Annotated in this window: 50 protein-coding genes, 2 tRNA genes and 1 pseudogene (1 of these 53 cut by a window edge); 19 read left to right on the top strand and 34 right to left on the bottom strand. The window is 68.5% G+C overall.

Annotated features, from left to right (window positions below):
- Window positions 1-212 precede the first annotated feature (212 nt).
- On the bottom strand, window positions 213-974 hold the full coding sequence (gene map, locus AC1DY7_RS19090; protein ID WP_477495258.1) for a type I methionyl aminopeptidase: 762 nt from the start codon (window positions 972-974) through the stop codon (window positions 213-215).
- An 83-nt stretch (window positions 975-1,057) separates the two neighbouring features.
- Here map and AC1DY7_RS19085 point away from each other — a divergent pair, with 83 nt between their 5' ends.
- Complete coding sequence (locus tag AC1DY7_RS19085) at window positions 1,058-1,324, top strand: helix-turn-helix domain-containing protein (RefSeq protein WP_477495257.1); 267 nt, start codon at window positions 1,058-1,060, stop codon at window positions 1,322-1,324.
- Here AC1DY7_RS19085 and AC1DY7_RS19080 read toward each other — a convergent pair.
- The 4 genes from AC1DY7_RS19080 to ftsY all read right to left on the bottom strand — a co-directional run bounded on the left by AC1DY7_RS19080 (window position 1,321) and on the right by ftsY (window position 7,154).
- Window positions 1,321-3,813: a [protein-PII] uridylyltransferase gene (locus tag AC1DY7_RS19080; protein WP_477495256.1), complete on the bottom strand. Its 2,493-nt coding sequence runs from the start codon at window positions 3,811-3,813 to the stop codon at window positions 1,321-1,323. The two genes, AC1DY7_RS19085 and AC1DY7_RS19080, sit on opposite strands and share 4 nt — an antisense overlap.
- Before the next feature lie 80 nt (window positions 3,814-3,893).
- On the bottom strand, window positions 3,894-4,232 hold the full coding sequence (locus AC1DY7_RS19075) for a P-II family nitrogen regulator (protein WP_003881099.1): 339 nt from the start codon (window positions 4,230-4,232) through the stop codon (window positions 3,894-3,896).
- A 5-nt stretch (window positions 4,233-4,237) separates the two neighbouring features.
- Window positions 4,238-5,617, bottom strand: a complete 1,380-nt coding sequence (locus tag AC1DY7_RS19070; RefSeq protein WP_477495255.1) for an ammonium transporter — start codon at window positions 5,615-5,617, stop codon at window positions 4,238-4,240.
- Between the two features lie 166 nt (window positions 5,618-5,783).
- Window positions 5,784-7,154: a signal recognition particle-docking protein FtsY gene (gene ftsY / locus AC1DY7_RS19065; RefSeq protein ID WP_477495254.1), complete on the bottom strand. Its 1,371-nt coding sequence runs from the start codon at window positions 7,152-7,154 to the stop codon at window positions 5,784-5,786.
- Window positions 7,155-7,179: 25 nt separating this feature from the next.
- Between ftsY and fni the strand changes: the two genes are divergently transcribed.
- The gene (gene fni / locus AC1DY7_RS19060; RefSeq protein ID WP_477495253.1) at window positions 7,180-8,229 is read left to right on the top strand and encodes a type 2 isopentenyl-diphosphate Delta-isomerase; all 1,050 of its coding nucleotides are present in this window, start codon (window positions 7,180-7,182) and stop codon (window positions 8,227-8,229) included.
- Here fni and smc read toward each other — a convergent pair.
- From smc to AC1DY7_RS19045, 3 genes are read right to left on the bottom strand one after another with little or no spacing between them, the layout of a single operon-like run.
- On the bottom strand, window positions 8,213-11,800 hold the full coding sequence (gene smc, locus AC1DY7_RS19055; protein WP_477495252.1) for a chromosome segregation protein SMC: 3,588 nt from the start codon (window positions 11,798-11,800) through the stop codon (window positions 8,213-8,215). The two genes, fni and smc, sit on opposite strands and share 17 nt — an antisense overlap.
- A gap of 26 nt (window positions 11,801-11,826) precedes the next feature.
- Entirely contained in the window at window positions 11,827-12,111 is a 285-nt protein-coding gene (locus AC1DY7_RS19050; RefSeq protein ID WP_477495251.1) for an acylphosphatase, read from the bottom strand.
- On the bottom strand, window positions 12,095-12,511 hold the full coding sequence (locus AC1DY7_RS19045) for an OsmC family protein (protein ID WP_477495250.1): 417 nt from the start codon (window positions 12,509-12,511) through the stop codon (window positions 12,095-12,097). The genes AC1DY7_RS19050 and AC1DY7_RS19045 overlap by 17 nt, the downstream gene beginning before the upstream one ends.
- 167 nt (window positions 12,512-12,678) lie before the next feature.
- Here AC1DY7_RS19045 and AC1DY7_RS19040 point away from each other — a divergent pair, with 167 nt between their 5' ends.
- Complete coding sequence (locus AC1DY7_RS19040; RefSeq protein ID WP_477495249.1) at window positions 12,679-13,242, top strand: Rv0361 family membrane protein; 564 nt, start codon at window positions 12,679-12,681, stop codon at window positions 13,240-13,242.
- On the opposite strand, the gene mutM is transcribed toward AC1DY7_RS19040, so the two are convergent.
- Genes mutM through AC1DY7_RS19025 form a run of 3 tightly spaced genes read right to left on the bottom strand, consistent with a single transcriptional unit; the run spans window position 13,243 to window position 15,351 of the window.
- Entirely contained in the window at window positions 13,243-14,112 is an 870-nt protein-coding gene (gene mutM, locus AC1DY7_RS19035; RefSeq protein ID WP_477495248.1) for a bifunctional DNA-formamidopyrimidine glycosylase/DNA-(apurinic or apyrimidinic site) lyase, read from the bottom strand.
- The gene (gene rnc / locus AC1DY7_RS19030) at window positions 14,105-14,797 is read right to left on the bottom strand and encodes a ribonuclease III (RefSeq protein WP_477495247.1); all 693 of its coding nucleotides are present in this window, start codon (window positions 14,795-14,797) and stop codon (window positions 14,105-14,107) included. The genes mutM and rnc overlap by 8 nt, the downstream gene beginning before the upstream one ends.
- Window positions 14,794-15,351 (bottom strand): YceD family protein, encoded by a 558-nt coding sequence (locus AC1DY7_RS19025; protein ID WP_477495246.1) that lies wholly within the window; start codon window positions 15,349-15,351, stop codon window positions 14,794-14,796. The genes rnc and AC1DY7_RS19025 overlap by 4 nt, the downstream gene beginning before the upstream one ends.
- 163 nt (window positions 15,352-15,514) lie before the next feature.
- On the opposite strand from AC1DY7_RS19025, the gene AC1DY7_RS19020 reads away from it, so the two are divergent.
- Both AC1DY7_RS19020 and AC1DY7_RS19015 read left to right on the top strand, forming a co-directional pair.
- The gene (locus tag AC1DY7_RS19020) at window positions 15,515-16,684 is read left to right on the top strand and encodes an LLM class flavin-dependent oxidoreductase (protein WP_477495245.1); all 1,170 of its coding nucleotides are present in this window, start codon (window positions 15,515-15,517) and stop codon (window positions 16,682-16,684) included.
- Window positions 16,681-17,883 carry an SfnB family sulfur acquisition oxidoreductase gene (locus AC1DY7_RS19015; protein ID WP_477495244.1) on the top strand — a complete coding sequence of 401 codons (1,203 nt, stop codon included), beginning with the start codon at window positions 16,681-16,683 and terminating at the stop codon, window positions 17,881-17,883. Before AC1DY7_RS19020 ends, AC1DY7_RS19015 begins: the two co-directional genes overlap by 4 nt.
- A 77-nt stretch (window positions 17,884-17,960) precedes the next feature.
- Here the strand turns inward: AC1DY7_RS19015 and sepIVA are convergent, their stop codons facing one another.
- The 7 genes from sepIVA to AC1DY7_RS18980 all read right to left on the bottom strand — a co-directional run bounded on the left by sepIVA (window position 17,961) and on the right by AC1DY7_RS18980 (window position 25,718).
- Entirely contained in the window at window positions 17,961-18,704 is a 744-nt protein-coding gene (gene sepIVA, locus AC1DY7_RS19010; protein WP_477495243.1) for a cell division protein SepIVA, read from the bottom strand.
- An 88-nt stretch (window positions 18,705-18,792) separates the two neighbouring features.
- A complete protein-coding gene (gene coaD / locus AC1DY7_RS19005; protein ID WP_477495242.1) occupies window positions 18,793-19,269 on the bottom strand; it encodes a pantetheine-phosphate adenylyltransferase in 477 nt (158 codons plus the stop codon).
- 11 nt (window positions 19,270-19,280) lie between these two features.
- Window positions 19,281-19,829 (bottom strand): 16S rRNA (guanine(966)-N(2))-methyltransferase RsmD, encoded by a 549-nt coding sequence (gene rsmD, locus AC1DY7_RS19000; RefSeq protein WP_477495281.1) that lies wholly within the window; start codon window positions 19,827-19,829, stop codon window positions 19,281-19,283.
- Window positions 19,826-23,209, bottom strand: coding sequence for a pyruvate carboxylase (locus AC1DY7_RS18995; RefSeq protein WP_477495241.1), 3,384 nt, complete (start codon window positions 23,207-23,209; stop codon window positions 19,826-19,828). The genes rsmD and AC1DY7_RS18995 overlap by 4 nt, the downstream gene beginning before the upstream one ends.
- A gap of 36 nt (window positions 23,210-23,245) precedes the next feature.
- The gene (locus AC1DY7_RS18990; RefSeq protein WP_477495240.1) at window positions 23,246-23,866 is read right to left on the bottom strand and encodes a vitamin K epoxide reductase family protein; all 621 of its coding nucleotides are present in this window, start codon (window positions 23,864-23,866) and stop codon (window positions 23,246-23,248) included.
- Window positions 23,863-24,594 (bottom strand): DsbA family protein, encoded by a 732-nt coding sequence (locus AC1DY7_RS18985; RefSeq protein WP_477495239.1) that lies wholly within the window; start codon window positions 24,592-24,594, stop codon window positions 23,863-23,865. Before AC1DY7_RS18985 ends, AC1DY7_RS18990 begins: the two co-directional genes overlap by 4 nt.
- Before the next feature lie 35 nt (window positions 24,595-24,629).
- Entirely contained in the window at window positions 24,630-25,718 is a 1,089-nt protein-coding gene (locus AC1DY7_RS18980; protein WP_477495238.1) for an alpha/beta hydrolase, read from the bottom strand.
- Here AC1DY7_RS18980 and AC1DY7_RS18975 point away from each other — a divergent pair.
- From AC1DY7_RS18975 to AC1DY7_RS18965, 3 genes are read left to right on the top strand one after another with little or no spacing between them, the layout of a single operon-like run.
- The gene (locus AC1DY7_RS18975; protein ID WP_477495237.1) at window positions 25,717-26,556 is read left to right on the top strand and encodes an aldo/keto reductase; all 840 of its coding nucleotides are present in this window, start codon (window positions 25,717-25,719) and stop codon (window positions 26,554-26,556) included. The genes AC1DY7_RS18980 and AC1DY7_RS18975 overlap by 2 nt on opposite strands.
- 5 nt (window positions 26,557-26,561) lie before the next feature.
- A complete protein-coding gene (locus AC1DY7_RS18970) occupies window positions 26,562-27,404 on the top strand; it encodes an aldo/keto reductase (protein ID WP_477495236.1) in 843 nt (280 codons plus the stop codon).
- Between the two features lie 33 nt (window positions 27,405-27,437).
- Window positions 27,438-27,761 (top strand): intersectin-EH binding protein Ibp1, encoded by a 324-nt coding sequence (locus tag AC1DY7_RS18965; protein WP_477495235.1) that lies wholly within the window; start codon window positions 27,438-27,440, stop codon window positions 27,759-27,761.
- 7 nt (window positions 27,762-27,768) lie between these two features.
- On the opposite strand, the pseudogene AC1DY7_RS18960 reads toward AC1DY7_RS18965, so the two are convergent.
- Window positions 27,769-28,145 (bottom strand): annotated as a pseudogene (locus AC1DY7_RS18960) (carboxymuconolactone decarboxylase family protein); the annotation flags it as partial.
- A gap of 110 nt (window positions 28,146-28,255) precedes the next feature.
- Between AC1DY7_RS18960 and AC1DY7_RS18955 the strand changes: the two are divergent.
- A complete protein-coding gene (locus AC1DY7_RS18955; RefSeq protein WP_477495234.1) occupies window positions 28,256-29,899 on the top strand; it encodes a serine/threonine-protein kinase in 1,644 nt (547 codons plus the stop codon).
- Between the two features lie 57 nt (window positions 29,900-29,956).
- On the opposite strand, the gene AC1DY7_RS18950 is transcribed toward AC1DY7_RS18955, so the two are convergent.
- Genes AC1DY7_RS18950 through AC1DY7_RS18940 form a run of 3 tightly spaced genes read right to left on the bottom strand, consistent with a single transcriptional unit; the run spans window position 29,957 to window position 34,478 of the window.
- A complete protein-coding gene (locus AC1DY7_RS18950; RefSeq protein ID WP_477495233.1) occupies window positions 29,957-30,652 on the bottom strand; it encodes an HNH endonuclease family protein in 696 nt (231 codons plus the stop codon).
- Window positions 30,649-32,862, bottom strand: a complete 2,214-nt coding sequence (recG, locus tag AC1DY7_RS18945) for an ATP-dependent DNA helicase RecG (protein ID WP_477495232.1) — start codon at window positions 32,860-32,862, stop codon at window positions 30,649-30,651. The genes AC1DY7_RS18950 and recG overlap by 4 nt, the downstream gene beginning before the upstream one ends.
- A 2-nt stretch (window positions 32,863-32,864) precedes the next feature.
- Window positions 32,865-34,478: a DAK2 domain-containing protein gene (locus AC1DY7_RS18940; protein ID WP_477495280.1), complete on the bottom strand. Its 1,614-nt coding sequence runs from the start codon at window positions 34,476-34,478 to the stop codon at window positions 32,865-32,867.
- A 211-nt stretch (window positions 34,479-34,689) separates the two neighbouring features.
- Between AC1DY7_RS18940 and rpmB the strand changes: the two genes are divergently transcribed.
- Window positions 34,690-34,884 (top strand): 50S ribosomal protein L28, encoded by a 195-nt coding sequence (rpmB, locus tag AC1DY7_RS18935; RefSeq protein WP_090356937.1) that lies wholly within the window; start codon window positions 34,690-34,692, stop codon window positions 34,882-34,884.
- A 74-nt stretch (window positions 34,885-34,958) separates the two neighbouring features.
- Here rpmB and AC1DY7_RS18930 read toward each other — a convergent pair whose 3' ends face one another.
- Window positions 34,959-35,642 (bottom strand): uracil-DNA glycosylase, encoded by a 684-nt coding sequence (locus AC1DY7_RS18930; RefSeq protein ID WP_477495231.1) that lies wholly within the window; start codon window positions 35,640-35,642, stop codon window positions 34,959-34,961.
- Between the two features lie 27 nt (window positions 35,643-35,669).
- A complete protein-coding gene (locus AC1DY7_RS18925) occupies window positions 35,670-36,620 on the bottom strand; it encodes a thiamine-phosphate kinase (RefSeq protein WP_477495230.1) in 951 nt (316 codons plus the stop codon).
- 93 nt (window positions 36,621-36,713) lie between these two features.
- Here AC1DY7_RS18925 and AC1DY7_RS18920 point away from each other — a divergent pair, with 93 nt between their 5' ends.
- The 3 genes from AC1DY7_RS18920 to AC1DY7_RS18910 all read left to right on the top strand — a co-directional run bounded on the left by AC1DY7_RS18920 (window position 36,714) and on the right by AC1DY7_RS18910 (window position 38,119).
- Window positions 36,714-36,956 carry an Lrp/AsnC family transcriptional regulator gene (locus tag AC1DY7_RS18920; RefSeq protein ID WP_477495279.1) on the top strand — a complete coding sequence of 81 codons (243 nt, stop codon included), beginning with the start codon at window positions 36,714-36,716 and terminating at the stop codon, window positions 36,954-36,956.
- A 9-nt stretch (window positions 36,957-36,965) separates the two neighbouring features.
- Complete coding sequence (locus tag AC1DY7_RS18915; RefSeq protein ID WP_477495229.1) at window positions 36,966-37,511, top strand: DUF3515 domain-containing protein; 546 nt, start codon at window positions 36,966-36,968, stop codon at window positions 37,509-37,511.
- 83 nt (window positions 37,512-37,594) lie between these two features.
- Window positions 37,595-38,119, top strand: coding sequence for a hypothetical protein (locus AC1DY7_RS18910; protein ID WP_477495228.1), 525 nt, complete (start codon window positions 37,595-37,597; stop codon window positions 38,117-38,119).
- Here the strand turns inward: AC1DY7_RS18910 and AC1DY7_RS18905 are convergent.
- The 3 genes from AC1DY7_RS18905 to AC1DY7_RS18895 are packed head-to-tail and all read right to left on the bottom strand — an operon-like array spanning window position 38,116 to window position 41,363.
- A complete protein-coding gene (locus tag AC1DY7_RS18905; protein ID WP_477495227.1) occupies window positions 38,116-39,219 on the bottom strand; it encodes a D-alanine--D-alanine ligase family protein in 1,104 nt (367 codons plus the stop codon). The genes AC1DY7_RS18910 and AC1DY7_RS18905 overlap by 4 nt on opposite strands.
- A gap of 40 nt (window positions 39,220-39,259) precedes the next feature.
- Window positions 39,260-40,375, bottom strand: a complete 1,116-nt coding sequence (locus AC1DY7_RS18900; protein ID WP_477495278.1) for a cystathionine gamma-lyase — start codon at window positions 40,373-40,375, stop codon at window positions 39,260-39,262.
- 7 nt (window positions 40,376-40,382) lie between these two features.
- Window positions 40,383-41,363: an NAD(P)H-dependent glycerol-3-phosphate dehydrogenase gene (locus AC1DY7_RS18895; RefSeq protein WP_477495277.1), complete on the bottom strand. Its 981-nt coding sequence runs from the start codon at window positions 41,361-41,363 to the stop codon at window positions 40,383-40,385.
- Between the two features lie 52 nt (window positions 41,364-41,415).
- Between AC1DY7_RS18895 and cofC the strand changes: the two genes are divergently transcribed.
- From cofC to mutT1, 3 genes are read left to right on the top strand one after another with little or no spacing between them, the layout of a single operon-like run.
- A complete protein-coding gene (gene cofC, locus AC1DY7_RS18890) occupies window positions 41,416-42,072 on the top strand; it encodes a 2-phospho-L-lactate guanylyltransferase (RefSeq protein ID WP_477495226.1) in 657 nt (218 codons plus the stop codon).
- 46 nt (window positions 42,073-42,118) lie between these two features.
- Window positions 42,119-44,281, top strand: coding sequence for an RNA degradosome polyphosphate kinase (locus AC1DY7_RS18885; protein ID WP_477495225.1), 2,163 nt, complete (start codon window positions 42,119-42,121; stop codon window positions 44,279-44,281).
- Between the two features lie 50 nt (window positions 44,282-44,331).
- Window positions 44,332-45,270, top strand: coding sequence for an 8-oxo-(d)GTP phosphatase MutT1 (gene mutT1, locus AC1DY7_RS18880; protein WP_477495224.1), 939 nt, complete (start codon window positions 44,332-44,334; stop codon window positions 45,268-45,270).
- 78 nt (window positions 45,271-45,348) lie between these two features.
- On the opposite strand, the gene AC1DY7_RS18875 is transcribed toward mutT1, so the two are convergent.
- The 3 genes from AC1DY7_RS18875 to leuC form a co-directional block, all read right to left on the bottom strand.
- Window positions 45,349-46,023, bottom strand: a complete 675-nt coding sequence (locus tag AC1DY7_RS18875) for an HU family DNA-binding protein (protein ID WP_477495223.1) — start codon at window positions 46,021-46,023, stop codon at window positions 45,349-45,351.
- Between the two features lie 202 nt (window positions 46,024-46,225).
- Window positions 46,226-46,819, bottom strand: coding sequence for a 3-isopropylmalate dehydratase small subunit (leuD, locus tag AC1DY7_RS18870; RefSeq protein WP_477495222.1), 594 nt, complete (start codon window positions 46,817-46,819; stop codon window positions 46,226-46,228).
- Between the two features lie 13 nt (window positions 46,820-46,832).
- Window positions 46,833-48,290 (bottom strand): 3-isopropylmalate dehydratase large subunit, encoded by a 1,458-nt coding sequence (gene leuC / locus AC1DY7_RS18865; protein ID WP_477495221.1) that lies wholly within the window; start codon window positions 48,288-48,290, stop codon window positions 46,833-46,835.
- Window positions 48,291-48,367: 77 nt separating this feature from the next.
- Here leuC and AC1DY7_RS18860 point away from each other — a divergent pair, with 77 nt between their 5' ends.
- The 3 genes from AC1DY7_RS18860 (at window position 48,368) to AC1DY7_RS18850 (ending at window position 51,729) form a co-directional block, all read left to right on the top strand.
- Entirely contained in the window at window positions 48,368-49,069 is a 702-nt protein-coding gene (locus AC1DY7_RS18860) for an IclR family transcriptional regulator (RefSeq protein WP_477495220.1), read from the top strand.
- A gap of 174 nt (window positions 49,070-49,243) precedes the next feature.
- Entirely contained in the window at window positions 49,244-50,521 is a 1,278-nt protein-coding gene (locus AC1DY7_RS18855) for a DUF1800 domain-containing protein (protein WP_477495219.1), read from the top strand.
- Window positions 50,522-50,532: 11 nt separating this feature from the next.
- On the top strand, window positions 50,533-51,729 hold the full coding sequence (locus AC1DY7_RS18850; RefSeq protein WP_477495218.1) for a DUF1501 domain-containing protein: 1,197 nt from the start codon (window positions 50,533-50,535) through the stop codon (window positions 51,727-51,729).
- A gap of 62 nt (window positions 51,730-51,791) precedes the next feature.
- Here AC1DY7_RS18850 and AC1DY7_RS18845 read toward each other — a convergent pair.
- The 4 genes from AC1DY7_RS18845 to AC1DY7_RS18830 form a co-directional block, all read right to left on the bottom strand.
- Window positions 51,792-51,864: transfer RNA gene (locus tag AC1DY7_RS18845), tRNA-Glu, on the bottom strand.
- A gap of 60 nt (window positions 51,865-51,924) precedes the next feature.
- Window positions 51,925-51,999, bottom strand: a tRNA-Gln gene (locus AC1DY7_RS18840).
- A 127-nt stretch (window positions 52,000-52,126) separates the two neighbouring features.
- The gene (gene gltX / locus AC1DY7_RS18835) at window positions 52,127-53,578 is read right to left on the bottom strand and encodes a glutamate--tRNA ligase (protein WP_477495217.1); all 1,452 of its coding nucleotides are present in this window, start codon (window positions 53,576-53,578) and stop codon (window positions 52,127-52,129) included.
- 2 nt (window positions 53,579-53,580) lie between these two features.
- Window positions 53,581-53,939 carry the final stretch of a fumarylacetoacetate hydrolase family protein gene (locus tag AC1DY7_RS18830; RefSeq protein WP_477495216.1) on the bottom strand. Its footprint extends 424 nt past the window's final position, so 359 of the gene's 783 nt are visible here — the last part of the coding sequence; the start codon falls outside the window, past its right edge; it ends in the stop codon at window positions 53,581-53,583.

Below are 53,939 nucleotides of genomic sequence, written 5' to 3'. Positions count from 1 at the left end.
GCGGTCTGCACATCCAACAACACAGCCACCGAGGCGTCCTCGAACCCGGCGGTAGACAACGTGTCCATCACCGCGACCAGATCGACAACACCCTCCATGCTCCGAACACTAGTACGAACCACCGACAACAACCCGAGTTATCCACAGTCRCCAATTCATCCACAGATACACGCGCACAACACAATTGGGGTTGCCACGACTGCGAGACGGCGCTAAGCCGTCAGCACCAGTGGCGCCCCGTCCGTGATCGCAATGGTGTGCTCGCTGTGGGCGGTGCGGGAACCGTCCGCGGAGCGGATGGTCCAGCCGTCCGGGTCGAAGACGATGCGGTCGGTGCCCGCGGCGAACCACGGCTCGAGCGCCAGCGTCAGCCCGGGACGCAACTTCAGCCCACGGCCACGCCGCCCGATGTTCGGGACGTGGGGGTCTTCATGCATGGTGCGCCCCAGGCCGTGCCCACCGAACTCGGTGTTGACCAGGTAGCCGTAGTCGGCCGCGACGTCGCCGATGGCGGCCGAGATGTCGCCCAGGCGCTTTCCGGGTACCGCCTCGGCGATGCCTGCCGCCAATGCCTCCTCGGTGGCGGTCACCAGTCGACGGTCTTCGGGTCGAGCGGTGCCGATGATGACGCTGAGGGCGGAATCGGCCACCCATCCGTCGATGGACACCGCGATGTCCATGGTGAGAAGGTCGGCGTCGGCCAGCACGTAGTCGTGCGGAAGCCCGTGCAGCACTGCGTCGTTGACCGACAGACAGATGACATTGCGGAACGGCCCGCGCCCGAACGACGGGGCGTAGTCCCAGTAGCAGGACTGGGCGCCCCGCTCGTTGATCAGCTCCCGGGCACGCTGTTCGAGCTCCAGCAGGTTCACCCCGGGTCGGGCCCGGCCGGCGAGATCGTCGAGCAGTTCCGCGATGAACCTCCCGGTGACGTGCATCGCCGCGATCTCCTGCGGCGTCTTCAACTCCAACACAACCACGCCTCCTGAGCGGTATGAAAATACCACCGTAGCCGACGAATCGGTATTTTCATACCGATTCCGGGTACGCTGACCGCATGGTGCGCCTCCCCCTGACCGCTGAACAACTCGCCGCGGGCAAGCGCCTCGGCGAGCAACTCCGCCGGGCCCGCGGTGACCGCACCCTCGCCGAAGTGGCTGAGGCCGCGGCGATTTCCCCGGAGACGCTGCGCAAGATCGAGACCGGCCGACTGGCCACCCCGGCGTTCAGCACCATCGCCGCGCTGGCCCGCGTGCTTCCGCTGTCCCTCGACGAGCTGGCCGAGAACTGCTTCGTCCGCACCGATCTGCGGTACACGGGCTAACTGGCTTCGGACACCGGCTTCGGCGGCGCAGGCAGCACGGCGTACAGCTCGTGTTCCAGCTCGGCGCGCAGTGCATCCGCCCTCGTACCGTCGTCGCCGTCGGCCAGCGCCGGCACCGCGATGCAGAACACGTCCACCACTGCCGAGCCTAGGGTGGTGACCTTGGCCCAGACGATATCCAGGCCGTCGCGTTCGATCACCGAGGTGAGCCGGGCCAGCAGTCCGGTCCTGTCCACGGCCCGCACCTGCACGATGAACTGGTTCGGGGCGGACCCGGCGGACCACAGAATCCGCGGCGGGGCGCTGACCTGGTTCACCGGGACGGCGGAGGCCACCTCGCCGGCCTGGGTGTTGCCCGCCGCGTCCCGATCCCGGCGCTCCAGCGCGTCGACGACATCCAACTCGTCATCCAGCGCCAGGATGAACTGCTGGCGCAGCAGTTCGGCCGCCGGCGGTGAGCCGAAGTGCGGCGACACCACGAACGTGTTGATCGCCATGCCGTCGATGCTGTTGACCGATGCCGAGTGCACCCGCAGCGAGTTGAGGGCCAGCACCCCGGCCGCCTTGGACAGCAGGCCACGGCGATCGGGCGCGATCATCGTCACGTTGTGGATGTGGGCACCCTCGCCGGCTGTCAGGTCGACATGCACACCGCCATCGGATGCCAGCGAAAGGTAGTGCTGGTCAATGGGATCGGGCTGCGGCAACGGCTCGCCGGCCATCACCAGCCGGCAGCGCCGAACCAGGTCGCCGATCAGGGACGCCTTCCAGTCGCCCCACACGCCGGGACCTGTCGCGAGCGAATCCGCTTCGGACAGCGCCTGGAGCAGTTCCAGCAGCACCGGGTCGCCACCGAGGGCGTTCACCACCCGGTCGATCGTCTTGGGGTCCTGCAGATCGCGACGGGTCGCGGTGTCGGGCAGCAGCAGGTGATAGCGGACGATCTTGGACAGCACCTCGATATCCGAGGGCCACAGGCCCAGGCGCGTCCCCACCTGGGTGGCCAGTTCCGCGCCGATGACACTGTGGTCCCCACCGCGGCCCTTGCCGATATCGTGCAGCAGCGCGCCCAGCACCAGCAGGTCGGGCCGAGCCACCCGGGTGGTGAATGCGCTTGCCCGCGAGACCGTTTCGATCAGGTGCCGGTCCACTGTCCAGATGTGCACCACGTCGCGCGGCGGCAGGTCGCGGACCGCACCCCATTCGGGGAACAGCCTGCCCCACAGACCCGTGCGATCCAGCGCCTCCACGGTGGCCACCGCGGCCGGCCCGGCCGACAACATCACCAGCAGATCCTTGAGCGCCGCACGCGGCCACGGCGCGCGCAGTTCCGGTGCGGCACCGGCCAACCGGCTCAACGTGGACGCGGCCATGGGCAGCCCGGTGGTGGCAGAGGCGGCCGCGACGCGCAGGATCAGGCCGGGGTCACGTTCGGGCCGGGCATCGCGGGCCAGGATCACCTCGCCGGCGAATTCGATCACCCCTTCGTCGAGCGGGCGCCGCGCCGGCCTGCGCAGTGCGGCGAAACCTCGTCGAGGCAAGGCATTTCCGGCCGTGCGGATACCGGCATCCACGTAGTAGCTGACGGTGCGTGCGGCATCGGAGAGCATCCGGGCCAGATCGAACCGGTCCCCGATGCGCAGCGACGCGCCGATCTCGTCGGCGTACTGCGCGAGCACCTGTTCACGGCCGCGGCCCGAAATGCGGTGCAGTTCGGTGCGCACGTTCAGCAGCGCAAGATGCGCCTCACCGAGGGTGCCCGTCGGCGAGGCCAGCAGCCGGCTGGGATAGACGTCGGCCAGCTGCGCGATGGCCAAGGCGTTGAGCAGCTGCACATCCCGGAGCCCGCCGCGACCGTTCTTCAGATCCGGTTCGGCCCGGTGCGCGATCTGACCGCTGCGCTGCCACCGCGCCTGGGCGTGTTCGACCAGTTCGTCGAACCGCGGGGCGATACCGGTGCGCCATTGCCGCCGCGCACCGCCGACCAAGAGCGACGACAGCTCCTGATCTCCTGCGATGTGCCTGGCGTCGAGCATCGCCAGGCCGGCGGACACATCCTCGCCGGCGACCTTGAGCGCCTCCGGCACCGTGCGGACGCTGTGGTCGATGCGAATATTCCCGTCCCACAACGGGTACCACAGCAGATCGGCGACCTGGCTGACGATCTCGACCGGCATGTTGTCGTGCAACAGCGTCAGATCCAGGTCGGAGTACGGCAGGAACTCGCCGCGGCCCAGACCGCCGGTGGCCACGATCGCGAAACCACTGGTCGGGGTGATACCGATCTCGGTCGCCTTGGTGGTGAGCCAGAATTCGTTGAGGTCGAGCAGGGCGGCCCGCAAGGCCGCCGAATCCAGCTGGCGCCCACCGGAGGTCAACAGTTGAGCGGACGCCTTGGCCAGATCCGTTGCCGGACGCAGCGATCCCGCTGCCGGCGCCTCCCAACGGGACGCCCCGGCAGCGGGATCGTGTGGTGTCTGCTCTGTCATCTCGGTCCTCCCCCGGCCATACCTGTTATCGGTCAACAACTACATTGGCCGGGAGAGCACCCCCTCAGCTCACGTGCGGATCAGAGGGCGTCGGCCCCACGCTCACCGGTGCGCACCCGCACAACGGTGTCCACCGGGCTGACCCACACCTTGCCGTCACCGATCTTGCCGGTGCGGGCGGCCTGGACGATGACGTCCACGACCTTGTCGACGGCGGAGTCGTCCACGACGACCTCGACCCGCACCTTCGGTACGAAGTCCACGGAGTACTCCGCGCCGCGGTACACCTCGGTGTGGCCCTTCTGACGGCCGTAACCCTGGACCTCGCTGACGGTCATCCCGAGGATGCCCGTCTGCTCCAGACCGGTTTTGACGTCTTCCAGGGTGAACGGTTTGACGATCGCAGTAATCAGCTTCATTTTCCTCATCCCTCCGCGCCGTGACGACCAAGAACAGAACCGGTTCCGACAGCCACGAAGTCGTACCCGCTTTCCGCGTGCTCGGACTCGTCGATGCCGGAGGCCTCCTCTTCTTTATCCAGACGCAGGCCAATGGTGTATTTCACGATCAACGCCAAGATAGCTGTACCAATGGCCGAATAGAGAAGAACCGCACCCGCGCCGACGGCCTGTCGCCACAACTGGTCGAAGCTGCCACCGTAGATGATGCTCTCCACGCCGGCACCGGCGTCGGGTGTCGCAATGACGCCCACCATGAGCGTTCCGATGATGCCGCCGACCAGGTGGACACCCACCACGTCGAGCGAATCGTCGAAGCCCAGCTTGTACTTCAGGCCGACGGCCAGCGCGCAGAGCACACCGGCGACCACGCCGATCACCAAGGCGCCGACCACGTTCACCGAGGAGCAGGACGGGGTGATGGCGACCAGACCGGCCACGATGCCCGACGCCGCACCCAGCGAGGTGGCCTTGCCGTCACGGATCCGCTCGGTGAGCAACCAGGCCAGCATCGCGGCCGCGGTGGCCACCGTGGTGGTGACGAACGTTGCACCGGCCAAACCACCCGAGTTGGTGGCGGATCCGGCGTTGAAGCCGTACCAGCCGAACCACAGCAGGCCTGCGCCCAGCATCACGAACGGCAGGTTGTGCGGCCGCATCGGAGTGCCCGGCCAGCCCAGCCGCTTGCCCAGGATGATCGCCAGCACCAGACCGGCCGTACCGGCGTTGATGTGCACCGCGGTACCGCCGGCGAAGTCGATTGCCTTGAGCTTGTTGGCGATCCAGCCGCCGTACTCACCGGTGTAGCCGTCGAACGCGAACACCCAGTGCGCGACGGGGAAGTAGATGAAGGTGGCCCACAGCCCCGAGAACAGCAGCCAGCCGCCGAACTTCAACCGGTCGGCCACCGCGCCCGAGATCAGGGCGACGGTGATGATGGCGAACATCAACTGGAAGGCGACGAAGACCGTCTGCGGGATCGTGCCGAACAACGCGATGTTCACCGCGTCGGCGGCCTCGACTCCTGTGGCGGGATCGGCCGCCACGGCGGCCGTGGCGTTACCGCCGATCAACCCCTTCAGACCCCAGTACTGCGTCGGGTCACCGAACAGGTTGAACTTGTCGTTGCCGAAGGCCAGCGAGTAGCCGTAGAGCACCCACAACACGGTGACCACACCCATGGAGCTGATGCTCATCATGAGCATGTTCAGCACACCCTTGGCGCGCACCATGCCGCCGTAGAAGAACGCCAGACCAGGCGTCATCAGCAGCACGAGTGCGGCACTGGCGAGCATCCATGCCGTGTCACCCGTGTCCGGCTGACCCATTATCGGAAATCCGTCCACTCCCAGCTTCCTCCTTCGACATGCCACGGTTAGGCACCGTTGACCTGGTAGGGAACTCTGCTGAGTAGTTGTTTCGCCGACGACGCGCTGGCGTTTCGGGCACGTGAACGGATCGGCCGGTTTCGTTTCCCCGGTGTTACGCGCTGCGGATTCGCCGCGCGCAGACCTATCCGAGAAGCGCGTCGACGAATGCGGAGGGCTCGAACGGGGCGAGGTCGTCGGGCCCCTCACCGAGGCCGACGAGCTTCACCGGGACACCGAGTTCCTGCTGTACCCGGAACACGATGCCGCCCTTGGCGGTTCCGTCCAGTTTGGTCAGCACCACACCGGTGATGTCCACGACCTCGGCGAAGACCTTGGCCTGCGGCAGGCTGTTCTGGCCGATGGTGGCGTCCAGCACGAGCAGCACCTCGTCCACCTTGGCGCGCTTCTCGACGACGCGTTTGACCTTGCCCAGTTCGTCCATCAGACCGGTCTTGGTGTGCAGCCGTCCCGCGGTGTCCACCACGACGACGTCGGCGCCCGCCGCGATGCCCTTGTCCACGGCGTCGAACGCCACCGACGCCGGGTCGGCACCCTCGGGACCGCGGACCACGTCGGCACCCACGCGGGAAGCCCAGGCCTGCAGCTGGTCGGCGGCGGCGGCCCGGAAGGTGTCGGCGGCGCCGAGCACGACGCGGCGGCCGTCAGCGACGAGCACACGGGCCAGTTTGCCGACCGTGGTGGTCTTGCCGGTGCCGTTCACCCCGACGACCAGCAGCACCGACGGTTTGTCGGCGTGCGGCAGCGCGCGGATGGAGCGGTCCAGTTCTGGCCGCAGCGCGGCCACCAGTACCTCCTTGAGCACGGCACGGGCGTCGGCCTCGGTGCGCACCCCGGCACTGGCCATCTTCTCGCGCAGCGCAGCCACCACGGATTGGGTGACGACGGGGCCGAGGTCGGCGATCAGCAGGGTGTCCTCGATCTCCTCCCACGATTCCTCGTCCAGATCGCCGCCGCCGAGCAGGCCGAGCACACCGCGGCCCAGCGTGTTCTGCGATTTCGCAAGTCGACCGCGCAGCCGCTCCAGGCGGCCTTCGCCGGGGGCGATCTCCTCGACGACCGGAGCGGGCTCGGGCTCCGGCTCCGGCTCGGGCTCCGGCTCCGGGATGGTCTCGGGTTCGGGCTCGGCCACCTCGACGGGCGGCTCGGGCAACTGGACGTTGGAGATGGTGCGTTTCGGCGCGTCCCAGGGCACCGCGGCGTCGTCGCCCACCCCCGGCAGCCCCGTTCCCGTCGGAGGAGGTGCTACATCCGGCTTCGTCGGTGCTACATCCGACTTCGTCGGTGCTACATCGACGGGCTCCGACTTCGTCGGAGCCTCGGCAAACGTGATCCCGGACGCGGCGGTGTATCCGCCGGAACGATCGATCGGGGTGGCGGTGTCCTGCTTGGATAGGCTGATCTGCCGGCGCCGGTAGCGCACCAGCCCGACAACCAGCGCAGCGACAACCAGAACGGCGATGACCGCAAGTGCGATCCACAGAGCATCTGACACGCCGCCATTGTCTCAGGGCGGCAGCATGACGATCGGCCCCGGCTTCTCGACTCACCCCGCGGACGGCCTCCAAGTGCGTAAACGGCGTCATATCGACGTCTGCCTGTCCGAGCCCGTCGAATATCAGACGGTGCGCACCGGCCTGGAGCGGTACCGCCTGCCCTACAACGCGCTCACCCAGACCAGCCTGGCCGAGATCGACCTGAGCACCGAATTCCTCGGCGTCGGGTTGCGGGCGCCGGTGCTGATCGGGTCGATGACGGGCGGCTCCGAACTGTCCGGCACCATCAACCGCCACCTCGCCGCGGCCGCCCAAGAACTGGGCATCGGCATGATGCTCGGCTCGCAGCGGGTCATGCTCGGCGACGACCTGGCACCGACGTTCCAGGTCCGCGACGTCGCGCCCGACGTGCTCCTGGTCGGCAACATCGGGCTGGCCCAACTGGGTCCCGACGTGGTGCCCGAACTGAGGGCCGCGCTGGGCCGGGTCGGAGCCAATGCCCTTGCCGTGCACACCAATCCGCTGCAGGAGGCGGTGCAGCGGGGCGGTGACACCGATTTCACCGGCTCGGTGCAGCGGTTGCGCGAACTCGCCACCGCCATCGGGTACCCGGTGCTGCTCAAGGAGGTGGGCCACGGAATCGGGGCGGCCGCCGCGGCGCACCTGGCCGACGTCCCGATCGCCGCGGTCGACGTGGCGGGCGCCGGGGGCACGTCGTGGGCCCGGGTGGAACAGTTCGTCCGCTACGGCCGGATCAACGATCCGGAACTGGCCGAGTGGGGCATCCCCACCGCCCAGGCCCTGGTGGAGGTGCGCCGCACGCTGCCGGGCATGCCGCTGGTGGCCTCCGGCGGCATCCGCACCGGGATGGACGCCGCGAAGGCCATCGCCCTCGGCGCCGACGTGGTGGCCATCGCCCGTCCGCTGCTGGTGCCCGCGATCGAATCGGCTGCGGCAGTGACGGATTGGCTGGCGCGCTTCATCGCCGAGTTGCGCATCTGCCTGCACGGCTGCGGTGCGGCCGACCTGGCCGCGCTGCGCGAGAGCGGCGTCACCGCTACGGAGTGGCGGTGACCAGTTCCTCGCCGCGCATCCGTTGCGAGATCACCTGGGTGATGCCGTCGCCCTGCATCGTCACGCCGTAGAGCGCGTCGGCGATCTCCATGGTCGGCTTCTGGTGGGTGATGACGATCAGCTGGGATTTCTCCCGCAGCTGCTCGAACAGGCCCAGCAGCCGGCGCAGGTTCACATCGTCGAGCGCCGCCTCGACCTCGTCCATGATGTAGAACGGTGACGGCCGGGCCCGGAAGATGGCCACCAGCATCGCCACCGCGGTCAGCGACTTCTCGCCGCCGGACAGCAGCGACAACCGCTTGACCTTCTTGCCCGGCGGGCGTGCCTCGACCTCGATGCCGGTGGTCAGCATGTCGTCCGGATTGGTCAGCAGCAGCCGGCCCTCGCCGCCCGGGAACAGCGACGAGAACACCTGGGTGAACTCGCGCTCCACATCGGCGTAGGCCTCGGCGAACACCGTCAGGATGCGCGCGTCGACGTCCTCGATGACATCCATCAGGTCCTTGCGGGCGGCCTTGACGTCCTCCAGCTGGGTGGACAGGAAGTTGTAGCGCTCCTCCAGCGCGGCGAACTCCTCCAGCGCCAGCGGATTCACCCGGCCCAGTTCGGACAGTTCGCGCTCGGCCTTCTTCGCCCGGCGTTCCTGGGTGGGTCGGTCGAACGGCATGGGCGCCGGCGCGGTCACCTGCTCACCGCGTTCCTTGGCCTGCTCGTATTCGGCCATCTCCAGTTCGGTGGGTGGCAGCGCCACCTGCGGGCCGTACTCGGCGATCAGGTCGGCGGCCGCCAGCCCGAACTGTTCGAGGGCCTGCTGTTCCAGTTGCTCGATCCGAAGGGCCGCTTGGGCTTTGGCGACCTCGTCGCGGTGCAGCGAATCGGTCAGCGCGGTGATCCTGGCACTCAGTTCGGTGACCTCGGTGCGGGCCCTGCCCAGCGCCTGGCCGCGCAGCTGACGCTCGGTGGCCAGCTCGTCGCGGATGCGGGACGCCGCGGCGACCGCTTCGGCCAGCCGGGCGGCGACCAACCGGCCCGATTCTGAGACCGCGGCGGCCACGGTCGCCGCGTACTCGCGCGCCTCCCTGGCCCGCAGCGCGCGTGCCCGCGACTCGCGTTCCGCGGCGGCCGACCTGCGCAGCGAATCCGCCCGGCCGCGAACGGCATTCGCCCGTTCCTCGGCGGTCCGGACCGCCAGCCGCGCCTCCACCTCGGTGGAGCGTGCCGCGTCGGCGGCCACGGTGTGCTCCTGCCGGTCCACCTGTTCGACCTCGAACATCGGCTCTTCCTGCGCGTTGTTCAGCCTGGTCTCGAGCTCGGTGAGTTCTTCGACGGTGGCGGCGCGACCGGTTTCCAGCTCGTCGCGCTGTTTGATCAGGCGCTGCCATTCGGCGTCGGCATTGCGGGACTCCTGGCCCAGCCGGCCGAGCTGCTCGTAGATCGCCGAGATCGCGGCATCGGACTCGTTCAGCGCGGCCAGCGCGTGCTCGGCGGCGTCCTGGCGCGCGTTCTGCTCCTGCTTGGCACCGGAGAGTGCGGCCAACAGCTCGCCGCTCTGGCGCTCCACCGTCGCCAGCTCGGCGCGCGCCTTGTCGATCTCCGATGCGATCTCCAGGGTGGACACCTTGCGATCCGAACCACCACTGACCCAGCCCGCCCCGACCAGGTCGCCCTCGACGGTGACCGCCCGCAGATGTGGTTGGGCGGCAACGAGTTCCAGCGCAGCGGACAGGTCCTCGAGAACAGCCACGTCGGCCAGCATCGCGGTGATCGCGCCGCGCAGCCGGTCCGGTATCTCGACCAGGTCGACGGCCCACTGCGCACCGTGGTGCAACGCGCCGGTGTCGGGTCGCGGCCGGAGCGGCCAGTCCCCCAACACGATCGCCGCCCGGCCGCCGTCGGCTTCCTTCAGCGCGGCCACGGCGGCACGCGCGGCGCCGTTGTTCTCGGCCGCCAGGGCGTCGGCGGCCGAGCCCAGCACCGTGGCGATCGCCACCTCGAATCCGGAGCGCACCCGCAGCAGCTTGGCCACGGTGCCGAAAAGCCCATCGGCACTGTGGTTCTCAGTGAGCCACGCGGCGCCGTCCTTACGATCCAACCCGACCGCCAGCGCGTCGATGCGGGCCTGCAGCGACACCACCTGACGCTCGGCGCCCCGCTCGGCCGCCTGCAGTTCGGCGACGCGCTCGTCGGCCAGCCGCAGCGCCGTCACCGACCGGTCGTGGTGATCATCGAGGCCGACCTCGCCCTCGTCGAGCTCACCCACCTTGGCCTGCACCAGTTCGAACGCCGCCTGGGCGTGTTCGACCCGGGCGGCCGACTCCTCGATCCGCGCGGCCAGCCGGGCGATGCTCTCGTCGGTCGACTCCACGCGGGAGCGCATCGTGTCGACCTGCCCGGACAACCGGGCCAGCCCTTCGCGGCGGTCGGCCTCGGCGCGGGCCGCGGCGCGCTGGGCGCGTTCGGCCTCGGCGGCCACCCGTTCACGCTCGGCGAGCTCGGCGCGGGCCGACTCCAGCGTGTACCGCGACTCTTCGAGCTCCTCCAGCAGTTGGCGTTCCTCCTCGGCGACCAGGTCGGCCTCGGCCTCCAGCGCCTCGGGGTCGCGACCCGGTGTCGTGTCCGGCGCGGAGTCCAGCAATTGGGTGCGCTCGGTGGCGATCCGCACCGTCGCGCTCACCCGTTCGGCCAGCGCAGACAGCCGGAACCAGGTCTGCTGAGCCGTGTCGGCTCGCTCGGACAGATCCGACACCGCCGACTCGTGGGCGGTCAGCTCGAGGCTTGCCGCCTCCAGCCGGGTGGTGACGTCGTCATGTTCGCGGCGCAGCGTCGTCTCGGCCTGATTGGTGTCGTTGAACTCGGTCTGCCGGGTCAGCAGGTCATCGGCGGCCAGCCGCAGCCGGGCATCGCGCAGGTCGGCCTGGATGGTCTGGGCGCGGCGCGCCATCTCGGCCTGGCGGCCCAGCGGCTTGAGCTGACGACGCAGCTCGGTGGTGAGGTCGGTGAGCCGGGCCAGGTTGGCCTGCATCGAGTCGAGCTTGCGGACCGCCTTCTCTTTGCGCTTGCGGTGCTTGAGCACCCCGGCGGCCTCTTCGATGAAGGCGCGGCGGTCCTCCGGGCGGGATTCCAGGATCTCGGAGAGCTTGCCCTGCCCGACGATGACGTGCATCTCGCGGCCGATGCCGGAGTCGCTGAGCAGTTCCTGCACGTCCATCAAACGGCAACTGCTGCCGTTGATCTCGTACTCACCGGCACCGTCGCGGAACATCCGACGGGTGATGGACACCTCGGAGTACTCAATGGGGAGCGCGTTGTCGGAGTTGTCGATGGTCACGGTGACCTCGGCACGGCCCAGCGGCGCACGGGTGGACGTGCCGGCGAAGATGACGTCTTCCATCTTGCCGCCGCGCAACGTCTTGGCGCCCTGCTCGCCCATCACCCAGGTCAGGGCGTCGACGACGTTGGATTTACCCGAGCCGTTGGGCCCGACGACGCAGGTGATCCCCGGCTCGAAGCGCAGAGTCGTCGCCGCGGCGAAGGATTTGAAGCCCTTCAGCGTCAGACTCTTCAAATGCATGACGGGTAACCCTACCGTCGCGGCGGTTAACGCTCGGTGAAGCCCGGGATCTGCTCGCCCGCGTCGGCCCAGTCCGCGACCACGGTGTCGACCGTACCCGGGGTGTCACCGCCCTGCAGCAGCTCCAGCAGCCGCTCGCAGGCGGCCCGCGGGCCCTGTGCAACGACGTAGACGCGGCCGTCCGGGCGGTTCGAGGCGAAGCCCGCCAGGCCCAGTTCCAAGGCCCGCGAGCGGGTCCACCACCGGAAGCCGACACCCTGCACCTGGCCGTGCACCCAGGCGTTCAGACGGACGTCAGGCTGGGCGCTCATGCGAGATCTCGAACTTCACCTCGGTGCCCGACTTCAGGGTGCGCCCCACGGTGCAGACCTGATCGATGGCCCGCTCGACCACCACCAGCAGGCGTTTGACCTCGTCCTCGGACAATCCGGACAGGTCGACCTCCAGCTTCTCCTCCAGCAGCGGGTAACGCTCCTGCTCACGGTCGGCGGCCCCCGACACCCGGAGGGTGGCGGCGTAGTCGTCGCCGAGCCGGCGGCGCAGCGGCTGGTCGCTGCTCATGCCGCTGCACGCGGCCAGCGCGATCTTCATCAGCTCGCCCGGGGTGAACACACCGTCTACGTCTTCGGATCCGACGAGCACCTCGGCGCCACGGGTGCTGCGACCGGTGTAGCGGCGCACCCCGGTGCGCTCGACCCACAGTTCTGTCATGCCGTCATTAGTACCCGCTACGTGCGGTTCCCCGCTGCGGGCCCTACCCCGCGTTAGGGTGAGGTGCAACACCTCCAGGAGCAATCACCGTGACGTATTACCCGCCTTCGGAACCAGGATGGCAGCCGGGGCAACCAGGCTGGGACCCACAGCAGCAACCCCCCGCCGTGCCGTATCCCGCATATCCGCAATACGGCGACCCGCAGTACGGCGCGCCGCCGCAATACGGCTATCCGCCGCAGCAGGGTTACGCCTATCAGTACCCGTATCCGGCGCCGCCCCCGCCCAAGCGCCGCCGCGGCTGGCTCATCGGCGGCAGCATCGCCGCGGTCGTCCTGGTCATCGCACTCGTCATCGGCGGGGTGCTGCTGTTCCGCGCGAACGACACCCCCGCGGTGTCGAAAGACGAATCCGAAATCCAGCAACTGGTCAAGGATTTCAACGCGGCAGGCAGCACGGGCAAGTTCGCCGACATGGCGCAGTACTTCTGTAAGGCAGAGGCCGGGATGTTCGGCGCGCTCGGCCAACTCGGTGAGATCCTCGGGGGCATCGAGGTGCCCAACAGTGCGCCGAAGACCGAGGTGACCGCGACCGACATCAAGGTGCGAGGTGAGGTGGCCTCTGCGCACATGAACGCCGGCGGCCCCTTCGACACCGCCTACTTCCGCAAGGAATCCGGCGAGTGGAAGGTCTGCATGTCCGCGGCGACGGAATTCAACAAGAAGAAGTAGTCAGGTGGCCGAGCGCCGCACGCGTGGCGGCGGTTGGCATTTCGGGCAGTAGAACGACGAGCGGTTCATGAACTTCTCCCGCCGCATCACCGCGCCGCAGCGCCGGCACGGCAGATCCACCCGGCCGTAGGCATCCAGCGAGCGGTCGAAGTATCCCGACTCACCGTTGACATTGACGTACAGCGAGTCGAATGAGGTGCCGCCCTGACCCAACGCGGACGTCATCACCTCGGCGGCCGCGTCGAGCACCGCGGCAAGTTGCTTGCGCGGCAGCCCCGAGGCCAGCCGGCCGCCGTAGATCTGCGCCCGCCACAGGGCCTCGTCGGCGTAGATGTTGCCGATGCCGGACACCACGGTCTGATCCAGCAGCTGCCGCTTGATCTCGGAGTGCTTGCGGCGCAACACCGTTACCACCCCGTCGCGGTCGAAGTCCGGGTCCAGCGGGTCGCGGGCGATGTGTGCGACGGGCAGCGGCACCCCGTCTGCCGCGCCCTCGGGGCCGACCATCTCGGTCACCATCCAGCCCCCGAACGTGCGCTGATCGACGAAGCTCAGTTCGGTGCCGTCATCGAGGACCGTGGCGATCCGCAGATGACCGGGGTTGGGAACCGGCCCCAACAGCATCTGCCCGCTCATACCCAGATGCACCACCAGTGCGTCGCCGCTGTCGAGCGTGAGCCACAGGTACTTTCCGCGCCGGCCGGTGCCCGCAATCGTGGTGTCGCGCAGGCGGGCCGCCAGGTCGGCGGGTCCGCCGTCGTGACGGCGCGCGGCCCGCGGATGCAGCACCTGCACCTCGGCGATACGGCGGCCGACGATGTGGGCGTCCAGTCCGCGCCGCACCACCTCGACCTCGGGGAGCTCAGGCATCCTTGAGGGCATTCCAGGCGGCTGCCGCGGCTTTGAGTTCGGCCTCTTTCTTGGTGCGGCCCACGCCCTTGCCGTGTTCGGCGGCGGCGACCACGACGACCGCGGTGAATTGCTTGTCGTGGTCGGGCCCTTCGGAGGTGACCGCATACGACGGGGCACCCATCCCGCGGGCGACCGTCAGTTCCTGCAGGCTGCTCTTCCAGTCCAGGCCTGCGCCCAGTGTGGGCGCGGTGTCGAGCAGGCCCGCGAACAACCGCAGGATGGCGTCCCGGGCCACGACGTTACCGTGCTCGATATAGATTGCGCCCAAAAGGGATTCGACGCCGTCGGCGAGGATGCTGGACTTGTCGGCACCGCCGGACGTCTCCTCGCCCTTGCCCAGCAGCAGGTACGCGCCCAGGCCGTGCTCCCCCAGCCCGCGGCCCACATCGGCCAGCGCCTGGGTGTTCACGATGCTGGCCCGCAGCTTGGCGAGGTCGCCCTCGGCGCGGTCGGGGTGGCGGTGGTAGAGCTCCTCGGTGATGGTCAGCCCGAGCACCGCGTCGCCCAGGAACTCCAGGCGCTCGTTGGTCGGCAGGCCGCCGTTCTCGTAGGAGTAGCTGCGATGGGTCAATGCGACGGTGAGCAGATCGTCGGACAGCGCGACACCGAGCGAGCCGAGCAATTTGGTGCGGTCGACGGTCACGCCTGCGCCCCGGGGCCCTCGATCTCGTCTTTGAGCGTGGCCAGCTTGGCCCAGCGGGGATCGATCTTCTCGTGCTGATGGCCGGGTTCGGCCGAGGCCAGTGCGATACCGCAGTCCGGGCACAGACCGGCGCAGTCCTCCTGGCAGACCGGGGAGAACGGCAGCATCAGACCGACCGCGTCCCGGATCGGCTGTTCCAGGTCCACCCGGTCGTCGACGACGTGCCCGACTTCGTCTTCCTCGGTGGTCTCCTCGGTGGTGCTGCCGGGATAGGCGAACAGTTCGGTGAGGTCGATGCTCACGTGTCCGGTCACCGGTTCCAGGCAGCGCACGCACTCACCGGTCGTGGGTGCCGACACCGTGCCCGTCACCAGCGCCCCTTCGGACACGGATTGCAACGTCAGGTCCAGCTCCATCGGCGCACCCTCGTCGATGCGGATGAGGTCCAGACCGATCCGGAACGGAGCGGGCACCGTCTCCTGCACCGTGATCATCGAGCCGGGACGGCGCCCCAGCCGCGAGATGTCGATGACGAGGGGATTCGAGGCGGCCATGGCGCTGATCTTACTTTGGTGCGGATCACCGCCGACCGGGGCCGAAACTCGATCACCGAGATTTTTATTCGCCGGCTCCGCTGTGGCCGGTGAGGTCGGTGATGCGGCTCGATCCGCACGGCATCCGGCACGACCGATCGCCGCGGACACCGATACTCGAGCCGTGACTGTGAAGCTGCACTGGTTCCTGCCCACCTACGGCGACAGCCGCCTCATCGTCGGCGGTGGCCACGGCACACCGGCCGGCGCGGCCGGGGGTGACCGGGAGGCCACCATCGACTATCTGGCGTCGATCGTGCGTAGCGCCGAACGGTTCGGCTTCACCGGCGCCCTCATCCCCACCGGCGCGTGGTGCGAGGACGCGTTCATCACCGCGGCCCTGCTCGCGCGGGAGACCACGTCGCTGGCCTTCCTGGTGGCGTTCCGGCCGGGTCTGGTCAGCCCCACCCTGTCGGCGCAGATGGCGGCCACCTTTGCCCGGCACGCCCCGGGGCGCCTGCTGCTCAACGTCGTCGTCGGCGGCGAGGCGCACGAGCAGCGGGCATTCGGTGACCACTTGGACAAGGACGCCCGGTACCAGCGCTGCGACGAATTCCTCGACGTGGTGCGCCGGCTGTGGGCCGGCGAGACGGTGACCCATAAGGGCGAGTACATCGACGTCGAAGAGGCAACCCTGGCGGTCCCGCCGAATCCGGTGCCGCCGTTGTACTTCGGGGGCAGCTCGAAGGCCGCCGGCCCGGTGGCGGCCCGGCATTCGGACGTCTACCTCACCTGGGGTGAGCCGCCCGCCGCGGTCGCCGAGAAAATTGCCTGGATCCGCTCCGAGGCCGAGGCTGCGGGCCGCAAGCTGCGCTTCGGGATCCGGCTGCACACCATCTCGCGCGACACCTCCGAAGAGGCCTGGGCGCAGGCCGACAAGCTGGTCGCCGCCCTCGATGAGGACACCGTGCGCGCCGCGCAGGCCGGGCTGGCCCGCAGCCAGTCCGAAGGCCAGCGCCGGATGCTGGCCCTGCACGAGGCCAACCGGGCCGACGGCACCTGGAACGACGCCCGCAGCCTGGAGATCGCGCCGAACCTGTGGTCGGGCGTGGGCCTGGTGCGCGGCGGCGCCGGTACCGCCCTGGTCGGCAGCCACACCGAGGTGGCGGACCGGATCGCGGAGTACGCCGAGATCGGCATCGATGAGTTCATCTTCTCCGGCTACCCACACCTGGAGGAACTCTTCTGGTTCGGCGAGGGCGTGGTGCCGGTCCTGCGTGAGCGCGGCCTGTTCAACGCCGGCTCCGAGGAGGCGCCCAGCGTGTCGATCCCGTTCGTGGGCTCGGCGCGGTGACGGCGCGCATCCTCGATGCCGACCACGCGCTGACCGTCGCCGCCGATCTGTCGAAAGTCTTCGCCGACGATGCCGGTGCGCGCGACGCGGACCGCCACCTGCCCCATGAGCCGGTGCAGGCCCTCAAAGAGGCTGGGCTGCTTGCCTTGTCGGTGCCCGTCGAACACGGCGGTATCGACGCGCCGGCCTCGGTGATCGCCGAGGTGTTCCGGCTGCTGGCGCACGCCGACGCCTCCCTGGCCCAGATCCCGCACTCGCACTACACCTTCCTCGAGGCGGTGCGGCTGCAGGGCACTCCGGCCCAGCAGGGTTTCTTCTACGCGTTGGTGCTCGACGGCGCACTTTTCGCCAACGCCCAGTCGGAACGCTCGGGACCCATCGATGTCGACGCCACCACGCTGACAGCGACCGACGGCGGCGACTACGTGCTATCGGGGCGCAAGTTCTATTCCACCGGTGCGCTTTTCGCCGACTGGGTGATCGTGCGGGCTTCGCTGCCCGAGAATCCGGCCGAGACCCCGACCTCGTCGACGCCGAAGGCGCTGGCCTTCGTTCCCGCGGACGCGCCGGGGCTGACCGTCGTGGACGACTGGGACGGGATGGGCCAGCGCACCACCGCGTCGGGCACGGTGACACTCGATGATGTCGCGGTGCCGGCCGCGCAGGTGGTGCCGTTCACGCCGATCTTCGGTCGGCCGAGCGTCTACGGTGCGCGGGCGCAGTTGTTGCACACCGCCCTGGATGTCGGGATCGCCACGGCCGCACTGGCCGAGGGCGTTCGGCAGGCCGCCAAGGCGCGGCCCCACTTCGAGTCCGACGTATCGGCAGCCGTCGACGACCCGACGCTGATTCAGGTGGCGGGCAATCTCACCGTGACGGTCCGCGGCGCGCAGGCCCTGCTGACCGAGGCGGGCCGGGCGGTGGACGCCGCGACCGCAGACCTGAACGCGGACACCGCGGCCGAGGCGTCGGTCGCCGTGGCGGTCGCCAAGGTGGCTGCCACCCGGGCGTCATTGGAGGCGTCGAGCGCGTTGTTCGAACTCGGTGGTACCCGCAGCGCCTCGGGCTCGGCGAACCTGTCGCGGTACTGGCGTGATGCCCGCACCCACACGCTGCACGATGCGACGCGCTGGAAGGTGCAGCACATCGGTCGCTACACGCTGTCCGGGACGTTCCCGCCCCGGCACGGCCAGCTCTGAGCATCGCGCCGACGCAAAACTGACGTCATGGTCGCCCCCGGCGAGCGGGAACGACCATGACGTCGGAAACGAGCTGGTTAAGCGGAGCGCGTCACGTAATCGTGGGTGCCCGCGGCGGTCCGCAGCTGGTGGCGGCCGCGACTCACCGAACGCAGGGTGCCGTTGAGGTAGTCCTCGAACTCGGCGAGCTTGCTGTCGACGTAGATGTCGCACTCGCCGCGCAACCGGTCGGCCTCGGCATGCGCGGAGTCCACCAGGCGGGTGGCCTCGGCGGTGGCGGTCTGGACGATCTCGGTCTGCGAGACCAGCCGCTGCTGCTCCTTGATGCCTTCCTGCACGGCCTTCTCGTAGGAGATGTTGCCGTTCTCGATCAGCCGGTCCGCCTCGGACTTGGCCCGGCCGGTGCTGGCCTCGTATTCGCGCTTGGCCGCGGCGTTGATACGCGCCGCTTCCTCGCGCGATTCGGTCACCGTGCGTTCGGCGTGGGCGCGGGCCTCATGCACCATCCGGTCGGCCGCGGCCTTGGCCTCGGACACCATCCGGTCGGCTTCGCTGCGCGCGTGGTTGAGCAGGGAGTCGGCCTCGGCATTGGCCGAGGACACCGTCGAATCGGCGTGCTGGCGTGCCTCGTCGAGCATGCCGTCGCGCGCATCGAGCACATCCTGGGCGTCGTCGAGTTCGCCGGGGATGGCGTCCTTGATGTCGTCGAGCAGCTCCAGGACATCGCCGCGGGGCACCATGCAACCGGCCGTCATCGGCACGCCGCGTGCTTCCTCGACAATTGCACTGAGTTCGTCAAGCGCCTCAAACACTCGGTACACGGCAACACCCTCCAGGCGTAGTTGTTAGTGACCAGTGTGCCTGGTGTTACGCCTGTGACTCGGTTTTGCTGCGGTGTGTCGCGCAGTCCTACCCGCGCAGCTTTGCCTGCAAGCGGGCGTTCACTGGCGCCGGCAGCAGGTCGCTGACGTCCCCGCCGAGGGTCGCCACCTCCTTGGCCAGCGACGACGACACGTATGAGTACTGCGGGGTGGTCGCCACGAAGAAGGTGTCCACGCCGGCGACATGGCGGTTCATCTGCGCCATCTGCAGCTCGTATTCGAAATCGGTGCCGGTACGCAGGCCTTTCACGATGGCGGTCAGCCCACGCTGCTTGACGAAGTCGACCACCAGGCCGCCGCCGGCCTCGACGCGGAGGTTCGACAGGTGCGTCGTCGACTCACGGATCAGTTCGATCCGTTCCTCGACACTGAACATGCCCTTCTTGTTCGGGTTCACCAGCACCGCCACCACGACCTCGTCGAACTGGGCGGCGGCCCGCTCGAAGATGTCGACGTGACCGAGGGTCACCGGGTCGAAGGATCCTGGGCAGACGGCGCCACTCATGTCGGGTGACGTTACGCGATGCCGAACTCCAGGCGGGTGTCGCCGTAACGCCGATCATCGAAGGGTTCCCAGCCCTGCGGCCAGTTCAACGCCGGCCCCCCCGCAGCCCGCTCGACGACGGCGACCGCGCCTGCAGTCACCCACCCCTGCTTCAGCAGGTCGGCCAGCACCGCCTCGAGATCGGCAGCGGCCACCGCGTAAGGCGGATCGGCGAACACCAGATCTGCAGGCCGGGTGGCGCCGCCGGCGAGCACCTTGGCCACCGGCGCACACCGCACGGTGCCGGCGGCCTTCAACGTCGCGATGTTCTCGGTGATCACCGCGGCGGCCTTACGGTCCGATTCCACGAACAACGCGGAGGCGGCCCCCCGGGACAACGCCTCAAGGCCGAGCGCGCCGGAGCCCGCGTACAGGTCGAGCACCGCCGCGCCATCGAAATCCACCCGAGCCGCGAGCACGTTGAACAACGATTCCCGGACCCGGTCGGTGGTGGGCCGAGTCCCTTTGGCGGGCACCGAGATCCGGCGCCCGCCAAAGGCCCCCGCAACGATCCGAGTCAGGTTGCCACCACCACCAGGAGGTCCCCACCCTCCACCTGCGCGGTGGCACTGACGGCCACGCGGCTGACGGTCCCGGCCTTGGGCGCGGTGATGGCGGCTTCCATTTTCATGGCTTCGATGGTGGCGATGGTCTGCCCCGCCTCGATGGCATCCCCTACCGCGACGCCGACGGTGACCACACCGGCGAACGGTGCAGCGACGTGCTCGGGGTTGGCCTTGTCGGCCTTCTCCGCGGCCGGGACTTCCGCCGCCACCGACTCGTCGCGCACCAGCACCGGGCGCAGCTGCCCGTTGATGATGCACATGACGGTGCGCATACCGCGCTCGTCGGGCTCGGAGATGGCCTCCAGCCCGACGATCAGGTCGACGCCCTTCTCGATCTGGATGCGGTGCTCGTCGCCGTGGCGCAGGCCGTAGAAGAACTGGTTGGCGCTCAAACCCGATGTGTCGCCGTACAGTTCGCGATGCGCCTCGAACTCGCGGGTCGGTCCGGGGAACAGCAACCTGTTCAGGGTGGCCTGACGCAACGCGCCGGGTTCGGCCAGGACCTTCTCGTCCTCCGCGGCCAGCGCGACCTCCGGCTTGACCGGTGCACGGCCTTCAAGGGCCTTGGTGCGCAACGGTTCCGGCCATCCGCCGGGCGGGTCTCCGAGTTCGCCTCGCAGGAACCCGATCACCGAGTCCGGGATGTCGAACCGGGCCGGATCCGTGGCGAAGTCATCGGCGCTGGCTCCGGCGCCGACCAGCGCGAGCGCCAGATCCCCCACCACCTTGGACGACGGCGTCACCTTGACCAGGCGCCCGAGCACCCGGTCCGCGCCGGCGTAGGCCCCTTCGATCTGCTCGAACTGGCCGCCGAGTCCCAGCGCGATGGCCTGCTGCCGCAGGTTCGAGAGCTGACCGCCGGGGATCTCATGGGTGTACACCCGCCCTGTCGGGGCGGGCAGGCCGGACTCGAACGGCGCGTAGACCCTGCGCAGCGCCTCCCAGTAGGGCTCCAGGGCGCAGACCGCATCCAGCGACAATCCGGTGTCGAAGGAGGTGTGCGCCGCAGCCGCCACGATCGAGGACAGCGCGGGCTGACTTGTGGTGCCCGCCAACGGCGCAGCCGCGCCGTCCACGGCCGACGCGCCGGCCTGCCAGGCCGCGGTGTAGGTGGCCAGCTGCCCACCGGGGGTGTCATGGGTGTGCACGTGCACCGGCAGATCGAACCGTGACCGCAGCGCCGACACCAGGGTCGCGGCCGCGGGCGGCCGCAGCAGCCCCGCCATGTCCTTGATGGCCAGCACATGCGCCCCGGCGTCGACGATCTGCTCGGCCAGGTGCAGCCAGTAGTCCAGGGTGTAGAGCGTCTCGGCCGGATTCGACAGGTCACCGGTGTAGGACATCGCCACTTCGGCCACCGCAGAACCGGTTTCGCGCACGGCATCGATCGCGGGCCGCATCGAATCGACGTTGTTCAGCGCATCGAAGATGCGGAAGATGTCCACGCCGGTGCGGGTGGCCTCGTCGACGAACGCGCTGGTGACGGTCTCCGGGTACGGCGTGTAGCCCACCGTGTTGCGCCCTCGCAGCAGCATCTGCAGACAGATGTTCGGGATCGCCTCACGCAGCGCGGCCAGCCGCTCCCACGGATCCTCCTTCAGGAACCGCAGCGCCACATCGTAAGTCGCCCCACCCCAGCATTCGATGGACAACAGCTCCGGCATGGTGTGTGCGACATAGGGTGCCACCTTCACCAGCCCGGAGGTACGGACCCGCGTCGCCAACAACGACTGGTGCGCATCCCGGAAGGTGGTGTCGGTGACGCCGACGGCCGGCGAGTCGCGCAGCCAGGTGGCGAACCCGGCGGGGCCCAGCTCGACGAGGCGTTGCTTGCTGCCGTTCGGGGGCGGTGTGGACAGGTCGACTTCGGGCAGCTTGTCCTGCGGGTAGACGCGTTCGCGGTCCCGATCCGGTGAGTTGACCGTCACCTCGGCGAGGTAGTTGAGCATCTTGGTGCCGCGGTCGGCGGGAATGTGCGCCGTCAGCAGCTGAGGCCGGTCGTCGATGAACGACGTGGTGACCCGGCCCTCGCGGAAATCGGGATCGTCGATCACCGCCTGCAGGAACGGGATATTCGTCGACACGCCGCGAATGCGGAACTCGGCGAGCGCACGCTTGGCCCGCGCCGCCGCCACGCTGAAGTCGCGGCCCCGGCAGGTGAGCTTCACCAGCATCGAATCGAAGTGCGCGCTGATCTCGGCACCCAGGTTGGTGCCACCGTCGAGACGGATACCCGCGCCACCCGGGGACCGGTAACCGGTGATCCGGCCGGTGTCGGGCCGGAAACCGTTGGCGGGATCCTCGGTGGTGATCCGGCATTGCATGGCCGCGCCACGGATCTGCAAGGAATCCTGGCGCAATCCGAGATCGGCCAGCGTCTCCCCCGCCGCGATGCGCAGCTGCGAGGACACCAAGTCCACATCGGTGATCTCCTCGGTCACCGTGTGCTCCACCTGGATGCGCGGATTGCACTCGATGAACACGTGGTGGCCGCGCTCGTCGAGCAGGAATTCGACCGTGCCCGCGCAGAAGTACCCGATGCCGCGTGCGAAAGCGACTGCGTCCGAACAGATCTTGTCCCGCAGCTCCTGGCTGAAGTTGGGCGCGGGCGCCAGCTCGATGACCTTCTGGTGGCGGCGCTGCACGCTGCAGTCGCGCTCGAAGAGGTGGATCACCTCACCGGTGGCATCGGCCAGGATCTGCACCTCGATGTGACGCGGGTTGAGTACCGCCTGCTCGAGGTACACAGTCGGGTCACCGAAGGCCGACTCGGCCTCCCGGGATGCCGCCTCGATGGCCTCGGCCAACGCCGACGGTTCCACGACGCGGCGCATGCCGCGGCCACCGCCGCCGGAGACCGCCTTGACGAACAGGGGAAATTCCATGTCCGCGGATGCCGCGACCAGCTCCTCCACCGACGCCGACGGCGCCGACGAGGCCAGCACGGGCAGCCCGGCCTCGCGCGCCGCGTCGATCGCGCGGGACTTGTTGCCCGTCAGCTCCAGCACGTGCGCACCGGGTCCTACGAAGGTGATGCCCGCGCGCGCACACGCCGCTGCGAGTTCCGGGTTCTCCGAGAGGAAGCCGTAACCCGGGTACACCGCGTCCGCCCCGGCGTGCTGGGCGACCCGGATGATCTCGTCGACCGTCAGGTACGCCCGCACCGGATGGCCGACCTCGCCGATCTGGTAGGACTCGTCGGCCTTCAACCGGTGCGGGGAATTACGGTCCTCGTAGGCGTAGACCGCCACGGTGGCGATGTCGAGTTCGTAGGCCGCCCGAAACGCACGAATGGCGATCTCACCGCGGTTGGCTACCAAGAGTTTGGAAATCACGAGGTGAACCCTAACTTTCCCGCCGTAACCCCGGTGTTACAGAAGCGTTGACCAGTAATTCCAGAATCTCACCATGATCATCAGCAGAAGTGAGATAAACCAGAGCGCCACCAGCGACCAGCGCCATTGGTAGACGATGCGGGCGACGCCGTTGGTGGCGGCCTCCGCTCGCAACGCGATGGACACGGCCACCACGAACAGCGGAATGGTCACGGCCCACACCACCATGCAGTACGGGCACAGCGCCCCGATCCGGTACAGGCTCTGGAAGATCAGCCAGTGGATGAACACCACGCCCAGGGCGCTGCCGATCGCCAGTCCGATCCAGTACCAGCGCGGCAAGGTGACCCTGCCGACCGCGAGCACGCCGGTGACCAGGACGACGCTGAACGCGACGATGCCGATCAGCGGGTTCGGGAAGCCGAACGCCGAGGCTTGCGGGGTGATCATCACCGATCCGCAGGACAGCACCGGGTTGATGCTGCACGACGGCACATAGGCCGGGTTGATCAGGATCTCGATCTTCTCGATCGTCAACGTCAGTGCCGCGGCCAGCCCGGCGATGCCGGCGATCAGGACCCACCAGGCGCTCGCGGGGCGAACGCCGTCGGCGACCGCCTCCACTTCGGCGGAGTCGGTAGAAGCGGCTGTCGTCACGACATCCCCGGCACGTCGCCGACGATCTCCTTGACCTTGGCGACCAACGCTTCGGGAGTGCTGAACTGGTAGTCCTCGCCGTTGATCCGGACTGTCGGCGTGGAGTTGATCTTGGAGGCCTGTGCCAGACCCTGGACCAGGTCGACGTACTTGCCCTTGGTGACGCAGTCCGGCACCTTGCCCGCTGCGCCGGCCTGGCGCGCCGTCTCGATGATCTGTTCGTTCGTCGGGAAGGTCTGCGCGGTCTCGTTCGGCTGCTGCGCGTACATCGCGCCATGGAAACGCCGGAACGCGTCGACGGACTCGTCGGCCACGCAGTAGGCGGCGCCACCCGCACGCGACGGGAAGTTCTGGTTACTCGGTGCGTCGAGGATCGCGACCATGTAGTAGTCCGCGGCGACGGCCCCGCTGTCGATGAGCTTGTTCACCGTCGGGCCGAACTGCTTCTCGAAGGCGCCGCAATGCGGGCACAGGAAGTCCTCGTAGAGCGACAGCACCGCCTTCGGTTCGGAGGTGCCGTCCTTGGTGACCAGCTTGCTCGACGTCACCCGGACCGACTTCGCCTCGCCCGAGGTCGGTTTCGTCTCGCCGTTCGTCACGATGTAGAAGATCAGCGCAAAGGCGAACACGGCGACGACCGCGACCAATCCGATCTGGATCAACAGATTGCGCTTACGGTCGGCGGCCTTGAGGTCGTAACTGGCCTGACGTTTGGGTTTGTTCGCCACGGAGTGCAGCTTACCGGCGTCCCTGAGCGGGCTTCTCAGGTCCGGCTCAGATGCGCCCGCAGCGCCGACGTCAGGTCGGCGATGGCGGCCTCGCTGCCGCCTCCGAGCGGGAAGAAATTGGCGAACGCATGCACCAGCGAGCCGTACTCCCGCCAGTCGACGGGTACCCCGGCCGCGGCCAGCGCCTGCGCGTAGGCGCGGCCCTCGTCGCGCAGCGGATCGAAGCCGCCGGTGGCCACCAGTGCCGGTGCGAGTCCGGACAGATCGGCCGCTCGGGCCGGGGACACCCGCGGATCGGCGACGTCGATGCCGCTTCCGCCGAGGTAGTGCTCGTGGAACCAATCCATATCGGCCTTGCGCAGGAAGTAGCCGTCGGCGAACAGCGTCTTGGACACGGTGGTGCTGCCGAAATCGGTGATCGGGTACAGCAGGAGCTGCAGCACCGGCTGCCGTATCCCGTCGGCACGAGCGGACTGGGTGACCACGGCGGCGAGGTTGCCGCCGGCGCTGTCACCGCCCACGGCCACCCGGTCGGGATCGGCGCCGAGCTCGGTGGCGTGCTCCAGCGCCCAGCGGTAGGCCGCGTACGCGTCGTCGGCCGCGGCGGGCGCCTTGTGTTCGGGCGCCAACCGGTAGTCGACGGACAGCACGTGCACGTCGGCGTCGTGGCTGAGGCGGCGGCACAGGGCGTCGTGGGTGTCCAGGCCACCGATGGCGAAACCGCCACCGTGGAAGAAGACCAGCAATGGTGCGCCCGCGTCGGCCCGGTAGTGCCGGACCGGGAGCGGGCCACCGGGGCCGGGAAGCGTGAAGTCGCGAACCGGTACGACGATCGGGGTGCCGAACGCGGACGCGACGCTGTCGAGTTGGGTCCGCGCGACCGTCACGTCCGGACTGGCGACCAACCCGCCCACCTTGGACAGCTGTTGCGCGGAGAGCATCAGCTGCAAGGTCGTGTCCAGTGTGTTGCCGTCGACGACGACGACGGAGCGGCGACCGAGGAGCAGCCGCTTGAACGGGTCGGAAATTCTAGCCATCACCGGCACCCCTGCGCGGCTGGCTGCACCGGCGATGAGCAGTCGGGCCCGCCCCGGACCCCGATCTGCTGGCAGACTTTGCGTCATGGCTCCCCCCACACAACCCACGATCCTGCTGAACGACGGCAATTCGATTCCCACCGTCGGGTTGGGAGTCTGGCAGACGCCGCCGGACGAGACGCAGCGCGCCGTCGAAGCCGCCCTGTCGACGGGCTACCGGCACATCGACACCGCGGCCGTCTACGGAAACGAAACCGAGGTTGGGCACGCCATCAAAGGGTCCGGCGTAGCACGCGAAGACGTGTTCCTGGTCACCAAGCTGTGGAACGCCGAGCAGGGCTACGACAAGGGGCTGGCGGCGTTCGACACCAGCGCCGAGCGCCTCGGAGTCGACTACGTGGACCTCTACCTCATCCATTGGCCGGTCCCCGAGGCTGACCTGTTCGTGGATTCGTTCAAGGCCCTGGCGCATCTACGTGAACAGGGCCGGGTCCGGTCCATCGGGGTGAGCAACTTCGCGCCCGAACACCTGCGCACGCTCATCGAGCGCACCGGGATCGTGCCCGCCGTCAACCAGATCGAACTGCACCCGCGGCTGCCACAGCAGGAGCTGCGCGAGGTGCACGCCGAGCTGGGTATCGCCACCGAAGCGTGGAGCCCGCTGGGCCAGGGCGGGCTGCTCGCCGACCCGGTCGTGGTGACGGTCGCGCAGGCGCACGGAAAAACTCCGGCACAGGTGCTGATCAGATGGCACATCCAACTGGGTAATATCGTCATCCCGAAGTCGGTAAACCCTGACCGGATTGCGAGTAATTTCGACGTGTTCGATTTCGAACTGAGCGAGCAGGACGTCGCATCCATCGACACGCTCGACAACGGAGCGCGACTGGGGCCCGATCCACGCACGTTCAATTTCACAGGGTAGGTGACATGACCTCGGCCGCTGCGGTGCCCAATGTCGGGCTCAGCGATGACAACACGATTCCGGCGCTGGGTATCGGCGTCGGTGAGCTTTCCGACTCCGAGGCCGAGCGCGCCGTCTCGGCCGCACTGGAAATCGGTGTGCGCCTTATCGATACCGCCGCCGCGTACGGCAACGAAACGGGCGTCGGACGCGCCATCGCCGCCTCCGGGATTCCGCGGGCCGAGATCTTCGTCACCACCAAACTGGCCACCGGCGATCAAGGCTTCCAGTCCAGCCAGGAGGCCGCCAAGGCCAGCCTGGAACGCCTCGGCCTCGACTATCTGGACCTCTATCTCATCCACTGGCCGGGCGGGGACACCAGCAAGTACGTCGACAGCTGGGGCGGCTTGATGCGCCTACAGGCCGCCGAAAAGCTGACCAGGTCCATCGGCGTCTGCAACTTCGGCGCCGAAGAGCTGTCGACGATCATCGACCTGACCTACAACAGTCCGGTGGTCAACCAGATCGAGCTGCACCCACTGCTCAATCAGGCGGCGCTGCGCGCGGTCAACGCCGATCGCAACATCGTCACCGAGGCCTACAGCCCGCTGGGCGTGGGCAAGCTTCTGGACAACCCGGCGATCACCGGCATCGCGGCCGAGTACGACAAGACCCCGGCCCAGGTGCTGATCCGCTGGAGCCTGCAGTTGGGCAACGTGGTGATCCCGCGCTCGTCTTCGGCGGAGCGCATCGCGGAGAACTTCGACGTGTTCGACTTCGAACTGTCGGCCACGCACATGGACGCCCTGAGCTCGCTGGACGACGGCACCCGGTACCGCCCGGATCCGGCGACCTACACCGGCACGTAGTCGGCCCCCACCGTTCAGGTGACGTCCATCCCGATGGAGTTACCTGCAACGGTGGGCTTTTCGTTGCAGGCGCTGGCGACAGCCGTCGGTGTGACAGCGGCCGCCGCGGCGTTTCCGGTTGCTGCGGCGGCACCGCCGGTCCATTGTCCAGCGGGTGAGGCCGAAGACTTGTTCACCGGGGTGTGCATGCCTCATATCGTGCCGAACTCGCCGCAGATCACCTTCGGCTCGGGGCCCAATCCTCTACCGGAGGTGGACGGCGTCCCGTGCACCGGACAGAACTCCTACGAGTGTCTCGGTCTCGCCGAGGAACCTCCGACGCCGTCGCCCTCGCCGACATCCAAGATCGGGCGCTGACACGAGCTCAGCTCTCGGCCGCCCATTCGTCGCGAGCGCGCAGTTTCTGTTCGCTGATCACCTGGTTCAGGTGCGAGGCCTTGGGCCAGCCGTAGTGCGCCGCGAAATGCAGTGCCAGCTCATCCATTTCGCCGAACGACAGATCTCGCCGAAGACGAAGTTGAGGATGCCGGCCCCTTGGTAGGGATTGTCGCGGTCCGGCGCGAAGGACAGGCAGTTGATGTCCCGAAAGGCCTGCTCGCCCACCGCGAGTCGGTCCTCCGGATCACTCGGGGTCGACAATGGGAGCAACGCTTCGGGCGACGGCACCTGGGTGCCCCGCTCACGATGGATGCGCTCCTATTGTTCGTCGACCGCCATGGTGAAACGTGACGGCTTGGGCCAGCGAGATCGCCATCACCGACATCCTGCCCACCCTGGACCGCACGGCGTACTGGATGGCCAGGGGTTACGACTCGACGCGCTGACGACGGTCCGCCGACTATGGTGAGGCCGTGGAAGGAACGCCGTTCGGCCGCTACCGCCTGGTCAGGGTGCTGGGCCGGGGCGGGATGGGCGAAGTGTGGCAGGCCTACGACACCGCGATGAACCGCGTGGTCGCCCTGAAGGTGCTGCCCGCCAACCTCGCCGACGACGACACGTATCAGCGCCGTTTCCGCCGCGAGGCGCAGATGGCCGCCGGCCTCGACGAACCCCACATCGTCCCGATCCACGACTTCGGCGAGATCGACGGCCGCCTCTACGTGACGATGCGGCTGATCGACGGCAAGACCATCCATGAGCTTCTCGAAGACGGTCCGCTCTCACCCTCACGGGCCGTCGCGATCATCGAACAGATCGCCGCCGCACTCAATGCCGCGCACCGCGTCGGACTGGTGCATCGCGATGTCAAACCGTCGAACATCTTGGTCACCGACGAGGATTTCGCCTACCTGATCGACTTCGGCATCGCCCGCACCGCCGGGGCCACCAAGCTGACCAGCACCGGCTCGACGATCGGCACCTTGTCCTATATGGCGCCCGAGCGGCTGTCCACCGACAGTTCCGACGCCCGGGCCGACGTGTACGCGCTGACTTGTGTGCTGCACGAATGCCTGACGGGATCCCAGCCGTTTCCCGGCGACAGCGTGGAGCGCCAAATCGCCGGGCACCTCACCCTGCCGCCGCCGCGTCCGTCGACGATGCGGGCCGGTATCCCGTCCCCGCTGGATCAGGTCATCGCCACCGGCATGGCGAAGAACCCCGAGCATCGGTACGCCACCACCCGGGATCTGGCGATCGCCGCCCGTGCCGCGCTATCCGGACCGCCCGCGCCCGCTGCGGCGGCGACCGCACACCAGCAGCCGACCGCCGCGGCACACTGGCCGCCACCAGCTCCGCCCACGCCTGTCCCCTACCCGACGACACCGCCACCGCATCAGCAGTGGCCGGGGGCCCAGGCTCCGACCTGGCAGCAGACGGCCCCGTCCGCGCAGCCGTGGTGGCGCGGCCCGGCGATCCTCATTCCGATCGGGCTATTCATCGTCGCCGTCATCGCGGTGGTCGCCATCGTCCTGATCGTCGGCGGGGATTCCGGGAAACCGCCCGGTCAACAGGTCGCCGACCCCACCACCAAACGGACATCCGCCCCCGCCAGCACGAAACCGACCACCCCGCAGACGAATTCGTCGACCCCGCCGACGGCATCGCCATCACCCGCCGGCCCGGCCGAACTGCAGACCGCCGATGGGCTGGCAGCCCTACTGGAGACCATCCGCGGGAAGTTCGCCGACACCATGGGTTTCCAGATGGTGGTCTATCCGACCTACGCCGTCCTGGACCGGGTCGATCCGACGAATTCCCATGTGGAACACAGCTACATGTACCGGGGTGACAGCTGGCAGGAGTGGGGTTCGGCCACCTCGACGAGTTCGTTCGACGTGCTGGCCGACCTCGGCGCCATCAACGTGCCCGCGGTGGCCGCCACCCTGGCCGATGCGCCCATGAAGCTCGGTGCGCCCGACGGCAGCGGTGTGTACCTGATCGTCGAAGGCTCAGAAGATGGCGGACTGGAACTGGCTGTCCATTCGACTGCGCCGGGTACCGGTTTCATGCAGGTGAACGCCGACGGCAGCATCAAGCAGGTGTTCCCGCCATAGCGTCCATTCGCGCCTTCGATGGCACGGTCTGGGCGCCAACGCCTGGGTTACGTGCCGCTAGCCCGTTGGGCAGCCGGCCGCCGCATCCCGCAGCACCGCGGCCGAAGGCATGTCGACCGGCAACCCGTAACCGCGCAACACCGCGGCGAACTGCACCGCGTACTGACACCAGAACGCGTGATTGGGCGGCATCCAGCGCGCCGGTTCGGCGTCGCTCTTGTCCTGATTGGCTTGTCCCTCAACGGCGATCAGGTTGGCGGGGTCGTTGGCGAAACGCAGCCGCAGAGCGTCGGTCCAGGAGCGCGCCCCCAGATCCCAAGCGAGAGCCAGCGGGACGATGTGGTCGATCTGCACGGCGGCGCCGATCTGGTTGCCGCGCATGAACGCCACCGGTAGATCGGTGTACGGGTCGTGCAGGGTGCCGGTGGCCACCGCCTGGGGGCAGCGCTTGATGGCCACGTAGGTCTTGTCGACCAGATCGCGGTTGAGGATGTCGTTGCGGGTGTCGCAGCCGTTGTGACCACCGGGGGCGTCGTTGCCGTCGTCCCACGCGTCGCCGAAGGCCGCGCGGCGGTAGTCGTGCCCGCGGATCCGGGCCGGGAGTTCCGGGATCCCGGCCAGAATGTCGACACCCGGTGCGACGGTCGGGATATCGGCATAGGCCAGGCTGTCCGCGTCGGCGCGGGTGAGCACCTGTACGGCGACGACGACCGCCAGCACGACCCCGGCCGCCAGTGGCCAGAGCCGTCTCACGACATGTCCAGGTACTGGACTCGCTCGGTATCGGTGAATTGGGCGGCCAGTACGTCCAGCCCGGGCTGGCGGGGACTGTCCTGATAGGCAGCCTGACAGAATTCGCGGGCAGCTTCGATGATGTGCTGATGGTCGGCCAGGGACAGGAACCGCAGGGTCATCCGCCTGCCGGATTGGCTGTAGCCCAGCACATCTCCCTCGCGACGCTCCTGCAGATCCAGGTCTGCCAGGGCGAAACCGTCGAGGGTGCCCGCCACCGCCCGCAACCGGTCGGCGGCCTTGGTGGACTCCTTCGTCCGCGACACCAGCAGGCACAGGCTGGGATGTTCGCCGCGACCGATGCGGCCCCGCAACTGGTGCAACTGACTGATGCCGAACCGTTCGGCGTCCATCACCACCATGACGGTGGAGTTGGGCACGTCGACGCCGACCTCGATGACGGTGGTGCACACCAGCACATCGATCTCGCCGGACCGGAACGCGCTCATCACCGCGTCCTTCTCGTCACCGGAGAGCCGGCCGTGCATCAATCCGAGCCGCAGCGTGGACAACGGGCCGCTGCGCAGGAACTCCAGCAGTTGCAGCACCGTGATGGGCGGCGGACCCTGTTCGTCCGAATTCTCGGACTCGTCGATGCGGGAGGCCACCACATAGGCCTGCCGGCCGGCGGCCACCTCCTCGACGATGCGCGCCCACACCCGGTCCAGCCAGGCCGGTTTGTCGGTGGTGAACACGGCGTTGGTGGTGATCGGCTGACGCCCCCTGGGCAGCTCGCGCAGCACCGAGGTCTCCAGATCCCCGAACACGGTCAGGGCGATGGTGCGCGGGATGGGCGTGGCCGTCATCACCAGCAGATGCGGGGTGATGCCCCCGGTTGCTTTGGCCCGCAGTCGGTCTCGCTGCTCAACGCCGAACCGGTGCTGCTCGTCGACGACCACCATGCCCAGCCGGTGGAATTCGACGGACTCCTGGATGAGGGCATGGGTGCCGATCACGATGCCCGCGGCGCCGGAGGCGATCTCCTCGCGGACTTCGCGCTTCTGCTGCGGGCTCATCGACCCGGTGAGCAGCGCCACCCGGGTGGCGTCCTCGGGGGCGCCGAGTTCGCCGGCGGTGGCCAGCGGCCCGAGCACGGAACGCACCGAGCGCGCGTGCTGCACGGCCAGCACCTCGGTGGGGGCCAACAGCGCACACTGGAATCCCGCGTCGACCGCCTGCAGCATCGCCAGCACCGACACGATGGTCTTACCGGAGCCGACCTCACCCTGCAGCATCCGGTTCATCGGCCGGGTGTCGGCGAGGTCGGCGGAGATCACGTCGAGCACCTCGTGCTGGCCGCCGGTCAGCTCGAACGGCAACTGGCGCAACAGCGCCGCGGCCAGACCGTCGTCCCGCTTCGGGGTCTCGGGCCCCGTCTCCCCGAGTTCGCTGTAGCGCCGCGACACCAGCGCCCACTGCAGGCCGACGGCCTCGTCCACGGCCAGCCGCTCCTGCGCACGCGTGCGTTCGATCGCGTTCTCCGCCAGGTGGATGGCACGCAGCGCGCGATCCTCGGAGATCAAATCCCATTGCTGCACAATATTTTCCGGCAACACCTCAGGAACCGGGTCGAGGACGGCAAGCACCTGGCGCACACACCCGTAGACGTCCCAGCTCTGCACTTTCGCGCTCGCCGGGTAGATGGGAAAGAACTCGCGCTCGAAGGCTGCCAGCAGATCGTCGCCCTCCGATGCCTCGGCGATCGACTTCAACGACTTGGTACCGATGGTGCGCCCACTCGGGGAGTCGAGCACCAGGAACGCCGGATGGTCCAACTGCACCGTCTGGCGGAAGAACTTCACCTCGCCCGACATCATCAGCCGGGTGCCCTCCGTCAGATCCTTGATCAGGTAGTCGGCGTTGAAGAAGGTCGCGGTGACCTCGGGGCGGCGGTTGCCCAGCGTCACCCGCAGATACTTGCGCGCCCGTTTACCCGGTTGGGCGCGCATCGGTTTGGCCACCGCTTCGGTGATGACGTCGACGAGGGTGACGTGATCGCCGGCGTTGAGTTCGAGTTCCTCGCCCTCGCCGCTGACCGACATGCCGTCGCTGTATTTGCGCGGGAAATGTCGCAGCAGGTCGCCGACTGTCTGCAGCCCGAAGGCTTCCTCCAATTTCCCGGCGGCCTTGGCCCCCAGCACATTGACCAGTCGGTCCCCGAGTGCGACCACGACTATTCCACCCCGATCAGCAGCGCGTCCCCGTGGTGGTCGGTGCGGTAACTGACCACCTCGGCGCCGAGGTGCCGCTCATGCACGTGCCTGCGCAGCTGCTCACCCACCGTGTCGTCCACCCCCGCGCCGATCAGCACCGTCACCAGTTCTCCACCCGAGGCCAACAGGAGATCGACCAAACCCGTTGCGGCCAAGGCGATGTCGTGCGCCACGATGAGCACCTCGTCGCCGGTGATGCCGAGCCCGTCGCCGGGCTTGCATGCACCCGCCCATGTCAGCGCCGACTCCGTGGCCAACCGCACCGATCCGTGCCGGGCCCCTGCCGCGGCGCGTGCCATGGCGTAGCCGTCGTCGACGGTGTGACGGCCGGCGTCGTGCACCGCCAGTGCCGCCAGGCCCTGCACCATGGATGCGGCCGGGACCGGAACGACGTCGATGCCCCACCCGGTGGCCGCGGTGCAACCGGCGACCAGTTCCTCGGCGGCGACGAAGCCGTTGGGTAACAGCATCACCTGCGCGGCGTCGGCCTCGACGAGCGCGCGCAGCAACTGCTGGGCACTGACCGGGTGCCCGGGATCGGGCCGCAGCACCCGGGCGCCCTCGCCGGCGAACAGACCGGCGGCGCCGTCGCCGTCGACGACCGCGAGCACGGCGCGGTCCCGGGACCGGTGTGCGTGCGGACGCGCGCCGGCGAGCGCGGTGATCTGGATCCGGCTGAGCGCACCGGCCGCGAGCCCCGCCTCCACGGCCCCGCCGGCATCGTCGGTGTGGACATGCACCGAATAGCTGCCCGCGGCTCCGCTCGAGGCGGCCGCGGCGATGGCCACCGAATCCCCCAGCCCGTCGAGCGCGCCGCGCAAGCGGTCGACCCGGCTCTGGCTGCTGCCACTGAGCAGGTACATCACCTCGAACTGGGGCGTCGCCGCACCGGTGGCGACGTCGGCGTGCGCGGTGGCGGCCGGTTCATAGGTCTGCCGACTCGGCGCGGCACCGGTGAGGGTCGCGGTCATGGCGTCCAGCAGCACCAGCAGCCCCCGGCCACCGGCATCCACCACGCCGGCCTCGGCCAGCACATCGAGTTGGTCGGGGGTCTTCTCCAGCGCGACCGCTCCGGCGTCGGCGGCCGACGCGACCACCACGTCCACGGGTGCTCCCGACGCGGCCGCGTCCTCTGCGGCGGCGGCCGCGGCCTGCAGCACCGACACGATGGTGCCGGGAATCGCCTCTCCCATCGAGGCCACCACCAGGCCTTCGGCCCGACGCAACGCCTCGGCCAGCGCTGTCCCGTCGATCTCGGTCAGGGACCGCCCTGCGGTGACTTCGGCGAGACCACGCAGGATCTGCGAGAGGATCACCCCGGAGTTGCCGCGGGCGCCGTGCAGGGCGCCGTCGGACAGTGCCGCGGCGAAGGCGGCCACATCCGCCCGGTCGGCGCGGTCGTCGGCCCACACCACCGCCGAGCGCATGGTGAACAACATGTTGGTACCGGTGTCGGCATCGGCGACCGGGAAGACATTGAGAAGGTTGATCTCGTCGGTGTGGGTGATGAGGTGCCCGACGGCGTTGTGCGCCCAGTCCCGCAGGCCGGATGCGTCGAGCCGAACTACCGGAATGGCGGCCACCTCACCTCCTCAGACGCACATGCAGACCGCGCCAGCCTAGCCATCGCGCCCGACAATCCGATGCGCTGCTGCACAGGTTGTGGACCGTTTTGGTGATCCGTCGCCCCGGCCGGTATCCTGGTCAGGTTGTCGGGTCGACTCGCGACGCTTTTTGGCGGCGCAGCATCTAGACCCCCAAGTACTGATACAAGGAGTTCTCGATATGGCTGCCGTGTGCGATATCTGCGCGAAGGGCCCCGGCTTCGGCAAGTCGGTGTCGCACTCGCATCGTCGGACCAACCGTCGTTGGGATCCGAACATCCAGACCGTGCGTGCCGTTGCCCGCCCCGGTGGCAACAAGCAGCGCCTCAACGTGTGCACCTCCTGCCTGAAGGCGGGCAAGGTCGCACGCGGCTGATCCCAGCCACACTTTGCGTCGATAGGCCGGTGGACTTTTGTCCGCCGGCCTATTTGCGTGCGCTCAGGGGAGGTTTAAGGCAGCCGCCAGTCGATCGGTTCTGCCCCCATCCCACTCAGTAGTTCGTTCGTCCGGCTGAACGGCCGGGAGCCGAAGAATCCGCGGGACGCCGACAGCGGCGACGGGTGCACCGACTCGATGACGGCGCAATCGCCCTCGGCGAGCATCGGCTTCAGCGTGGCGGCGTCGCGCCCCCACAGCACCGCGACCAGCGGCTGCGGCCGGGCCACCAGGGCCCGGATCGCCCGTTCGGTGACCGCCTCCCAGCCCTTGCCGCGATGCGAGGCCGGCGTGCCCGGCCGCACCGTGAGCACCCTGTTGAGCAGCATCACGCCCTGTTGTGACCACGGGGTGAGATCACCGGTCGCGGGCACGGGATACCCGAGGTCGGTGCTGTACTCGTTGAAGATGTTGCCCAGGCTGCGCGGCACCGGCCGGACGTCGGGTGCCACCGAGAAGCTCAGACCGACGGCATGGCCCGGAGTCGGGTACGGATCCTGGCCGACGATCAGCACCCGCACCGCCTCGAACGGAAAGGTGAACGCCCGCAACACGTTCTCGCCGGCCGGCAGGTAGCGGTGCCCGGCGGCCAGTTCCTCGCGCAGGAATTCCCCGAGTTGGGTGATCTGCGGGGCCACCGGCTCGAGCGCGCGCGCCCACCCCGGTTCGATCAGGTCAGTCAGAGGGCGTGGTGTCACGAGCGCCAAAACTAGCGTGCCCGGTGCTCAGAACGACTGCCAGCCCGCGCTTCCGTGCCACGACTCACCGTCCAGCTTCACACCGGCGGGCCCGTCCAGGACCCGCCCGATGGTGCGCCAACCCGGCGGCGGGGACCCGGCGAAGGTGGCCACCAGCGCGTGATCCTCACCGCCGCCCAGCACCCAGTCCCAGGCGTCATCGCCGGTCGCGGCGGCCACCGGGGCCAACGCGTCGTGGTCGGCGCGCAGCGCGGGCGAGGACAGATCGATACGCACTCCAGAGGCCACGGCGATGTGACCCAGGTCGGCCACCAACCCGTCGGACACATCGGTCATCGAGCTCGCCCCCGCCCGTGCGGCCTCGGCTCCCTGCCCATACGGTGGCTCGGGCACCAGGTGCCGTCGGCGCAAGGCCTCGGGTCCGCTGATGCCCTTGAGCCACAACACATATCCGGCCGCCGAACGGCCGAGTTCGCCGGCCACCGCGACGATGTCACCGGGCCGTGCGGTGTCGCGACGGACGGGTTCGCGGCCGCCGAGGTCGCCGAGCACCGTCACCGACACCACCCAGAGCGGGGCGCTCACCAGGTCACCCCCGGCGATGCCGGCCCCGAATTTCGCGGCCTCGGACCACATTCCGTCACTGAGCCGCACCGCGGCGTCCGCGCTGGTGTGCGCGGGGGCACCGAAAGCCACCACGAACGCGGTCGGGGTGGCGCCCATCGCCTCGGCGTCGGCGGCGTTCTGGGCGATCGCCTTGCGACCGATGTCGAACGGGTCCGACCAGTCCAGCCGAAAGTGCCGGTCCTGCACCAGCATGTCGGTCGACACGACGGTGCGCCCGTCACCGGTCAGCACGACCGCCGCGTCGTCACCGGGGCCCAGCTCCACCGCGGGTGGTTGCGCACGCCCCGCGACGAGCCGGTCGATGACGGTGAACTCGCCGACCTGCGCGAGGGTGGGTTCACTGTCCGTCATCTCACCCGCCTCCACCCTGAACAGTCCCGCGACCTGCGGTACGTTTGGTCCCTGCGGCGCAGAGTCTATGTAGTGGAGCGGAGGGAACACCCGGTGGTGGAGGCATTCATGCTGATTCAAACCGAGGTGGGCCGCGCCGAGGTCGTCGCCAAACAACTCGCCGGGCTCCCCGGGGTGCTCTCGGCCGAGTACGTGACCGGCCCCTACGACGTGGTCGCCCGAATCAGCGCCGCCGGCCTCGGCGAACTGCATGACACGGTGGCCGCCGGTATCCAGCAGGTGACCGGTATCACCCGGACCCTGACCTGCCCGATCGCCGACGGGGTCGCCCCCTAGCATTGCGGGGTGCCCGATCCCGATATCCAGGACGGCCCGCCACGGGGTCTGATCATCGCGGCGGCCGGCGTCGCCCTGGCCGCGGTCATCGTGCTCCTCACCTTCGCCGCCATCCGGCAGAGCGATCCGGCGCCCCGCCCGGTGGCGATCGCCGCCGCACCGGCCCCTGCCGCGGACAGTCCACAGTGCGCCGCCCTGCTCGCCAGCCTGCCCGACCAGCTCGGTGACTACCGTCGCGCGGTGGCCGTCGAGCCCGTGCCCGCGGGTTCCGCCGCCTGGCAGCAGACCGCGGTCAACACCGAGCCGGTGATCCTGCGGTGCGGGCTGGACCGGCCCGCCGATTTCGTCGTCGGGGCGCCGCTGCAGGTCGTCGACGAGGTGAGCTGGTTCGAGGTCAAGGGTGACGGCGCCAGCACCTGGTTCGCCGTCGACCGCGGTACCTACGTGGCGCTGACCCTGCCCCAGGGATCCGGGCCCAGCCCGATCCAATTGATGTCCCGGACCATCGCCCAGGTGATGCCGGCCCTCCCACTCGCGCCCGGGCCCGCCCGCTGAGTTTCATCGGCCGCACCGACGGGCTATCCCGTAACGTTGGCCCCAGCAAACCCGATAGGGAATCGATGTCACCTTCACAATCGTTGCGAATCAAGCACCTGGCCGCCGGTGTCGCGGGCTGCGCCGTCGTCGCTGCCGTCGGCGTGCTGGCCCATCCCGTGCCCGACGCCTCGTCACCGGCCGGAGCACAACGCGCCGCCTCGGCCGAGGTGATCCTCGTATCGGATACCCCCACCCGCCCGAGCCCCCGATCACGGGTCGGCACGAACGACCCGTGGGTGTCGAAGACGCAATCCGCCCTCAAACGGCTGAACACCGCCATCGCGGATTTCCAGACGGCGATCGAGGCCAAGGACTACCCGGCCCTTCAGGACGCGTGCACCCGGGTCGGCAGTGCGGGACGCGCGATCGAAAGTGCCCTGCCCGCGCCCTCCCAGGAAGCCACGGACGCTCTCGGCGAGGCCGTCTCCAACTTCCACGCGGCCGGCTCCAAGTGCGACGGCTTGACCGCCGAAGCGGGCAGCGGAGCGGTGCAGTCCGTCGTCGGCGACATCAAGACCGGGATGGGCAACGTGCACGCGGCGCAGGCCGCGCTGGGCAGCGGTTAACGCAGACCGGTGCCGCGCGCCACGGCGGTCTCGACCATGGCCGCCAGCAGCGTCGGATAGTCGACCCCGCTGGCCGCCCACATCCGCGGGTACATCGAGATGGTGGTGAACCCGGGCATGGTGTTGATCTCGTTGATCACCGGTCCGTGCTCGGTGAGGAAGAAGTCGACCCGGGCCAGGCCCTGACAGTCGATGGCGCGGAACGCGCGGATGGCCAGCTGTCTGATCTCCTCGGCGACGCTGTCGTCGACCTTGGCCGGCACATCCAGTTCGGCGGCGTCTTCGAGGTACTTCGTCGCGAAGTCGTAGAACCCGTCCTCGCGGCCACGCACGCCGGCGACCCGGATCTCGCCCACCGTGCTGGCCTCCAGCCGGCCGTCGGCGAATTCCAGCACTCCGCATTCCAGTTCGCGGCCGGGAATTGCCGCCTCGACGATGACCTTGGGGTCGTGCGAGCGGGCCTGCGCGATGGCGGCGGGCAGCTGATCCCACGCCGTCACCCGATTGACCCCGATCGATGATCCGCCGCGGGCCGGTTTGACGAAGACCGGCAGGCCGAGCCGCTCCCGGTCCTCCAGTTCGAGCGTGCCGTGGTGGGCGCGCAGCACCACCTGGTCACCGATCGGCAAGCCCTCGGCGGCCAGCAGCTTCTTGGTGAATTCCTTGTCCATCCCGGCCGCGCTGGCCAGCACGCCGGCGCCGACGTAGGGCACCCCCGCCAGCTCCAGCAGACCCTGGATGGTGCCGTCCTCGCCGTAGGGGCCGTGCAAGACCGGGAAGACGACGTCGACGGTGGCCAGGATGTCGCCGGCCGCCTCGCCGAGCGACAACAGCTGGCCGCTGCGGTGCGGATCCGCGGGCAGGGCCAGCGCGGTTCCGGAAGCGCCGGTCACCTCGGGCAGCGTGCCGTCGGTGATGGCCAGGGTTTCCGGGCGGCCGTCGGTGAGCACCCACGACCCCTCCGGGGTGATCCCGACGGCGACCACCTCGAACCGTTCGGGATCGAGATTGCGCAGGATACTGCCGGCGGAAACACACGAGATCGCGTGCTCAGAGCTGCGTCCGCCGTAGACGACGGCGACGCGGATTCGGGCACTCACAAACAGGAGACGTTACCGGCTGGCGCCGGGGCGGGGGGTTTCAGGACCTCACCGGGTCCAGTGAGCGCTCGATGTCGGCGACGATGTCGTCGGTGTCCTCGATGCCCAGCGACAGCCGGGCGAAGCCGTCGGGAACCGGGTCGCCCCAGCGGGCGCGCCGGTCCACGCAGGTGTGGATGCCCCCGAAGCTCGTCGCGGCGACCAGCAGCGAGCTGCGCTCGACGAGGGCATGCACTGCGGCGGCGTCGGCCAGCTCGACGGCCACCAGACCACCGAAGCGCGTCATCTGTTCGGCGGCGATCGGATGCGACGGATCGTCCGGCAGGCCGGGATAGCGCACCGCCCGTACGGCCGGGTGATCGCGCAGCATCAGGGCGACGGCCGCGGCGTTGCGGCATTGCCGCTCGATCCGCAGACCGGCGGTGCCCAGGCTGCGCAACACCAACCACGCCTCGAGGGCACCGAGCACCGGCCCGGACAGCAGCCGGTCGCGCTGCACCCTGTCCATCAGCTCGTCGTTGCAACCGGCGACGTACCCCGCCAGCAGATCGCTGTGCCCCGACAGCGCCTTGGTCGCGCTCGCGACCACCAGGTCGGCCCCCAGGGACAGCGGCCGCAGCCCCAGCGGAGTCGCCGCGGTGTTGTCCACCACCAGTGTGGTTCCGCGGGCCCGGCAGATGGTCGCCAGCCGGTGCAGGTCCACCACGTCCAGGGTGGGGTTCACCGGCGTCTCGGCCAGCACCACATCGGCTGTCGCGGCCGCGTCGCACATCTGAGCCGCGGTCGCCTCGACGACGTTAACCCCTTGCTGGGCAAGATATTCGGCCGCGTATCGGCGGACCTGGTAGTAACCGTCAGCAGGCACGACAAGGGTGGTCCCGGGGCGGGACAGGACGCGCAGCACCGAGGTGATGGCGCCCATCCCGGAGCCGTAGGTCAGCGCGTGTGACGCACCCTCCAGTTCGGCCAGCGCGGATTCCAGATGCCGCCAGGTCGGGTTGGAGACGCGACCATAGGTGTCCAGCTCCCCGGATTCGTCGGGGGCCAGGTGATAGGCCGATGCAGGCACGGGTGCGGGAGCTATCGGATCGCCCGGAACCGCATGTGCTCCAACGACATTGACGCTGCGTGTGGAATCGCCGTAACCACCGTGGATCATTGCGCTACTCCGGTTTGGTACTGCGTCCCAGCAGGAGCATGACGGCTTCCTTGACGGACAACCCACGGTGGCACACCTGATGTACGGCGTCGGTGAGCGGCATCTCCACGTCGTAGCTCGATGCGAGTGCCAACACCGACCGGCAGGAGGCCACGCCCTCGGCGACGTGTCCCTCGGCGGCCTCCAGCGCAGATTCCATCGAGTCGCCCAGCCCGAGGCGTTCCCCGAAAGTCCGGTTGCGCGACCGCGGTGACGTGCAGGTGGCCACCAGGTCTCCGACACCGGCCAGCCCCGCCAGGGTGGCGCCCTTGGCGCCCAACGCGATTCCCAGCCGCATGATCTCGGCCAGCCCGCGGGTGATGATCGCGGCCGAGGTGTTCTCCCCCAGCCCGACACCGGCTGCCATCCCGCAGGCCAGCGCGATGACGTTCTTGCAGGCGCCGCCGATCTCGGCCCCCACCACGTCGGCGTTGGTGTAGGGCCGGAAGTACGGCGTGGAGAACGCGCGCTGCAGTGCCACCGCCCGGCCCGAGTCGGTGCACGCGACCACGGTGGCCGCCGGTTGCTCGTCGGCGACCTCCTTGGCGAGGTTCGGGCCCGACACCACGGCCACCCGGGCCGCGTCGGCGCCGGTCACCTGCGAGATGACCTGACTCATCCGCATCAGCGTGTCCAACTCGATCCCCTTGGCCAGGCTCACCAGGGTGGCATCGTCGCCGATCAGAGGTTTCCAGTGCTCGAGGTTGGTACGCAGGGTCTGCGACGGCACCCCCAGCAGCACCGTGCAGGCACCGTCCAGCGCCTCGGCCGGGTCACAGGTGGCCCGGATACCGCCGGGCAGCACCGTGTCCCCGAGGTAGAAGGGATTTCGATGGGTGGCGTTGATCTGATCGGCGAGCTCGGGGCGACGCGTCCACAGCGTCACACCGTTGCCCGCATCGGCAAGCACTTTCGCCAGTGCTGTTCCCCAGGCACCGGCACCCATCACCGCGGCTTCGACCACGCCTCACCCTAGCGCGGTCGCAACTGCTGGCAGGATGGCCAGTGTGACGACACCACAGGTGGGTCTGGTGATCGCGGTCAAGCGACTCAACGCCGCCAAGACCCGGCTCGCGCCGGTGCTGTCGGCCTCCGCGCGCCAACGACTGGTGCTCGCCATGCTGGCCGACACCATCGCGGCGGCCGCTTCGGTGCCCGCGGTGAGTTCGATCACGGTGGTGACCCCGGACCCGGCGGCGGCCGCGGCGGCCGTCGACCTCGGCGCCCACGCGCTGGCCGACCCCACCCCCGAGGGTCATCTCGACCCGCTCAACAACGCCCTCGCTGCCGCCGAAAAGGCCAGTGCCACAACGGATATTCTCATCATTCAGGGCGATCTGCCCGCACTGCGGCCCGACGAGCTGTCCGCCGCCATCGCCGCCGCGACGGGGCACCGGCGCAGTTTCGTGGGCGACCGGCACGGCACCGGCACCTCCGCGCTGTTCGCCTTCGGCGCACCCCTGGATCCCCGGTTCGGCACGGATTCCGCACGCCGCCACGCGGATTCGGGTGCCGTCGAGCTCACCGGCGGCTGGCCGGGCCTGCGCTGCGATATCGACACCCCCGATGACCTCGCGGTCGCGCTGAGCCTAGGAGTCGGGCCGGCCACCAGTCGGGTGATCGGCAATCTGGCGTGCACGGGTACCGACTGTTAAGTGGTCCGCACTGGAATGCACCGTGGCGATGCGCAATGATCGGTACATGACCGAAGCCGACACGCGAACCGCCGACGCCGAGTGGACGTCACCCGAGAACACCCCCGATGCGCCGCCCGCGGCGACCGCCGATCTGGTGGTCGACCCGCTGCCCGAGGATCGCTACCTCAACCGCGAGCTCAGCTGGCTGGACTTCAACGCGCGCGTCCTCGCGCTCGCTGCCGACACCTCACTGCCGCTGTTGGAGCGCGCCAAGTTCCTCGCCATCTTCTCCTCGAATCTCGATGAGTTCTATATGGTTCGGGTCGCCGGGCTCAAGCGCCGCGACGAGATGGGACTGTCGGTGCGCTCGGCCGACGGGCTGTCCCCGCGCGAGCAGTTGCGGCGGATCGGTGAGCGCACCCAGCAGCTGGCCAGCAGGCACGCCCAGGTGTTCCTCGAATCGGTTCGGCGCGGCCTGGCCGATGAGGGAATCGTCATCGTCACCTGGAGCGATCTGGACGAGTACGAGCGTGAGCGGCTGTCGACCTACTTCCACGAGCAGGTGTTCCCGGTGCTCACCCCGCTGGCAGTCGACCCGGCGCACCCGTTCCCGTTCGTGAGCGGCCTGAGCCTCAACCTCGCGATCACCGTCCGCCAGCCCGACGACGGCACTCAGCACTTCGCACGAATCAAGGTGCCCGACAACGTCGACCGCTTCGTCGAACTCCCCGTCCGGGAGACCGACGACGGCACCACCGGGCCGACCCGCTTCCTGCCGCTGGAAACTCTCATCGCGGCATTCCTTCCAGTGCTGTTCCCAGGCTTGGACATCGTGGAGCACCACGCCTTCCGGATCACCCGCAACGCCGATTTCGAAGTCGCCGAGGACCGCGACGAGGACCTGCTGCAGGCCCTGGAGCGCGAGCTGGCCCGGCGCCGGTTCGGCTCACCGGTGCGTCTCGAGGTCGCCGACGACATGACCGAGAACATGCTCGAGCTGCTGTTGCGCGAACTCGATGTGCACCCGGGCGACGTCATCCAGGTGTCGGGACTGCTGGACCTGTCATCCCTGTGGCAGATCTACGGCGTGGACCGGCCCGACCTGAAGGACCGGCCGTTCGTGCCCGCGACCCCAGCGGCTTTCGGTGAGCGCGAAACACCGAAGAGCATCTTCTCGACACTGCGCGATGGCGACGTGCTGGTGCACCATCCCTATGACTCGTTCTCCACCACTGTGCAGCGATTCATCGAACAGGCAGCCGCGGATCCGAATGTGCTCGCCATCAAGCAGACGCTGTACCGCACCTCCGGTGATTCGCCGATCGTCAACGCGCTGGTCGACGCCGCCGAAGCCGGTAAGCAGGTCGTGGCGCTGGTGGAGATCAAGGCGCGCTTCGACGAACAGGCCAACATCAAGTGGGCCAGGAAACTGGAACAGGCCGGAGTGCACGTGGTGTACGGCCTGATCGGGCTCAAGACCCACTGCAAGACGGCACTGGTGGTGCGGCGCGAAGGCTCGACGATACGGCGGTATTGCCACATCGGCACCGGCAACTACAACCCGAAAACCGCCCGCCTGTATGAAGATGTCGGCTTGCTCACCGCCTCGCCCGAGGTCGGCGCCGACCTGACGGACCTGTTCAACTCGCTGACGGGCTACTCGCGCAAGGAGTCCTACCGCAACCTGCTGGTGGCACCGTTCGGCGTGCGCAGGGGCATCGTCGAACGGATCGAGGCCGAGATGGCCGCCACCCGGGACGGCGCGCAGGGCCGGATCCGGTTGAAGGCCAACGCGTTGGTCGACGAGCAGGTGATCGATGCCCTCTACCGCGCCTCGCAGGCCGGGGTGCGCATCGAGGTCGTGGTGCGCGGGATCTGCGCGCTCAAGCCCGGCGTTCCCGGCTTTTCCGAGAACATCGTGGTGCGCTCGATTCTGGGCCGATTCCTTGAGCACTCACGAATTATTCACTTCAACGCCATGAATGAGTTCTGGATCGGCAGTGCCGACATGATGCATCGTAATCTCGACCGTCGCGTCGAAGTCATGGCCCAGGTCAAGGATCCGCGACTCACCGCGCAGCTCGACGACATGTTCGAGTCCGCAATGGATCCCGCCACCCGGTGCTGGGAACTGCGCGCCGACGGTCACTGGACAGCATCGCCCCTCGAAGGCCAGACCGTGCGCGACCATCAGGCGTTGATGATGGAACGTCATCGACATCCCTGACGGATCCGCTACCCGTCGCTTCGCCCGTTGCGCGAACTACAGGAGTTGATGTGCCGAACACGGTGACCCGCCCGAAGACTGTGCACGCGGCGGGCGCGGTGCTGTGGCGGGAGAACGCCTTCGGTGCCGAGGGCAGGCCGTCGGTGGAGGTGGCCGTCGTGCACCGCCCCCGTTACGACGACTGGTCACTGCCCAAGGGCAAGGTCGATCCCGGCGAGACGGAACCGGTCACCACGGTACGGGAGATCCTCGAAGAGACCGGGTACGCATGCCAACTCGGCCGGCGTCTCGCGTCGATCAGTTACCCGGTGGGCGAGGACACCAAACAGGTGCGGTACTGGGCGGCGCGCACGATCGACGGGGAGTTCATCCCCAATGACGAGGTCGACCAACTGCTCTGGCTGCCGCCCGCCGCGGCGCTGGAACGCCTGCAGTACCCGTTCGACCGGAAGGTGCTGCGGCGCTTCACCAAAGTGCCGGCGGACACCAGCACCGTCCTGATCGTCCGGCACGGGCGGGCGGGCCGGAAGTCCCGGTACAAGGGTGATGACCGGAAACGCCCGCTGGACAAGCATGGTCGCGCCCAGGCTGAATCGCTGGTCGGGCAGTTACTCGCCTTCGGTGGTGATCGGCTCTTCGCCGCGCCGCGGACCCGGTGCCACCAGACGCTCGGACCCTTGGCCGAGGAGCTCGGCGTGGCGGTCGACGGCGAACCGGCGCTCACCGAAGAGGCCTACAGCGACCACCGGAGCACCGGCCGCGCCCGCGTGCTGGAGATCGCCAAGGAGGCGGCGGCCGCCGGCGGCACCCCGGTGATCTGCACTCAGGGCAAGGTGATTCCGGATCTGATCGCGTGGTGGTCCGAACGCGACGGCGTGAAGCCGGACAAGTCGCGCAACCGCAAGGGCAGCACCTGGGTCCTGTCGCTGGTGGGCGAACGCCTGGTGGCCGCCGACCATATCGGCAGCCCGCTCGCCAACGACGACTGACATCTCAGGCTGGACACCCAGACACGAAAACGCCGTGGATCACGAAGATCCACGGCGTTTCGCGTTGAGAGGTTCTCGTTACTTACGGCCGCGCTTGACCGGAGCAGCCTTCTTGGCCGGAGCCTTCTTGGCGGGAGCCTTGGCGACGACCTTCTTGGCGGGAGCGGCCTTCTTGGCCGGAGCCTTGGTGGCCGGAGCCTTCTTGGCGGCGACGGCCTTCTTGACCGGAGCGGCCTTCTTGGCCGGAGCCTTGGTGGCCGGAGCCTTCTTGGCGGCGACGGCCTTCTTGACCGGAGCAGCCTTCTTGGCCGGAGCCTTCTTGGCGACGACAGCCTTGACCGCGACGGCCTTCTTGACCGGAGCAGCCTTCTTGGCCGGAGCCTTCTTCGCAGCGACGGCCTTCTTGACCGCAGCCCGCTTGGCCGGGGCCGCAGCCACGCCACGCTTCACGGCAGGACCGTCGGCCGGGAGCTTTTGCGCGCCAGCGACAACCGCCTTGAACTGAGCGCCCGGGCGGAACGCCGGCACCGAGGTCGGCTTGACCTTGACGGTCTCGCCGGTGCGCGGGTTACGCGCAACGCGCGCGGCGCGCCGGCGCTGCTCGAAAACACCGAAGCCGGTGATGGTGACGCTCTCACCCTTGTGCACAGCCCGCACAATCGTGTCGACGATGTTCTCGACCGCCGCAGTAGCCTGTCGACGATCGGTGTCCAACTTGGCTGTGAGTGCGTCGATGAGCTCTGCTTTGTTCATGCAAACCCTCCGAAGTCAGTGGTCCACTTTGGACCGACTAGTGGACACGGTAAACCCACATGCTGCAGATTTCCAAGAGCCACGCGCAGTTTCAGGCATTGCTGAGAAACTTTTTTGGATTCGGTTGCCCCACTTGGACAGTGGTACGGGCGTCTGAGAATGGGGTTGCCGGGCGGCATTTGGGCCTTCGGCGGGACCGATTTCAGCCCGGCAGAGTGGTCGGCTTGAAGCTCGGCCTGCTCCGCTCGAAGTCCGCGATCTCATCCTGTTTGCGCAGCGTAAGGCCTATATCGTCGAGTCCTTCCAGGAGTCGCCAGGCCGTGTAGTCGTCAATCGTGAACGGCAGCATGACCGTTCCTGCGGTGATATTCCGATCTTGAAGATTCACAGTGATTTCCAGCCCGGGGTTCTGCTCGATGAGCTTCCACAGGAGTTCGACATCATCGTGTGTGACTTCGGCCGCCAAAAGGCCCGCCTTGCCCGCGTTGCCGCGGAAGATATCCGCGAATCGGGGCGAGATCACGACCCGGAACCCGAAATCCATCAGCGCCCAGACGGCATGTTCGCGCGACGAGCCGGTGCCGAAATCGGGGCCGGCCACCAGAACCGAACCCTTGTCGAAAGGCGCCAGATTGAGGATGAAGGACGGATCGGTGCGCCAGGCGGCGAAAAGGCCGTCCTCGAAACCCGTTCGGGTGACCCGCTTCAAGTAGACCGCCGGAATGATCTGGTCGGTGTCCACATTGGACCGCCGCAGCGGGACACCGATTCCGGTGTGGGTGGTGAAAGCTTGCATGACGAATTCCCTTCTAGCGGCTCTGCGCGGCAGGCAGATCGGCGGGTGAGGACAACGTGCCGCGCACGGCGGTGGCGGCCGCGACGGCCGGGGACACCAGATGGGTGCGCCCACCCTTGCCCTGGCGCCCTTCGAAATTTCGGTTGGACGTGGAGGCGCAACGCTCCCCCGGTGCGAGCTGATCGGGATTCATTCCCAGACACATCGAGCAGCCGGCCTGGCGCCAATCGGCGCCGGCGGCGGTGAAGATGTCCCCCAGGCCTTCGGATTCGGCTTGTGCGCGAACCCGCATGGATCCCGGGACGACCAGCATCCGGACCCCGTCGGCGACCTTGCGGCCATCCAGGATTTCCGCGACCACCCGCAGATCTTCGATGCGCCCGTTGGTGCAGGACCCGACGAACACGGTGTCCACGGCCACCTCACGCATCGGGGTACCCGCCCGAAGGTCCATGTACTCCAATGCCTTTTCCGCTGCCTGACGCTCGTCGTCACCGCCCATCAGTTCCGGATCCGGCACGGCGGCCGACAGCGGGACGCCCTGCCCGGGGTTGGTGCCCCAGGTGACGAACGGGCTGAGCGAGGCGGCGTCGATGTGCACCTCGGTGTCGAATTCCGCGCCGTCGTCAGTGCGTAACCGGCTCCAGGCCGCCAGGGCGGCATCCCAGTCGGCGCCGGTCGGGGCGTGCGGACGGCCCTTCAAGAATTCGTAGGTGGTCTCGTCGGGCGCCACCATGCCGGCCCGCGCGCCCGCCTCGATGCTCATATTGCAGACCGTCATCCGGCCCTCCATCGACAGCGATTCGATGGCGCTACCCCGATATTCGATGACATGGCCCTGGCCGCCGCCGGTGCCGATCTTGGCGATGACCGCAAGGATGATGTCCTTGGCGCTGACGCCGGGGGGCAGCACGCCGTCGACGTTGACCGCCATGGTCTTGAACGGTTTGAGCGAGAGCGCCTGGGTGGCCAGCACATGCTCGACCTCCGAGGTGCCGATGCCCATCGCGATGGAGCCGAACGCGCCGTGGGTCGAGGTGTGGCTGTCACCGCACACCACCGTCATGCCCGGCTGCGTCAGTCCCAGCTGCGGGCCGATGATGTGCACGATGCCCTGCTCGGCATCGCCCATCGGGTAGAGGCGGACACCGAATTCCGCGCAGTTGCGGCGCAGGGTCTCGACCTGGGTGCGCGACACCGGGTCGGCGATCGGCTTGTCGATGTCGACGGTCGGCACGTTGTGGTCCTCGGTGGCGATCGTCAGGTCGGGCCGGCGCACCGGGCGCCCGGCCAGCCGCAGACCGTCGAACGCCTGCGGGCTGGTGACTTCGTGCACCAGATGGAGATCGATGTAGATGAGGTCGGGCTCCCTGGCAGAACCCTCGCCTGCGCCGCGCACCACAACGTGGTCGTCCCAGACCTTTTCGGCCAGGGTCTTCGGCGTGTGTGCCGTCTTGCTGGTCTGCTCCATGGCTGTCTCTATTCGTGTTGGGGCGTCCTGCCGTGACGGGCTGGCTATCTCACGATACGGAACGCTAGTATCTCCCTATGAGACAGGATAGCGGTATCGGCGTCCTCGACAAAGCGGTGGGCGTGCTGCATACCGTGGCCGAATCGCCCTGCGGGCTGGCCGAACTGTGTGAACGGACCGGACTGCCGCGCGCCACCGCGCACCGCCTGGCCGCGGGCCTCGAAGTGCACCGCCTGTTGGCCCGTGACCCCGAAGGTCGGTGGCGCCTGGGCCCCGCACTGACCGAACTCGCGGGGCATGTCAACGATCCGCTGGTGGCCGCGGGGGCGGCGATCCTGCCCCGCCTGCGCGAGATCACCGGGGAGAGCGTGCAACTGTATCGACGGGAGGGCACCGCACGGGTGTGCGTGGCCGCGCTGGAACCGCCCGCCGGACTGCGCGACACGGTGCCGATCGGCACCCACTTGCCGATGACCGCCGGTTCCGGCGCCAAAGTGCTGCTGGCGTTCAGTGATACGGCCACCCAGCAGGCGGTGCTGCCGTCGGCGAAGTTCACCGAGCGGACGCTTGCCGAGGTCCGCAAGCGCGGCTGGGCGCAGAGCGCGGCCGAACGCGAGCCCGGCGTCGCCAGCGTGTCAGCGCCGGTCCGTGACGGCCGCGGCACCGTGATCGCCGCGGTGTCGGTGTCGGGACCGATCGATCGGATGGGTCGCCGGCCGGGAGCGCGATGGGCGGCCGATCTGCTGGCAGCCTCCGAGGCGTTGACGCGCCGGCTCTGAGGTCTTCTTGACTTGGCAAACGCCAACCTTCGCAGGAGCTGTGAACCGGGTCCGTTCCTGCGCGGACGCAGCAAACCTGTGATTGGCTTTGTTATTCCTTGAGACAAGGTCGCCGCGTTCGGCCGAGGAGGTACCACGGCTTCGCAGTCACCGCAGTGGCTGGCCACCGCACGCATGCTGCGGCGGGCCGGTTTCGGTGCGTCCGGCCCTCAGATCGACGCGGTGGTCGGGCAGGACTGGTCGGCGTATCTCGACGCGGCGCTCGGCATGGACCCCGGCACTGATCCGGGAACACTGGCGACGCCCATACCCGCACCCGTCACCCCACCCATCCCGCCCGACTCCGCCCCCGAACCGGTCCGGACGGCGTTCATCAAGGAGATGAACGCGCAGATGCTGGAACTGGGCGCGTGGTGGACGCGGCGGATGACCGCCGTACAGCAGCCCCTGCACGAGAAGTTGACGCTGGTCTGGCACAACCACTTCGCCACCTCGGCCGAAAAAGTGATCGCCGCCGAACTGATGGCAGCGCAGAACCAGAAACTGCGCGCGCTCAAGCTCGGCGATTTCCGTGACCTGGCCTACGCGATGCTGACCGATGCGGCGATGGCGCTGTGGCTGGACGCCGTACGCAACACCAAGGCCGCCCCGAACGAGAACCTGTCGCGCGAGTTCATGGAACTGTTCACGTTGGGCCACAACAACGGCTACACCGAGGCCGACGTGAAGGAAGGTGCCCGCGCACTCACCGGACGCTACGTCATCCCCGGCGCGCAGACCCTCGTCGCACCGGAAAACCACGACACCGCAGCGAAAACGGTGTTCGGTGTCACCGGGGACCACGACGACGCCGCCTTCTGCGACATCGTGCTCAGCCAGCCGGGCTCACCGGAGTTCGTCGCGGGCAAGCTCTGGCGCCTGCTGGCCTCCGATACTCCTGCCGCGCCGGACGTCCTGGCCCGCCTGGCGACCGCGTACGGTCCGAACCGAAATCTGAAGGCACTCACCAAAGCCGTCTTCCTCGATCCGGCATTCGGTGCCGCCGCCGGCAGCATGGTCACCCAACCGATCGAGTGGCTCGTCGGGATGCTGCGCGCCCTCGCCGTGCCACTGGACAGCCCAGATGCCGTCGCGGGCACCAACGTGGTGCTGACCGTGATGGGCCAGCGTCCGTTCTTTCCCTACGACGTCGGCGGCTGGCCACGGGGTCAGGTGTGGCTGTCGAGCACGAGCACCGCCGCCCGGGTGTGGGCCGCCGACAAGTTCGTCCCGATGGGCGACGTCTCGGTCGTCGCCGATGTCGCGTCGGCCGACCGCATCGATGCCGCGGGCTATCTGCTGGGCATCGGCGCCTGGTCCGACAGCACGGCCGCAGCCCTCCAATCGCTGCGCGACGACCCGGTTCGGCTCGTCGCGGCAGCTGTCAACACCCCCGAATACCTGACGTCCTAGCGAGATAACCGATGCCCGAGCTCAATCGCCGCAAGTTCCTGATCGCCAGCGTCGGCGCCGCCGGCCTGATCACCGGGACGGCCGTCACCCTGCCGCACCTGCTCGACCACGGGCAGCAGCGCCCCCTCGCCAAGGACGGCGGCGTGCTGGTGATCGTCACGCTCTACGGCGGCAATGACGGGATCAACACCGTGATCCCGGTCAACGACAACGCCTATCACGACGCGCGCCGCGACCTTTCCTTCGCTCCGCACCAGACGCTCGACCTGGACGGGCACCTCAGCCTGAACCCTGCACTGTCCGGGCTCAAGGGCATCTGGGACAACAACGAGCTCGCCATCGTCCGCGGTGTCGGGTACCCGAAGCAGGATCGCAGCCACTTCCGCTCCATGGACATCTGGCAGACCGCGTCGCCCGACGAACCCCTCCCGACGGGCTGGATCGGGCGCTGGCTCGACGCGGGAGGCGACGACCCGCTGCGGGCGGTCAACATCGGATCGGTGCTACCACCGCTGGCCATCGGCGAGAAGCACGTCGCCACAGGCCTTTCCGTGAAGATTCCGCAGATCCCCGACGACGTCGCCGCCACCCTGAGCGCCTTGAGCGCCGCGGACTCCGGCGACACCCCCTCAATGGCTGCCGTGCGGGCGAACTACCGGGACTGCGCCACAACCGATTCGGCGTTCAGCAGCTTCACCAACAGCCCACTGCCGGACGCCTCGGACGATCCGGGCAAGCAGCTGGCCGAGGATCTCGACCTGGTCGCCACGTGTGTGCATGCCGGGGTGCCGACCCAGGTGTACATGGTGACCCTGGGTGGGTTCGACACCCACGCCGACGAGCGCGATGCCCATCAACACCTGCTGGCGGCCCTCGACGCGGCGCTCGCACCCTTCCTCACGCAGATGAGGCGCAGCGCACGCGGCCGCAATGTGGTCGTGATGGTGTACTCGGAGTTCGGCAGGCGCGTCGAGGCCAATGCCTCCCAGGGCACCGACCACGGCACCTCGGGGCCGGTGTTCATCGCGGGCCCCCGGGTCAAGGGCGGCTTCTACGGCGACGAGCCGAGCCTGACCGACCTGGCCGACGGTGACCTGAAGACCACGACCGATTTCCGTGACATCTATCACGAGCTGCTGAGCGGGACACTGGCTTCGGACCCGGAGCCCTCGGTCGGGCCGGGTCGCCGAACCATCGGCTTTCTCTGAAGGGCCGACTCGCCACAAGAAAAACGTCCCGGGACCGATGACGGTCCCGGGACGATCTGTTGTACCCCCGATGGGATTCGAACCCACGCTACCGCCGTGAGAGGGCGGCGTCCTAGGCCGCTAGACGACGGGGGCTAGAACTTGATCCGGAGGGAAAGCATAGCCGACGAGCTTGTGCTGACCTAATCTCCCGATTGGCTGGGGTACCAGGACTCGAACCTAGAATGAGGGAATCAGAATCCCTAGTGTTGCCAATTACACCATACCCCAAAACATGCCCATCACCGCTGGTCACGGGCACTATCGGCCCGGATCACTCGGCGGGTTTCACCCCGCTGTCGTTTTCTGAGCCGACGAGCAGACTACCAAAGATTTCCGAGCCCTTTCACACGCCCCGTCACACCCCACCCCGCACTGCGCGCAACCTGGCCAGACTGCGCTGCGCACCGAGCAGTTCCATCGATTCGAACAGCGGCGGGCTGACCGTCGCACCGGTGATCGCCACCCGGATCGGACCGAAGGCCTTCCTGGGCTTGAGCTCCAGACCCTCCAGAAGCGCCGTTTTGAGGGCTTCCTCGATGTGCGGGGTCGTCCACTCGCTCACGGCCTCCAGGGCCGCCAGCGCGGCGTCCAGCACCGGCGCCGAATCCGGCCCGAGTTCCTTGGCCGCCGCCTTCTCATCCATGACGTAGGCGTCGTCGTTGAAGAACTTCACCAGATCCCAGGCGTCGCCGAGCACGACGATGCGGGTCTGCACCAGGGCCGCCGCTTCGGCGAACGCCGCGTCGTCGAGCGTGGTGTCGTGACCGTGCGCCGCCAAGAACGCCGCCAACCGGGCGGTGAAGTCCTGCGGCGCGAGCAGCCGGATGTGCTCGGCGTTGATCGCGTCGGCCTTCTTCTGGTCGAACCGCGCGGGGTTCGAGTTCACGTCGGCGACGTCGAATGCGGCCACCATCTCGTCGAGGCTGAACACGTCGTGATCGTCGGCGATACCCCAGCCCAGCAGCGCCAGGTAGTTGAGCAGCCCCTCCGGGAGGAAGCCGCGGTCCCGGTGCAGAAACAGGTTGGACTGCGGATCGCGCTTGGACAGCTTCTTGTTGCCGTCGCCGAGAACGCTTGGCAGATGCGCGAATTCGGGCACCCGCTCGGCGACACCGATGCGGATCAGGGCGAGGTACAGCGCGATCTGGCGTGGCGTCGAGGGCATGATGTCCTCGCCGCGCAGCACGTGGGTGATCTTCATCAGCGCGTCGTCGACCGGGTTGACCAAGGTGTACAGCGGATCCCCACTGGCCCGGGTGATCGCGAAGTCCGGCACCGAACCGGCGGGAAAGCTCACCGGCCCGCGCACCAGGTCATTCCACGACAGGTCCTCGTCGGGCATCCGCAACCGCAGCACGGGCTTGCGGCCCTCCGCGGCGTACCCGGCCCGCTGCTCGGCGGTGAGGTCGCGGTCGTAGTTGTCGTATCCCAGTTTGGGGTTGCGGCCCGCCGCGAGATGGCGGGCCTCCACCTCCTCCGGCGTGGAGTACGCCTCGTACACCTCGCCGGCCGCAACCAGTTTGGCGATCACGTCGCGGTAGAGGTCGGCGCGCTGCGACTGCCGGTAGGGCTCGTGCGGGCCGCCCACCTCGGGACCCTCGTCCCAGTCCAGCCCGAGCCAGCGCAACGCATCCAGGATCGCGTCGTAACTCTCCTGGCTGTCGCGGGCCGCGTCGGTGTCCTCGATGCGGAACACGAACGCGCCGCCGGTGTGCCGGGCGTAGGCCCAGTTGAACAGCGCGGTGCGCACCAGCCCGACGTGCGGGGTACCGGTCGGTGAGGGGCAGAAACGTACCCGAACGGTCATGACTACTTTCCTTTACGCACAACGGGATTGGTGAGGGTACCGATGCCCTCGACGGTGATGCTGACGGTATCGCCGTCCTCGATGGGACCGACCCCTTCGGGTGTACCGGTCAGGATCAGGTCGCCCGGCAGCAGGGTCATCACCGCCGAGACCCACTCGATGATCGCCCCGACGTCGTGCAGCAACAGCGCGGTGTTGCTGTCCTGGCGCACCTTTCCGTTGACCTCGGTGCGAAGGTCCAGCCCCGAGGGGTCGACGGCCGTCTCGATCCACGGCCCCACCGGGCAGAAGGTGTCATGGCCCTTGGCCCGCATCCACTGGCCGTCCTGCTTCTGCTGATCGCGTGCCGAGACGTCGTTGG

It is taken from the genome of Mycobacterium sp. P2_H7, from assembly GCF_056403275.1.
This window is presented reverse-complemented; position numbering and strand designations above follow the sequence as displayed.

Excerpts from the sequence above, each read along its gene's own strand:
- AC1DY7_RS19085 (WP_477495257.1), top strand. The coding sequence starts at position 1,058 with ATGGTGCGCCTCCCCCTGACCGCTGAACAACTCGCCGCGGGCAAGCGC.
- AC1DY7_RS19080 (WP_477495256.1), bottom strand. The coding sequence starts at position 3,813 with ATGACAGAGCAGACACCACACGATCCCGCTGCCGGGGCGTCCCGTTGG.
- AC1DY7_RS19075 (WP_003881099.1), bottom strand. The coding sequence starts at position 4,232 with ATGAAGCTGATTACTGCGATCGTCAAACCGTTCACCCTGGAAGACGTC.
- fni (WP_477495253.1), top strand. The coding sequence starts at position 7,180 with ATGACGATCGGCCCCGGCTTCTCGACTCACCCCGCGGACGGCCTCCAA.
- smc (WP_477495252.1), bottom strand. The coding sequence starts at position 11,800 with ATGCATTTGAAGAGTCTGACGCTGAAGGGCTTCAAATCCTTCGCCGCG.
- AC1DY7_RS19050 (WP_477495251.1), bottom strand. The coding sequence starts at position 12,111 with ATGAGCGCCCAGCCTGACGTCCGTCTGAACGCCTGGGTGCACGGCCAG.
- AC1DY7_RS19045 (WP_477495250.1), bottom strand. The coding sequence starts at position 12,511 with ATGACAGAACTGTGGGTCGAGCGCACCGGGGTGCGCCGCTACACCGGT.
- mutM (WP_477495248.1), bottom strand. The coding sequence starts at position 14,112 with ATGCCTGAGCTCCCCGAGGTCGAGGTGGTGCGGCGCGGACTGGACGCC.
- AC1DY7_RS19025 (WP_477495246.1), bottom strand. The coding sequence starts at position 15,351 with ATGGCCGCCTCGAATCCCCTCGTCATCGACATCTCGCGGCTGGGGCGC.
- coaD (WP_477495242.1), bottom strand. The coding sequence starts at position 19,269 with ATGAGTGGCGCCGTCTGCCCAGGATCCTTCGACCCGGTGACCCTCGGT.
- AC1DY7_RS18975 (WP_477495237.1), top strand. The coding sequence starts at position 25,717 with ATGGCTCCCCCCACACAACCCACGATCCTGCTGAACGACGGCAATTCG.
- AC1DY7_RS18980 (WP_477495238.1), bottom strand. The coding sequence starts at position 25,718 with ATGACGCAAAGTCTGCCAGCAGATCGGGGTCCGGGGCGGGCCCGACTG.
- AC1DY7_RS18970 (WP_477495236.1), top strand. The coding sequence starts at position 26,562 with ATGACCTCGGCCGCTGCGGTGCCCAATGTCGGGCTCAGCGATGACAAC.
- AC1DY7_RS18965 (WP_477495235.1), top strand. The coding sequence starts at position 27,438 with ATGGAGTTACCTGCAACGGTGGGCTTTTCGTTGCAGGCGCTGGCGACA.
- rpmB (WP_090356937.1), top strand. The coding sequence starts at position 34,690 with ATGGCTGCCGTGTGCGATATCTGCGCGAAGGGCCCCGGCTTCGGCAAG.
- AC1DY7_RS18925 (WP_477495230.1), bottom strand. The coding sequence starts at position 36,620 with ATGACGGACAGTGAACCCACCCTCGCGCAGGTCGGCGAGTTCACCGTC.
- AC1DY7_RS18895 (WP_477495277.1), bottom strand. The coding sequence starts at position 41,363 with ATGGGTGCCGGTGCCTGGGGAACAGCACTGGCGAAAGTGCTTGCCGAT.
- cofC (WP_477495226.1), top strand. The coding sequence starts at position 41,416 with ATGGCCAGTGTGACGACACCACAGGTGGGTCTGGTGATCGCGGTCAAG.
- AC1DY7_RS18885 (WP_477495225.1), top strand. The coding sequence starts at position 42,119 with ATGACCGAAGCCGACACGCGAACCGCCGACGCCGAGTGGACGTCACCC.
- AC1DY7_RS18875 (WP_477495223.1), bottom strand. The coding sequence starts at position 46,023 with ATGAACAAAGCAGAGCTCATCGACGCACTCACAGCCAAGTTGGACACC.
- leuD (WP_477495222.1), bottom strand. The coding sequence starts at position 46,819 with ATGCAAGCTTTCACCACCCACACCGGAATCGGTGTCCCGCTGCGGCGG.
- leuC (WP_477495221.1), bottom strand. The coding sequence starts at position 48,290 with ATGGAGCAGACCAGCAAGACGGCACACACGCCGAAGACCCTGGCCGAA.
- AC1DY7_RS18860 (WP_477495220.1), top strand. The coding sequence starts at position 48,368 with ATGAGACAGGATAGCGGTATCGGCGTCCTCGACAAAGCGGTGGGCGTG.
- AC1DY7_RS18855 (WP_477495219.1), top strand. The coding sequence starts at position 49,244 with ATGCTGCGGCGGGCCGGTTTCGGTGCGTCCGGCCCTCAGATCGACGCG.
- AC1DY7_RS18850 (WP_477495218.1), top strand. The coding sequence starts at position 50,533 with ATGCCCGAGCTCAATCGCCGCAAGTTCCTGATCGCCAGCGTCGGCGCC.
- gltX (WP_477495217.1), bottom strand. The coding sequence starts at position 53,578 with ATGACCGTTCGGGTACGTTTCTGCCCCTCACCGACCGGTACCCCGCAC.